The 56,194-nt window shown below is 74.3% G+C and carries 57 protein-coding genes (1 of these 57 cut by a window edge); 20 read left to right on the top strand and 37 right to left on the bottom strand.

The window, feature by feature from the left end; translation table 11 throughout:
* Both KPL57_RS41250 and KPL57_RS41245 read left to right on the top strand, forming a co-directional pair.
* On the top strand, positions 1-999 hold the 3' portion of the coding sequence (locus KPL57_RS41250; protein ID WP_226355845.1) for a glycosyltransferase family 39 protein. The gene continues 465 nt to the left of window position 1, outside the view; 999 of the gene's 1,464 nt are visible here — the last part of the coding sequence; its start codon lies beyond the left edge, outside the window; its stop codon occupies positions 997-999.
* A gap of 52 nt (positions 1,000-1,051) precedes the next feature.
* The gene (locus KPL57_RS41245; RefSeq protein ID WP_226355844.1) at positions 1,052-1,927 is read left to right on the top strand and encodes a DNA-formamidopyrimidine glycosylase family protein; all 876 of its coding nucleotides are present in this window, start codon (positions 1,052-1,054) and stop codon (positions 1,925-1,927) included.
* A gap of 100 nt (positions 1,928-2,027) precedes the next feature.
* Here KPL57_RS41245 and KPL57_RS41240 read toward each other — a convergent pair whose 3' ends face one another.
* From KPL57_RS41240 to rimO, 4 genes are all read right to left on the bottom strand, one after another.
* A complete protein-coding gene (locus tag KPL57_RS41240; RefSeq protein WP_226355843.1) occupies positions 2,028-2,879 on the bottom strand; it encodes a PspA/IM30 family protein in 852 nt (283 codons plus the stop codon).
* A 189-nt stretch (positions 2,880-3,068) separates the two neighbouring features.
* Entirely contained in the window at positions 3,069-3,440 is a 372-nt protein-coding gene (locus tag KPL57_RS41235; protein ID WP_062401203.1) for a helix-turn-helix domain-containing protein, read from the bottom strand.
* A gap of 135 nt (positions 3,441-3,575) precedes the next feature.
* Positions 3,576-4,193: a CDP-diacylglycerol--glycerol-3-phosphate 3-phosphatidyltransferase gene (pgsA, locus tag KPL57_RS41230; protein WP_226355842.1), complete on the bottom strand. Its 618-nt coding sequence runs from the start codon at positions 4,191-4,193 to the stop codon at positions 3,576-3,578.
* The gene (gene rimO / locus KPL57_RS41225; RefSeq protein WP_226355841.1) at positions 4,190-5,686 is read right to left on the bottom strand and encodes a 30S ribosomal protein S12 methylthiotransferase RimO; all 1,497 of its coding nucleotides are present in this window, start codon (positions 5,684-5,686) and stop codon (positions 4,190-4,192) included. The genes pgsA and rimO overlap by 4 nt, the downstream gene beginning before the upstream one ends.
* 52 nt (positions 5,687-5,738) lie before the next feature.
* On the opposite strand from rimO, the gene KPL57_RS41220 reads away from it, so the two are divergent.
* A complete protein-coding gene (locus KPL57_RS41220; protein WP_100880044.1) occupies positions 5,739-6,260 on the top strand; it encodes an amino-acid N-acetyltransferase in 522 nt (173 codons plus the stop codon).
* Between the two features lie 2 nt (positions 6,261-6,262).
* Here the strand turns inward: KPL57_RS41220 and KPL57_RS41215 are convergent, their stop codons facing one another.
* Positions 6,263-6,700 (bottom strand): hypothetical protein, encoded by a 438-nt coding sequence (locus KPL57_RS41215; protein WP_226355840.1) that lies wholly within the window; start codon positions 6,698-6,700, stop codon positions 6,263-6,265.
* Between the two features lie 120 nt (positions 6,701-6,820).
* Between KPL57_RS41215 and KPL57_RS41210 the strand changes: the two genes are divergently transcribed.
* Positions 6,821-7,207 (top strand): PadR family transcriptional regulator, encoded by a 387-nt coding sequence (locus KPL57_RS41210; protein WP_226355839.1) that lies wholly within the window; start codon positions 6,821-6,823, stop codon positions 7,205-7,207.
* Here the strand turns inward: KPL57_RS41210 and KPL57_RS41205 are convergent.
* From KPL57_RS41205 to KPL57_RS41160, 10 genes are all read right to left on the bottom strand, one after another.
* Positions 7,122-7,421 carry a gas vesicle protein K gene (locus tag KPL57_RS41205; RefSeq protein ID WP_062401193.1) on the bottom strand — a complete coding sequence of 100 codons (300 nt, stop codon included), beginning with the start codon at positions 7,419-7,421 and terminating at the stop codon, positions 7,122-7,124. The two genes, KPL57_RS41210 and KPL57_RS41205, sit on opposite strands and share 86 nt — an antisense overlap.
* Complete coding sequence (locus tag KPL57_RS41200; RefSeq protein WP_062401191.1) at positions 7,411-7,620, bottom strand: gas vesicle protein; 210 nt, start codon at positions 7,618-7,620, stop codon at positions 7,411-7,413. Before KPL57_RS41200 ends, KPL57_RS41205 begins: the two co-directional genes overlap by 11 nt.
* Positions 7,617-8,360, bottom strand: a complete 744-nt coding sequence (locus tag KPL57_RS41195; RefSeq protein ID WP_226355838.1) for a GvpL/GvpF family gas vesicle protein — start codon at positions 8,358-8,360, stop codon at positions 7,617-7,619. The genes KPL57_RS41200 and KPL57_RS41195 overlap by 4 nt, the downstream gene beginning before the upstream one ends.
* Positions 8,361-8,363: 3 nt before the next feature.
* Complete coding sequence (locus KPL57_RS72920; RefSeq protein ID WP_374203838.1) at positions 8,364-9,041, bottom strand: gas vesicle protein; 678 nt, start codon at positions 9,039-9,041, stop codon at positions 8,364-8,366.
* 9 nt (positions 9,042-9,050) lie between these two features.
* Positions 9,051-9,944 (bottom strand): gas vesicle protein GvpO, encoded by an 894-nt coding sequence (gvpO, locus tag KPL57_RS67835; RefSeq protein WP_308253086.1) that lies wholly within the window; start codon positions 9,942-9,944, stop codon positions 9,051-9,053.
* 811 nt (positions 9,945-10,755) lie between these two features.
* Positions 10,756-10,998, bottom strand: a complete 243-nt coding sequence (locus KPL57_RS41180; protein ID WP_226355837.1) for a gas vesicle protein GvpG — start codon at positions 10,996-10,998, stop codon at positions 10,756-10,758.
* Positions 10,998-11,750, bottom strand: coding sequence for a GvpL/GvpF family gas vesicle protein (locus KPL57_RS41175; protein WP_226355836.1), 753 nt, complete (start codon positions 11,748-11,750; stop codon positions 10,998-11,000). Before KPL57_RS41175 ends, KPL57_RS41180 begins: the two co-directional genes overlap by 1 nt.
* Positions 11,747-12,136: a gas vesicle protein GvpJ gene (gene gvpJ, locus KPL57_RS41170; RefSeq protein WP_226355835.1), complete on the bottom strand. Its 390-nt coding sequence runs from the start codon at positions 12,134-12,136 to the stop codon at positions 11,747-11,749. The genes KPL57_RS41175 and gvpJ overlap by 4 nt, the downstream gene beginning before the upstream one ends.
* A gap of 36 nt (positions 12,137-12,172) precedes the next feature.
* The gene (locus KPL57_RS41165; protein ID WP_226355834.1) at positions 12,173-13,471 is read right to left on the bottom strand and encodes an SRPBCC family protein; all 1,299 of its coding nucleotides are present in this window, start codon (positions 13,469-13,471) and stop codon (positions 12,173-12,175) included.
* Positions 13,464-14,360, bottom strand: coding sequence for a hypothetical protein (locus KPL57_RS41160; protein ID WP_226355833.1), 897 nt, complete (start codon positions 14,358-14,360; stop codon positions 13,464-13,466). Before KPL57_RS41160 ends, KPL57_RS41165 begins: the two co-directional genes overlap by 8 nt.
* A gap of 483 nt (positions 14,361-14,843) precedes the next feature.
* Here KPL57_RS41160 and KPL57_RS41155 point away from each other — a divergent pair, with 483 nt between their 5' ends.
* The 3 genes from KPL57_RS41155 to KPL57_RS41145 are packed head-to-tail and all read left to right on the top strand — an operon-like array spanning position 14,844 to position 16,552.
* The gene (locus KPL57_RS41155) at positions 14,844-15,704 is read left to right on the top strand and encodes an AraC family transcriptional regulator (protein ID WP_226355832.1); all 861 of its coding nucleotides are present in this window, start codon (positions 14,844-14,846) and stop codon (positions 15,702-15,704) included.
* Positions 15,701-16,087, top strand: a complete 387-nt coding sequence (locus tag KPL57_RS41150; RefSeq protein WP_226355831.1) for a VOC family protein — start codon at positions 15,701-15,703, stop codon at positions 16,085-16,087. Before KPL57_RS41155 ends, KPL57_RS41150 begins: the two co-directional genes overlap by 4 nt.
* Positions 16,088-16,090: 3 nt before the next feature.
* The gene (locus KPL57_RS41145; RefSeq protein WP_208819473.1) at positions 16,091-16,552 is read left to right on the top strand and encodes a tRNA (cytidine(34)-2'-O)-methyltransferase; all 462 of its coding nucleotides are present in this window, start codon (positions 16,091-16,093) and stop codon (positions 16,550-16,552) included.
* Here the strand turns inward: KPL57_RS41145 and KPL57_RS41140 are convergent.
* Positions 16,545-17,405 (bottom strand): winged helix-turn-helix domain-containing protein, encoded by an 861-nt coding sequence (locus KPL57_RS41140; RefSeq protein WP_226355830.1) that lies wholly within the window; start codon positions 17,403-17,405, stop codon positions 16,545-16,547. The genes KPL57_RS41145 and KPL57_RS41140 overlap by 8 nt on opposite strands.
* 94 nt (positions 17,406-17,499) lie before the next feature.
* Here KPL57_RS41140 and KPL57_RS41135 point away from each other — a divergent pair, with 94 nt between their 5' ends.
* Positions 17,500-18,651 (top strand): FAD-dependent monooxygenase, encoded by a 1,152-nt coding sequence (locus KPL57_RS41135; protein WP_226355829.1) that lies wholly within the window; start codon positions 17,500-17,502, stop codon positions 18,649-18,651.
* Between the two features lie 15 nt (positions 18,652-18,666).
* On the opposite strand, the gene KPL57_RS41130 is transcribed toward KPL57_RS41135, so the two are convergent.
* The 5 genes from KPL57_RS41130 to KPL57_RS41110 all read right to left on the bottom strand — a co-directional run bounded on the left by KPL57_RS41130 (position 18,667) and on the right by KPL57_RS41110 (position 25,919).
* Positions 18,667-19,581, bottom strand: a complete 915-nt coding sequence (locus tag KPL57_RS41130) for a YceI family protein (RefSeq protein WP_226355828.1) — start codon at positions 19,579-19,581, stop codon at positions 18,667-18,669.
* Between the two features lie 133 nt (positions 19,582-19,714).
* On the bottom strand, positions 19,715-22,306 hold the full coding sequence (locus tag KPL57_RS41125) for a DNA translocase FtsK (protein WP_226355827.1): 2,592 nt from the start codon (positions 22,304-22,306) through the stop codon (positions 19,715-19,717).
* A gap of 79 nt (positions 22,307-22,385) precedes the next feature.
* A complete protein-coding gene (locus tag KPL57_RS41120) occupies positions 22,386-24,074 on the bottom strand; it encodes a ribonuclease J (protein WP_226356684.1) in 1,689 nt (562 codons plus the stop codon).
* Between the two features lie 147 nt (positions 24,075-24,221).
* Positions 24,222-25,253, bottom strand: a complete 1,032-nt coding sequence (dapA, locus tag KPL57_RS41115) for a 4-hydroxy-tetrahydrodipicolinate synthase (RefSeq protein WP_226355826.1) — start codon at positions 25,251-25,253, stop codon at positions 24,222-24,224.
* A gap of 39 nt (positions 25,254-25,292) precedes the next feature.
* Entirely contained in the window at positions 25,293-25,919 is a 627-nt protein-coding gene (locus tag KPL57_RS41110) for a TIGR03085 family metal-binding protein (protein ID WP_208819483.1), read from the bottom strand.
* A gap of 167 nt (positions 25,920-26,086) precedes the next feature.
* Here KPL57_RS41110 and KPL57_RS41105 point away from each other — a divergent pair, with 167 nt between their 5' ends.
* Together KPL57_RS41105 and KPL57_RS41100 are read left to right on the top strand one after the other, a co-directional pair.
* On the top strand, positions 26,087-27,400 hold the full coding sequence (locus tag KPL57_RS41105; RefSeq protein WP_226355825.1) for an MFS transporter: 1,314 nt from the start codon (positions 26,087-26,089) through the stop codon (positions 27,398-27,400).
* A gap of 191 nt (positions 27,401-27,591) precedes the next feature.
* Positions 27,592-28,335, top strand: a complete 744-nt coding sequence (locus KPL57_RS41100; RefSeq protein WP_226355824.1) for a Crp/Fnr family transcriptional regulator — start codon at positions 27,592-27,594, stop codon at positions 28,333-28,335.
* Positions 28,336-28,354: 19 nt separating this feature from the next.
* Here the strand turns inward: KPL57_RS41100 and thyX are convergent, their stop codons facing one another.
* Positions 28,355-29,119 (bottom strand): FAD-dependent thymidylate synthase, encoded by a 765-nt coding sequence (gene thyX, locus KPL57_RS41095; RefSeq protein ID WP_062401161.1) that lies wholly within the window; start codon positions 29,117-29,119, stop codon positions 28,355-28,357.
* Between the two features lie 151 nt (positions 29,120-29,270).
* Here thyX and KPL57_RS41090 point away from each other — a divergent pair, with 151 nt between their 5' ends.
* The 3 genes from KPL57_RS41090 (at position 29,271) to KPL57_RS41080 (ending at position 31,564) form a co-directional block, all read left to right on the top strand.
* Positions 29,271-29,843 (top strand): toxin-antitoxin system HicB family antitoxin, encoded by a 573-nt coding sequence (locus tag KPL57_RS41090; protein WP_226355823.1) that lies wholly within the window; start codon positions 29,271-29,273, stop codon positions 29,841-29,843.
* On the top strand, positions 29,840-31,054 hold the full coding sequence (locus tag KPL57_RS41085) for a DUF4097 family beta strand repeat-containing protein (RefSeq protein ID WP_226355822.1): 1,215 nt from the start codon (positions 29,840-29,842) through the stop codon (positions 31,052-31,054). The genes KPL57_RS41090 and KPL57_RS41085 overlap by 4 nt, the downstream gene beginning before the upstream one ends.
* A gap of 66 nt (positions 31,055-31,120) precedes the next feature.
* On the top strand, positions 31,121-31,564 hold the full coding sequence (locus KPL57_RS41080; RefSeq protein WP_226355821.1) for a nitroreductase family deazaflavin-dependent oxidoreductase: 444 nt from the start codon (positions 31,121-31,123) through the stop codon (positions 31,562-31,564).
* A 4-nt stretch (positions 31,565-31,568) separates the two neighbouring features.
* Here KPL57_RS41080 and KPL57_RS41075 read toward each other — a convergent pair whose 3' ends face one another.
* Entirely contained in the window at positions 31,569-32,816 is a 1,248-nt protein-coding gene (locus KPL57_RS41075; protein ID WP_226355820.1) for a winged helix-turn-helix domain-containing protein, read from the bottom strand.
* 64 nt (positions 32,817-32,880) lie between these two features.
* Here KPL57_RS41075 and KPL57_RS41070 point away from each other — a divergent pair, with 64 nt between their 5' ends.
* On the top strand, positions 32,881-33,411 hold the full coding sequence (locus KPL57_RS41070; RefSeq protein WP_226355819.1) for a GNAT family N-acetyltransferase: 531 nt from the start codon (positions 32,881-32,883) through the stop codon (positions 33,409-33,411).
* Between the two features lie 3 nt (positions 33,412-33,414).
* On the opposite strand, the gene dapB is transcribed toward KPL57_RS41070, so the two are convergent.
* Together dapB and KPL57_RS41060 are read right to left on the bottom strand one after the other, a co-directional pair.
* The gene (gene dapB / locus KPL57_RS41065) at positions 33,415-34,164 is read right to left on the bottom strand and encodes a 4-hydroxy-tetrahydrodipicolinate reductase (protein WP_073578118.1); all 750 of its coding nucleotides are present in this window, start codon (positions 34,162-34,164) and stop codon (positions 33,415-33,417) included.
* A 145-nt stretch (positions 34,165-34,309) separates the two neighbouring features.
* Entirely contained in the window at positions 34,310-34,789 is a 480-nt protein-coding gene (locus KPL57_RS41060; protein WP_226355818.1) for a DUF456 domain-containing protein, read from the bottom strand.
* 232 nt (positions 34,790-35,021) lie between these two features.
* Between KPL57_RS41060 and KPL57_RS41055 the strand changes: the two genes are divergently transcribed.
* The 4 genes from KPL57_RS41055 to KPL57_RS41040 are packed head-to-tail and all read left to right on the top strand — an operon-like array spanning position 35,022 to position 40,765.
* Positions 35,022-36,005, top strand: coding sequence for an ABC transporter permease (locus KPL57_RS41055; RefSeq protein ID WP_100880023.1), 984 nt, complete (start codon positions 35,022-35,024; stop codon positions 36,003-36,005).
* Position 36,006: 1 nt separating this feature from the next.
* Positions 36,007-36,963, top strand: coding sequence for an ABC transporter permease (locus KPL57_RS41050; protein WP_226355817.1), 957 nt, complete (start codon positions 36,007-36,009; stop codon positions 36,961-36,963).
* The gene (locus tag KPL57_RS41045; RefSeq protein ID WP_226355816.1) at positions 36,960-39,032 is read left to right on the top strand and encodes an ABC transporter ATP-binding protein; all 2,073 of its coding nucleotides are present in this window, start codon (positions 36,960-36,962) and stop codon (positions 39,030-39,032) included. The genes KPL57_RS41050 and KPL57_RS41045 overlap by 4 nt, the downstream gene beginning before the upstream one ends.
* Positions 39,033-39,076: 44 nt before the next feature.
* Complete coding sequence (locus KPL57_RS41040; protein ID WP_226355815.1) at positions 39,077-40,765, top strand: ABC transporter family substrate-binding protein; 1,689 nt, start codon at positions 39,077-39,079, stop codon at positions 40,763-40,765.
* Positions 40,766-40,872: 107 nt separating this feature from the next.
* On the opposite strand, the gene KPL57_RS41035 is transcribed toward KPL57_RS41040, so the two are convergent.
* From KPL57_RS41035 to KPL57_RS41000, 8 genes are all read right to left on the bottom strand, one after another.
* Positions 40,873-42,183, bottom strand: a complete 1,311-nt coding sequence (locus KPL57_RS41035; RefSeq protein WP_226356683.1) for a pitrilysin family protein — start codon at positions 42,181-42,183, stop codon at positions 40,873-40,875.
* A gap of 79 nt (positions 42,184-42,262) precedes the next feature.
* A complete protein-coding gene (locus KPL57_RS41030) occupies positions 42,263-44,536 on the bottom strand; it encodes a polyribonucleotide nucleotidyltransferase (RefSeq protein WP_226355814.1) in 2,274 nt (757 codons plus the stop codon).
* 242 nt (positions 44,537-44,778) lie between these two features.
* Positions 44,779-45,048 carry a 30S ribosomal protein S15 gene (gene rpsO / locus KPL57_RS41025; RefSeq protein WP_020621572.1) on the bottom strand — a complete coding sequence of 90 codons (270 nt, stop codon included), beginning with the start codon at positions 45,046-45,048 and terminating at the stop codon, positions 44,779-44,781.
* A 166-nt stretch (positions 45,049-45,214) separates the two neighbouring features.
* Positions 45,215-45,736 (bottom strand): 2'-5' RNA ligase family protein, encoded by a 522-nt coding sequence (locus KPL57_RS41020; RefSeq protein ID WP_226355813.1) that lies wholly within the window; start codon positions 45,734-45,736, stop codon positions 45,215-45,217.
* Positions 45,737-45,748: 12 nt separating this feature from the next.
* On the bottom strand, positions 45,749-46,288 hold the full coding sequence (locus KPL57_RS41015; RefSeq protein WP_226355812.1) for a helix-turn-helix domain-containing protein: 540 nt from the start codon (positions 46,286-46,288) through the stop codon (positions 45,749-45,751).
* Between the two features lie 65 nt (positions 46,289-46,353).
* Positions 46,354-47,316 carry a bifunctional riboflavin kinase/FAD synthetase gene (locus tag KPL57_RS41010; protein WP_100880018.1) on the bottom strand — a complete coding sequence of 321 codons (963 nt, stop codon included), beginning with the start codon at positions 47,314-47,316 and terminating at the stop codon, positions 46,354-46,356.
* A gap of 65 nt (positions 47,317-47,381) precedes the next feature.
* Positions 47,382-48,278, bottom strand: a complete 897-nt coding sequence (truB, locus tag KPL57_RS41005; protein ID WP_226355811.1) for a tRNA pseudouridine(55) synthase TruB — start codon at positions 48,276-48,278, stop codon at positions 47,382-47,384.
* A gap of 9 nt (positions 48,279-48,287) precedes the next feature.
* The gene (locus KPL57_RS41000; RefSeq protein ID WP_226355810.1) at positions 48,288-48,947 is read right to left on the bottom strand and encodes a response regulator transcription factor; all 660 of its coding nucleotides are present in this window, start codon (positions 48,945-48,947) and stop codon (positions 48,288-48,290) included.
* A gap of 116 nt (positions 48,948-49,063) precedes the next feature.
* On the opposite strand from KPL57_RS41000, the gene KPL57_RS40995 reads away from it, so the two are divergent.
* A complete protein-coding gene (locus tag KPL57_RS40995) occupies positions 49,064-50,536 on the top strand; it encodes a cation:dicarboxylate symporter family transporter (RefSeq protein ID WP_226355809.1) in 1,473 nt (490 codons plus the stop codon).
* Positions 50,537-50,657: 121 nt separating this feature from the next.
* Positions 50,658-52,397 (top strand): ATP-binding protein, encoded by a 1,740-nt coding sequence (locus KPL57_RS40990; RefSeq protein WP_226355808.1) that lies wholly within the window; start codon positions 50,658-50,660, stop codon positions 52,395-52,397.
* Between the two features lie 183 nt (positions 52,398-52,580).
* Here KPL57_RS40990 and KPL57_RS40985 read toward each other — a convergent pair whose 3' ends face one another.
* The 4 genes from KPL57_RS40985 to rbfA all read right to left on the bottom strand — a co-directional run bounded on the left by KPL57_RS40985 (position 52,581) and on the right by rbfA (position 56,193).
* Positions 52,581-53,984 carry an MATE family efflux transporter gene (locus tag KPL57_RS40985; RefSeq protein WP_226355807.1) on the bottom strand — a complete coding sequence of 468 codons (1,404 nt, stop codon included), beginning with the start codon at positions 53,982-53,984 and terminating at the stop codon, positions 52,581-52,583.
* Positions 53,981-54,622, bottom strand: coding sequence for a class I SAM-dependent methyltransferase (locus KPL57_RS40980; protein ID WP_373324103.1), 642 nt, complete (start codon positions 54,620-54,622; stop codon positions 53,981-53,983). Before KPL57_RS40980 ends, KPL57_RS40985 begins: the two co-directional genes overlap by 4 nt.
* Before the next feature lie 129 nt (positions 54,623-54,751).
* Complete coding sequence (locus KPL57_RS67830; protein ID WP_226365942.1) at positions 54,752-55,750, bottom strand: bifunctional oligoribonuclease/PAP phosphatase NrnA; 999 nt, start codon at positions 55,748-55,750, stop codon at positions 54,752-54,754.
* Complete coding sequence (gene rbfA / locus KPL57_RS40970; protein ID WP_226355806.1) at positions 55,747-56,193, bottom strand: 30S ribosome-binding factor RbfA; 447 nt, start codon at positions 56,191-56,193, stop codon at positions 55,747-55,749. Before rbfA ends, KPL57_RS67830 begins: the two co-directional genes overlap by 4 nt.
* Position 56,194: the final 1 nt, after the last annotated feature.

Genomic DNA, 56,194 nt, shown 5'->3' with positions numbered 1-56,194 from the left:
CTGGTGCGCTGGACCCGGGTCCGCGACGACCGGCTGCTCCTCGCCGTCGGCCCGCTGCTCGGCCTGGCCGCGCTGACGAAGTTCCAGGTCATCCTGCTGGGCGCGGTGCTGGTCCTCGCGATCGGCGTGGCCGGGCCGCGGGCGATGCTGCGGCGGCCCGCGTTCTGGTGGGCCGCGCTGGTCGGTGCGCTCATCGCGGCGCCGACGCTCGTGTGGCAGGCCGTGCACGGCTGGCCGCAGCTGCGCATGACCTCGGTCGTCGCGCAGGAGTCGGTCCTGTTCGGCGGGCCGGGCCCCAACGCGGTGGCGATGCTGATGCTGGCCGGGCTGCTCGGCACCGTGCTCGTCGTGGTCGGGGTGGTCGCGGCGTTCACGACACCGCGGCTGCGGCCGTACCGCTTCGTCGCGGTGACCTTCCTCGTGCTGTTGATCGTGTTCGCGGTGACCGTGGGGCGTGCCTACTACCTGTGCGGTCTGCACGGCGCCGTCGCCGCGCTCGGGGCGGTGTGGTTCCAGGAGCGGCGCGGGACCGGGCGACGGCGGTGGTCCTGGGTGGCGTGGCCGGCGGGGGTGCTGTCGGTCGCCCTCGCCGCGGCGATGCTGTCCGCGAGCGCCGGGGCGGCCGACCCCGCCGTGCCGGAGCGGATCGTCGGCGAGGTCGCCCGCGTCCGCGACGGGCTGCCCCCGGACCAGCGGGACCGCGCCGTCGTGATGGGCGGCTCGTACATCTACGCCGCCTACGTCGACACCGCCGACCCCGCGCTCGGCCTGCCGCCCGGGTACAGCGGCAACCGCAGCTACGGCTACTTCGACCCGCCCCCGGACGACCACGACGTCGTGATCTTCATCGGCAGGGACCCCGGCCTGCTCGCCCCCACCGGGGTGGTGCTGCGACCGGTCACCGACCTCGGCGACGGCAACCGCATCTGGCTGGGCGAGGGCATGACGCACCCGTGGTCGCAGGTGTGGCCGCAGCTGCGGACGCTCGTCGTCGACTGAGCCGTCGGCCGGGCCCGGGCCGGTCCGGGCCCGCCCGGGTAGCGTCGCGGTCGTGCCCGAGGGAGACACCGTGTACCTGGCCGGCAAGCGGCTGCACACCGCGCTGTCCGGGCACGAGCTGCTGCGCGGCGAGCTGCGCCACCCGCGCCTGGCCGAGCACGACCTGGCCGGGCTGACCGTGACCGGCGTCGTCTCCGTCGGCAAGCACCTGTTCACTCGGTTCGACGACGGCCGCAGCCTGCACAGCCACTTCCGGATGGACGGCTCCTGGCACCTGTACCGGCCCGGGATGCGGTGGCGCCGGGTCGCGCACGAGGCGCGCGCGGTGCTGGAGACCGCCGACCGGGTCGCCGTGGGGTTCGCCCTGCACGACCTGGAGCTGCTCCCCACCGACGACGAGCACACCCTCGTCGGGCATCTCGGGCCCGACCTGCTCGACCCGGACTGGGGCCCCGGCCACGACGCCGAGGCGCTGCGCCGGATGACCGCCCGCGCCGACCACCCCCTCGGGCTGGTGCTGCTCGAACAGCGGGTCATGGCCGGTCTCGGCAACCTCTACCGCAACGACATCTGCTTCCTGCTCGGGCTCACGCCCTGGGTGCCGGTCCGCGACGTGCCCGACCTGCCCGGGGTCATCGACCTGTCGCGGCGGCTGCTGTCGTCGAACAAGGACCGCCCGGAGCAGACGACGACCGGCTCGCTCGCCGCCGGCGAGGCGCACTGGGTGTTCGAGCGGCCCGGACGCCCGTGCCGCCGCTGCGGGACCCGCATCCGGACCGCCGACCAGGGCGACGACCACCGGGCCCGGGTCACCTACTGGTGCCCGCGCTGCCAGACGGGGCCGTCCCCGCGCCCGGTGCGCCGGGCCACCGGTCCGCGCCGCGGTGCCCCCGGGCGACCGCCACCCGGCGCCGCCCGCACCCGCTGACCCCTGCTGCGACGGGCGCCACCGGCGGCCTGGCCCGGACACACGTCCGCCGCGGTCCCGGGGCGGGACCGCGGCGGACGGTGCGGAACGGGCGAGCGGCTCAGGCGGTGCCGGGCTGCTGCTGGTTCTGGGTGTTCTGCTGCTGCTGGGCCGGTGCCGGCGAGGACGGCAGCTGCTGCTGCGGCTCCCCCTGGCCCACCTGCGGGGCCTGCTGGCCCCCGGCGATCGGCGCCCCCGACATCGACGCCCGGATCTGCTCCAGCCGCGACATGCCGGCCATGTCGGTGGTCGACTGCTGGACCTCCAGCATGCGGCCCTGCACCGAGTTCTGGGCCAGCTCCGCGGACCCGAGCGCGGTGGCGTACCGCTTCTCGATCTTGTCGCGGACCTCGTCGAGCGAGGGCGCGTTGCGCGGCGCGGACAGCTCGCTCATCTGCTGCAGCGACTTGGCGGCCTGCTCCTGCATCTTGGCCTGCTCGAGCTGGCTGAGCAGCTTGGTGCGCTCGGCGATCTTCTGCTGCAGCATCATCGAGTTCCGCTCGACGGCCTGCTTGGCCTGTGCGGCGGCACCGATCGACTGGTCGTGCAGCGTCTTGAGGTCCTCGACGCCCTGCTCCGCGGTCACCAGCTGGGTCGCGAAGGTCTGCGCCGACTGCTCGTACTGCTGGGCCTTCTGCTCGTCACCCTGGGAGCGGGCCTGGTCGGCCAGCACGAGTGCCTGCCGCGCCGACGACTGCAGCTTCTCGATCTCACCCAGCTGCCGGTTCAGCTTCATCTCCAGCTGACGCTGGTTGCCGATCACCGCGGCCGCCTGCTGCGACAGCTGCTGGTGCTGGCGCTGGGCGTCCTCGATGGCCTGCTGGATCTGCACCTTCGGGTCGGCGTGCTCGTCGACCTTCGACGAGAACAGGGCCGACAGATAGCTGAAGAACTTGGTGAATCCGTTGGCCATCTCTGCGCGTCCTCCGCCTGCGTTCGCTCGCGACCGTGCCCGCCACCACGGCGGGCGTGCGGACCCCGGACCGACCCCGCGTTCCCCCCGTGGTCGGCACCGGACCTCCGGCCCTGTCCATCCTGGCATCGCTGCCGGTCTGTCCGCACCCTACCGCGCAGGAGCGGTCGGCCGGGGCGGGCCGTGCGATCAGGCGGCCGAGGCCACCGGCCCGCCCGAGGACGCCGGCGCGGCGACCACGGAACCCGGCCGCCCGGCCAGCCGCAGCTCGGCGTGCCGCTGCCCGATCGGGACGAGCACGTCGTCGCGACGGCCCGCGGCCGCGGCGGACGTCGCCGTCGCCATCTCGGCGGCGACGGTCGTCAGCAGGTCCGGCACGGAGACCCCGAGCGCCTCGCAGATCGCCGCGAGCAGCTCGCTGGAGGGCTCCTTGCGCCCGCGCTCGACCTCGGAGAGGTACCCGAGGCTCACCCGCGCGGCCCGCGAGATGTCGCGCAGCGTGCGCCGGCGCGCCGTGCGCACCTCACGCAGCCCACTGCCGATCGCTTCCCGCAGCAGCATGTGCCCTCCTCGACTGCTCCCCGGACACCCGGTGATGTCTCACCGTACCGACTTCCCCGGTTCCCACGCGCCGTGACGCTGTCCGCCCACGGCGAACACCTCAACGCCGCGCGGGCCCCGGATCGTCCCCGCAGGTCAGGCGGGCCGGGGACGGACGGCCTTGCGGACGTAGTCGGCGCCGGTCACCACGGTGAGCACCAGCGCGACGGCCATCACCGCCCACTGGAGGACGAGCACGGCGGTCGCGGCGGCGGTGCCGGGGCCCAGCAGCTCCGGCAGCGGCAGCAGGAACAGCCCGATCGCGACGGTCTGGGCGACGGTCTTGGCCTTGCCGCCGCGGCTGGCCGGGATGACCCCGCGACGGCGGATCACGACGAAGCGCAGCGCGGTGATGCCGAGCTCGCGGACGACGATCACGATCGTCACCCACCAGGGCAGCACCCCGAGGATCGACAGCCCGATCAGGGCGGCGCCCATCAGGGCCTTGTCCGCGATCGGGTCGACCAGCGCACCGAACCAGGTGACGAGCCCGCGGCTGCGGGCCAGCTGGCCGTCGAGCCGGTCGGTGGCCGCCGCGATCACGAACACGGCGAACGCGACCAGCCGCCACACCACGTCCTCGCCGCCGCCGACGAACAGCGCGACGACGAACACCGGGACGAGCAGCAGCCGCAGGACGGTCAGCGCGTTCGCGATGTTCAGCAGCGGCGGGTCACCGACTCCGGCGGTGCCCCCGGCCGGGTGCGAGCTCATCCGGCTGCGGAGGCCGCCGGGACGGCCGCGGCCGGCACACGCGGGTCGAGCAGCTCGCACGCCTCCACCAGCAGGTCGACGCCCTCGGTGTCCACGACGCGGCAGCGGACCAGGTCACCGGGACGCAGCGAGTCCGGCTCCGGGCCGTCCTGCGCCGCGGCGACGACGATGGACTCGCCGTCGGCGTCGGGGCCCTGGTGGGCGGCGCGGCCGGTGCAGTCGTCCTCGTCGCTCTCCGCGGACTCGACGAGCACGACGACCTCGGTGCCGATGCGTTCCTCGGCGCGCTGTTCCATCAGCTCGTCGACCAGCGCGGAGATCCGCGCGACGCGGGCCTGCACCTCGGCCGGGTCGACGTGGCCGTCGTAGCCCTCGGCCTCGGTGCCGTCCTCGTCGGAGTAGCCGAACACGCCGACGGCGTCGAGCCGGGCGCCGGTGAGGAACGCCTCCAGCTCGGCGAGGTCCTCCTCGGTCTCGCCGGGGAACCCGACGATGACGTTGGAGCGGATCCCGGCCTCCGGGGCGAGCGCGCGGATGCGCTCGCAGAGGTCGAGGAAGTCGGTGCGCGACCCGAAGCGGCGCATCCGGCGCAGCACCCGCGCCGACGCGTGCTGGAACGACAGGTCGAAGTAGGGCGCGACGCCCGGCGTGGTCGCGATGACCCGGAGCAGGTCGGGCCGCAGCTCGGCCGGCTGCAGGTAGGCGACCCGGATCCGCTCGACCCCGTCGATCCCGGCGAGCTGCGGGAGCAGGTCGACCAGGGCGCGGGTGCCGCCGGGGAGGTCCTTGCCGTAGCTGGTGGAGTTCTCGCTGACCAGGACGAGCTCGCGGACGTCCTGCCGGGCGAGCCAGGCGGCCTCGCCGAGCACGTCGGCCGGCGGGCGGGACACGAAGCTGCCGCGGAAGCTCGGGATGGCGCAGAACGCGCAGCGGCGGTCGCAGCCCGACGCGAGCTTCAGCGACGCGACCGGTCCGCCGGACAGGCGGGTGCGCGCGATGTCGGGCACCCAGTCGTGGCCGGGGACCGAGACGTCCGCCGTCGCGGCCGGGCGCTCGACCGGGGAGATCGGCAGGAGCTTGCGGCGGTCGGTGGGGACGTGCGGGGCCGGGGCGTGCCCGCCCAGGACGTCGCCGAGGCGCTCGGCGAGCTCGGGGTAGGCGTCGAAGCCGAGCACCGCGTCGGCCTCGGGCAGGTCGGCGGCCAGCTCGGCGCCGTAGCGCTCGGCGAGACAGCCCACGGCGACGACCTTCGCCCCCGCCGGGCGGGCCACGTCCGAGGCGGCCAGCACGGTGTCGATCGAGTCCTTCTTCGCCTGCTCGACGAATCCGCAGGTGTTGACGACGATGACGTCGGGGCTGCCGTCCTCGGCGTCGACCAGCTCCCAGCCGGACCCGGCCAGGCGGCCCGCGAGCTCCTCGGAGTCGACCTCGTTGCGCGCGCAGCCCAGCGTCAGCAGGGCGGCGCGCCGGGGTGCGTTCTCGGGGGAAGCCACGGGTACCAGGGTAGACGCCGGGTCCGACGGCCCCGGTCTAGGCTCTCCTGCCGTGCCCGAGCCCGTCCCCGCCCCGGTTCCCGACGTGATCGTCCGCCGTGCCCGCACCCGCGACGTCCGCCGGATCCGCGAGCTCGTCGACGAGTACGCGGGCACCGTGCTGCTGGCCAAGGAGACCGTGACCCTCTACGAGGCGGTCCCGGAGTTCCTCGTCGCCGAGGTCGACGGCACGGTCGTCGGCTGCGGCGCCCTGCACGTGCTCTGGGAGGACCTGGGCGAGATCCGCACGGTCGCGGTGTCGCCGTCGGTGCTGGGCCGCGGGGTCGGGCACCGGATCGTCGCCGCCCTGATCGACGGCGCGCGCGAGCTCGGGCTGGAGCGGCTGTTCGTGCTCACGTTCGAGAAGCAGTTCTTCGCCCGGCACGGCTTCGCCGAGATCGACGGGACGCCGGTGTCGGCCGAGGTGTTCGCGGCGATGCTGCGCAGCTACGACGCCGGCGTCGCCGAGTTCCTCGACCTCGCCCACGTGAAGCCGAACACCCTGGGCAACGTGCGGATGCTGCTCACCCTCTGACCTCAGCCGGTGGCGGCCTTCACCGCCGCGACCACGGCCCACACCAGCGCGGCGACGATCGCGACGACCAGTGCCACCAGCAGCAGCACCGGCGCCAGCGCCACGACGACGCCGATCAGCACCTTGGCCGCGGTCCCGAGCGCGGCGAACCCGCCCTTGATCGCGCCCCACACCGGGTTGTCGCCGCGGGCGAGGGCCTTGCCCGCGCCGAGCGCGGCGCCGAGACCGGGCCCGCCGTCGGCCGCCATCCGCTCCAGCGAGTCGGCGAGGCGGTCGACCTGGTCGCAGGCGAGCGCGGCGAGCCGGTCGACGAGTGCGGCCAGGAGCCGCTCCCCGGCGTCGCGCAGCTGCGTCATCGGGTCGGGCGGCGCCGGCGGGGTCGCCGGGCCCGGCTCCCGGGCCTGCGGGACCGCGGGGGCCTCCTGCGTCGCGGTGCTCATCGGGTCCTCGCGGGTACGGCCATGACGATCGGTCCTCTCGGTTCCGGGTGTGTGTCGGTTTCCGCCCGCCCGGGCGGGGGAACGCTGCGGTTCATCCCGACGAGCGGAGGGGGCGCGCCGATGCGGCCACCGGACCGGGCGACGCTGGACCTGCTGCTCCTCGGCGCGGTCCACGACGCCCCCGGCGACGGGGCCGCGGTCCGCGACGCCGTGCTCGACCGCTCCGGCGGCGCGCTGGCCCTGTCGGCGGGCCTGGTGTACCGGGCGCTGCACCGGCTCGAACGGAACCGGCTGGTGCGACGCCCGGCCGGCAGCCGCGGGTACCGGCTGACCCCGGGCGGGGAGCGGGTGCTGCGGTCGCGGACCCGCGAGTTCGAGGCGCACGTGCGGGCGGTGCGCGCGGTGCTGCCCGGCGGGGGTGTCACGAGCGGTGCCGGGGCAGCAGCGGACCGAGCGGGCCGAGCTCGAGGTTCAGGTCCGCCGCGGTCAGACCGAACTCCGCGGTGAGCTCGTCCATCGCCTCCTCGAGGTGCATGAGGGCGGTGCCGAGGTCCTCGACCTCGTCGTCGGTGAGGTCGCCCTGCTCGACGCGGCGCAGCGCCTGGCGCTCCATGAGCTGACGCAGCAGCTCGACGATCGTCAGCACCAGCTTCATGAGGTCGCGGCGGACGGCGTCGCGGTCGATGTCGATCCGGCCGCCGGGGCGCGGGTCAGGCGTCATCGGGCGGCTCCTCCCCCGCCTGCCGCCCGGCCGGGGCGATCGACACGATCAGCGCACGCAGCGAGATGCGGATCAGGTCAACCCCGGCCAGCGAGACCGTGACGTCCCCGGCCAGCACGACCCCGCCGGCGAGCAGCCGGTCCAGCAGGTCGACCAGGGCGACCTCGCGGTGGGCGAGGCCGGTCTCCCCCGTGCTCACCGCTCCTCCCCGACGAACGAGTACGGCACCCACGGCCCGGTGACCTCGACGGTGAGCCCGGCGCCGTCCGCGGCCCCCGTCACGGCGGCGCGCCAGGTGTCGCGGTCGGCGTCGTCGACCAGGTAGGCGCCGTTGAGGACCATCGGCTCGGTGCGTCCGGTCAGCGCGGGGGCGTGCAGCCGGTGCCGCCGCGTCGTCACCGCGGCCCGCGCCGCCGCCTCGTGCAGCCGCTGCGCCGCGGCGTGGGCGGCGGCGTCGTCGCCCGCGACGCGGTCGAGCTCCCGGCGACGGCGGCGCAGGTACTCGGCCCCCGACGACGCCCGACCGGCGTCGCGGCGCTCCGGCTGCGTCGTGGCGTAGGCCTTCACGCCCCACTCGGTGCGGCCCCGGAGCCGGTCCAGGACCTCGGCGAACGCGGTGTGCCGTTCGGTCAGCACGGCACGGACCCGCTCGTCGTCGCGGTAGACCGTCGCGAGGGCGAGCGGCGCGACGACCGTGCGCGCACCGAGCGCGTCGACGACGGCGTGGTGCTCCCGCGCGGTGGTCGCCAGCCAGGTCAGGTCCTCCAGCCGGGCGGTCAGGGCGTCCTCGCCGAAGTCGGACTCGGGGACGGTGCCGGTGGCGGCCCAGAGCGCGTCGCCGCCGGTCACCGCGTGCACCGGGCGGCCGCCGATGCCGGTGAGCCCGGCCAGGTCGGGCGGGGCCGCGTCGCCCACGGCGTAGACGTAGGTCAGGTCCACGGCTCAGTCCCTCCCGCGTGCCGGACGACGGGTGGTGGTTCCGCGTCGCCGCCGGGGTGCGGCGGGGCGGGTGCGACGCGGTGGGGCGTCGGGTCCGTCCCCGTCCCGTTCCTCGTCGGGCCGGTCCCCGGGACCGGCCGCGTCGGGTCCGTCGTCGGGTGCGTCCTCGCCGGGTTCGTCGTCATCGGCCTCGTCGGTCTCGGCGTCGGTCTCGGCGTCGGTCTCCTCGTGGGTCTCGGCGTCGTCGACGGCCCGGTCGATCGACCTCTCGACGGCGGCGTCGTCGGCCCGGGCCGATGCCCCGTCCGGACCGTCAGGGGCGTCGTCGGACGACGCGGACCGCTCGTCGGCGGGGAGCAGGCGTTCGAGGCGTTCCACCCGGTCACGCAGCCGCGCGTTCTCCTCCTCCAGCTCGTCGCGGCCGCCCGACAGCGTCGGGTCGCGCTCCCACCAGTCGATGCCCATCTCCTTGGCGCGGTCCACCGAGGCCACGACCAGCCGGATCTTGATGGTCAGCAGCTCGATGTCGAGCAGGTTCACCTGGATGTCGCCGGCGATGACGATGCCCTTGTCCAGGACGCGCTCGAGGATGTCGGCCAGGTCGGTGCCCGACTGCTGGGGTGCTCGCTCGGTGCGGCGCTGCGGCGCACCGGGGCTGCTCCAGTGGACGGCGTCGCTCATGGTCCTCCCTCAGTCGTCGTCGCCGCGGCCGCGCGGGTAGCGCCGGACCCGCTGGTACGACATCAGCTCGGCCTCGTCGTCGAGCTCGGCCTCGTAGACGGCGAGCACGTCGGAGGAGTCGGGGATGCGCTCGGTCTCGACGACCTCCACACCGACCAGCCAGCTGTCGTCCTGCTTGCGGACGAACGTGACCCCCTCCGGTGCGCGGCCGGTCATCTCCGCGATCTGTTCGACGGCGGCGCGGGCGGCCGCGCGGGCGCCGATGCGGCGCCGGGGTGGGTCGGGTCGCTCCTCCGGCTCCTCGTCCTCCGGCGCTGCGTCCTCCGGTGCGGTGTCCTCCGGTGCGGTGTCCTCCGGTGCGGTGTCCTCCGGTGCGGTGTCCACGGGTCCGGGGCGGTCCTCCTCGTCCTGCTCGTCGTCCTCGTGCCGGTCACGACCGGGGGCGGTACGGCCCTGCTCGTCGGGCGGGTCGGCGGCGGTCTCCGCCTCGGGGTCTTCGTCCTCCGGTTCCTCGTCGTCCGTGACCTCGTCGTCCGCGACCTCGTCCTCCGCGACCTCGTCCTCCGCGACCTCGTCCTCCGCGACCTCGTCCTCCGGTCCCTCGTCCTCCGGTCCCTCGTCCTCGGGGGTGTCGTCCTCGTAGTCGTCGTCCGGGGAGTCGTCCGCGTAGTCGTCGTCCTCGTCGAAGCCGTCGTCCTCGTCGTCGGCATCGAGCTCGTCCTCGATCCCCTCGGGCTCGGGTTCCTCCTCCTCGAACTCGGGCTCCTCGTCGTCGGGGTCGGACTCGGGCTCCTCGTAGTCGAACTCGGGCTCCTCGTAGTCGAACTCGGACTCCTCGTCGTCGGAGTCGGACTCGTCGTCGGCCTCGGTGTCGTCCAGGACCTCCTCGTCCTGGTCTCCCACCGGCCCCCGGTCCGGCTCGTCGCGGCCGGCACGTCCCCGCCGCGGGCCTCCGCCCGCCGGGCGACGCCGCCGCTGCGGGGGCTGTTCCTCCGTGGTGTCACGGCGACGTCGCGGCGCCGCGGAGGCCCGGTCGTCGTCGCGGGGCCGGGTCCGGCGCGTGGGTCGCTCCCGGGGCGCACCGTCGTCCCCGGACCGGCGACGACGGACGGGCTCGTCCCCGGCGGAGCGACGCCGCACCGGCCGCTCGCCGGTGTCGCGACGCCGCTCGGACCGGTCGTCCCGTGCACCGCGTCCGCGCCGCTCCGACGACGCGTCGGCGGCCCGGTCGTCCGCGGTGCCGGAGCGGCGGCGCGACGACCCACCGTCGGGCGGACGTCGCCGAGGGGGCGGCTCGTCCTCCCGCGGGCGACGGCGCGGCGCCCCGTCCCTCTCGCGGCGACGCGACGCGTCGCCCCCGGCCGGACGTCGCCGACGGGGCGGTCCCTCCCCGTCCGCCGACCGACGGCGCGGCGCGGCGTCGTCGTCCCCGGAGCGACGGCGCGGCGGCGCGTCGTCCTCCCCGGACCGACGGCGCCGCGGAGCGTCCCCGGACCGGCGCCGCGGCGCGGCGTCGTCGTCCGCCGACCGGCGGCGGGGCGGGTCCTCCCCGTCCCGCGACCGGCGGCGGGGCGGATCCTCCCCGTCCCGCGACCGACGCGGCGGAGCCTTCCCCGCGCGTCGCCGCACCGGGGCCTCCGATCCGTCCCGCCGACCTGCCGGCTCCCCCGACCTGCGACGACGTGGTCGCTCGTCGGACGACCGGTCCTCCGGCTCAGCCACGGCCGTCCCCCGGTCGCCCCGTCAGCCGGGCCAGCAGGACCTCCTGACGCGCGTCGCGGTCGACCTCGGAGATCTCCCCCTGCTCGTAGGCCCGTTCCACCTCGTCGATCTGCCGGCGCACCGCGACCGGGTCGTAGAGCCGGGCGTGGGCCTGTTCCTGCAGCTGCTCCCCCACCCAGACGACGCCGCGCAGCGGTGCGAGCGGCAGCCCGAGCAGGCCGCGCAACAGCCCCATCAGCCCTCGGCCTCCGGTGGTTCGGGCAGGAAGTCGTACGGCGCGACCGGGCCGATCAGGCGCAGCCGCACCCGCTCGTCCCACTCGTCGCCGAGCGCGTCGACGGCCAGCTCGAAGTCGCCGACCCGGTCGCGGTGCACCAGCAGCGCCAGCTCGACGGCGCCGTCCTCGGCGGCGGGCTCCTTCACCGACGTCGCGACGGCGAACGGCCCCAGCCGCTCCACGGCGAAGTCCGCGTCGTCGGACCGGATGCGCTCGACGTGGCCCGCGATCGCCTCGCCGAGCCGGATGCGCTCGTAGTACGTGGCGTCCGGGTCCTTGCCGCGCACGGCCTCACCGAGCTGCTGGATCTCCCGGTCGGTCTCGACGATGCCCGCCACCAGGCGGTCCTGGTCGTAGCGGCCGGCCAACACGAACTGCCGGCAGCCGTCGAGCTGCTCCAACGCCCAGGTGAAGTACTCCTGGTGCGCGGCGAGGAGCTCGTCGACGACGGCGCGGTCGTCGTCGACGACGCCGCCGAACCGCATCGGCAGCACGGTCGTGCTCCCGGCCAGGGTGTTCACGGTGCGCTCGTGGGCCAGGAGGTCCTCGCGGCTGCCCAGCGGGGCGTCGCGCGGGACGTCGCTGACGACCGCGGCGAGCCGCCCGTGGTCGATCACCGCCACCTCCTCCCCGCCGCCGACGGGGGTCAGCCCCTCGGGCAGGTCGATGTCGGCGGCGACGACGGCGTAGACGTAGGTCGCACTGCTCACCCGCTCTTCTCCTTCCGCGAGCGACGCTCACCCCGGAGGTCGTCGAACTTCTCCTTGCCCGCCTCGATCACTCCTTTGGTGGCTCCTTTCGAGACCCCTTTCGAGCCGCCCTCCGAGATGCCGCTGACGACCTCGCCGAGGTCCTTGCCGCCCTTCTGGTGCAGGTCGAGGCGGTTGGTGGCCTCCGCGAACCGCAGGTAGGTGTCCACGCTGGCGACGACGATGCGGGCGTCGATCGTGACCAGCTCGATCCCGACCAGCGAGACCTTCACGAAGATGTCGATGACGAGGCCCTTGTCCAGGATCAGGTCGATGACCTGGGCGAGGTCGCCCTGCGGGGCGCGGTCGACCCGGCCGCCGCCCCCCTGTCGCTGGCTGACGGTCACGGTGTCCGTCCCTCCGTTCGCGGGTGCCGGGCCGGGTCAGGCACGTGAGCCCGCCGTGCGACGGCGACGGCTCCCGGCCCGCCGGCCGCCGTCCTCCTCCGGCTCGGGCTCCTCGGCCTCGGCGTCCTCCGGCTCGGCGTCGTCGTACTCGGCGTCGTCGTACTCGGCGTCGTCGTACTCGGCGTCGTCGTACTCCGGGTCGGGGTCGTCGGCCGGTTCCTCGGCCTCGTCCTCGGCGTCGAGGTCGTCCTCGGCGAGGTCCTCCTCCGCGTGGTCGTCGTCCTCGGCCGGTTCCTCCTCGGCGAGGTCGTCGTCCTCCGCGAGGTCGTCGTCGGCGAGGTCGTCCTCGGCGAGGTCGTCCCCGGCCTCGTCGTCCTCGTCGTACTCGGCGTCCTCGTAGTCGTCGTCGTACTCGGCGTCCTCGTCGTCGTACTCGGCCTCGCGCTCCTCCTCGAGCCCCTCCTCGTGGGTCTTGACGACCTCGCTGTCGCGGATCTCCCCGCGCCAGCCCTCCAGCTCCTCGCGGTTGAGGAGGGTCTCGACCATCACGTGCCGGCCGTAGTGCTTGAACTCCAGCCGGGCCCGGCGGCCGACGGCGCGCCAGATGTTGCCGGTCTTCTCGAACAGACCGACCGGGTAGTACTCGAGGATCAGCACGACGCGGGTCAGGTTCGGCGCGAGTTCGTGGAACGACACGCACCCGTTGGCATAACCCTTGGCACCCTGCGAACGCCAGATGATGTGGGTGTCCGGAATCTGCTCGATGATCGTCGCGCTCCAGGTGCGCTTCGACCAGAACACCTGGGCCTTCCAGTTCGTCTTCTCGTCGGACTCCTGGTCGACCGACTGCACCTTCTTCATGAAGGTCGAGAAGTCCGCGAACTGCGTCCACTGGTCGTAGGCGACCCGCACCGGGACACCGACGTCGAGGTGCTCGACGATGTTCATGAACTTGAACTTGCCGCGGCCCCCGCCGGAACCACCGCCGCCGGCGCCGCCGGCGCCGCCCTCGGAGTCCTCGGACCCGTCGTCGCCACCGCCGAGCCCGACGGCCCCCATCACCTTGTCCTTGACGGCCGAGAACCCGCCCTTCACCGCGTTCGTCACCGGATTGCCCCCCTCCTCCGAGCTGCCCCCGCCGAGTGCGGCGCCCAGGCCCGTCCCGCCGTTCTCGGCGACGCCCGTCAGCCGCTCGGTGAGTCCCTCCACCTGGTTCATCGCGGCGCCGACCGCACGGTCGGCGGCGGCCTTCAACAGCAGCTGCCCGGCCTGTTTGAGGCGGTCGGTGGGCAGCTGGTCCAGCACCGAGGTGCTGCCGTTCTGCTCCTCAGCCATCGGCCCGCGCCTCCGACTTCTTCGTCGCACGCCCGCCCGAGCGCGGCGCCCGGCCGTTGCGCGAGCCGCCCTTGCCCGACGAGCCCGAGGACGACGACGACTCGGAGCCGCGGCCCGAGGAGGACCGCGCGGTCCGCCGGGCCGGGGCCGCGCGGCCCTCGGAGTCGGAGTCCGCGCCGTCCGACGACGACCGGCTCGACGATCCCGCACGTCCCGACGACGATCCCGAGGCCGACGACCGTCCGGTCCGCCGGCGCGGGGGGTCCTCGGAGTCCGCGTCCGCCGACCGCGGACGACGCGCCTTCGACGTCGTGCCCGCGACCGCCCGGCCCGCTCCCCGCGTCGCCGACCCGGCCGCGCGGGTGGTGCCCTTCGCGGCCCGGCCGACCACCGGGGCCTCCCCGGCGGCGTCGCCGACGGCGTCGGTCGTGTCCCCGACGGCGTCGGTCGCGCCCTCCGCGGTGTCCCCGGCGGCACCGGCGGCCGCACCGGCGCCCTCGACGGCCGCGCCGGCCGCGTCACCGGTCTTCTCCACGCCCGCGCCGGCGGCGTCACCGGCGGCGCCGGCGACCTGCTCGACCGGCTTGCCGAGGTTCTCGACCCGCTCGACGAGCGAGTTGGTCAGCGCCTCGAGCCGGTTGCCGGCCGCGGACACCGCGGCCTGCTTGCCCGCCTCGAACAGCCGGCCGCGCACGGCGTCGGACAGCCGGGTCAGCTCCGGCGACCCCGCCACCACCTTCGACGCCTGCGACACGATTCCGGCCGGCGTCAGATTCAGTTTCCGCCCGGCGAGCGCACCCCCGAGCATGATCGCCAGCTTGGCCTTTTTCGTTCTTCCCAGCACATAGCCGCCGACGACGGCCATTCCGATCTTGGAGGCGTTACTCATGACCCCGTCCCTCTCCATTGAGCGATTACCGGACAGCACTCCGGAACGCCCCGCGTTCCCCACCCTGAATCGGAACCATGACACACCACGAACCGATCTGCCTCCCCCGACGAATACGGACCGGGAGATCCCGCAATTCCGATCTTGCCCACCCGGTGACTATTCGATCACCAGGGAGATCGAATAGACGTGGGATCGATTAAGGAAATGTTTCATCCGAACGGAGCGATTGGGCGACGACCGCCCTAAGATCCATTCCGTGAAGGGCCCTGTCCACTACGGCGGACGGCCGTGTGCGACAACCGCTCACTTTTCGGCCCCGCGGCCGTTCTCAGGATCGCCGGGCACCCCCGGCGGACCCTCGTCGACCGTTCGACGAACGACCGCGGAACACCCGGCGGCGCGGGCGCGTCCGGGCGTCGCCGACGATCGTCCGTTCCGGACTCCCGGCCTCCCCGTCCCGGCGGCGCTACCCTGGCCCGTATGTCCGACGGGGCCCGGCGCTGGCGTCCCTCCGCCCGCCTGCGCCCGCTCGTGTCCGGGATCTGGTGCTGGTCCTCCCCCGCGGGCCCGGCGGGGACGCACCAGGGCGTGTCGAGCGCCCACCTGACCGTCGTGCTCTGCCTGGACGGGGCGGTCGACCTGCTCGCCGCCCCGGACCCGCGACGCGGCCCGGGCCGGTTCACCGCCTCGGCGGCCGGCCTGCACGCCGCACCCGCGGTGCTCGCGACCGGCACCCGGCAGGCCGGGATGCAGCTGGAGATGACCTGGCGCGGCGCCCGCACGCTGCTCGGGCTGCCCGCCGGCGAGCTGGCCGGCGACGTCGTCGACCTCGCGCTGCTCCTCCCCGGCCTGGACACCCTGCTGGACCGGCTGCGCGCCGAGCCGGGGTGGGCCGGGCGCTGCGCGCTGCTCGACGCCGCGCTGTGCGCCGTCGCGGACGCCCGGGACCGTCCGGGCGACCCGCCGCCGGAGGTGGTGCGCGCCTGGGAGCTGCTGGCCCGCAGCGGCGGGACCGCGCGCGTCGCCGACGTCGCCGGGGAGGTCGGCTGGTCGCAGCGCCACCTCGGTGAGCGGCTGCGGCGCGAGACAGGGCTCGCGACGAAGGCCGCGGCACGGGTCATCCGGTTCGAGCGGGCGTGCACGCTGCTGCGCCGCCCGTCGGCTCCCCCGCTCGCCGAGCTGGCCACGATCTGCGGCTACGCCGACCAGCAGCACCTGGCCCGCGACTTCCGCGACCTCGCGGGCACCACCGCGTCGACCTGGCGGGCCGAGCGGGTCCGGCCGGCGGCTCCGATTCGTCCACGACCGCGGCGCCCGGCCCCGGCACCCTCGCACCCATGAGCGACCTGCCCGGCCTCTGGCCCAGCCTGTCCAGCCCCGACCCGCGCGCCCTGGTCACGTTCCTGACCTCGGCACTGGACTTCACCGAGCGCGCCGTCCACACCGGCGACGACGGCGCGGTCGTCCACGCCGAGCTGGTGCGCACCGGGTCCACCGGTGCCCCCGGCGGCGTGATGCTCGGCCCCGCCCACGACGGGTGCCGCCCACCCGGCGGCGCGGCCGTCCACCTCGTCTGCGACGACCCGGACGCCCTGTTCGCCCGCGCCGTCGCGGCCGGCGCCACCGTGGTGCACGCACCCTTCGACGCCGACTACGGCAGCCGCCTGTTCGAGGTCGCCGACCCGGACGGCAACCACTGGAGCGGGGGCACCTGGTACGAGTAGCGCGTGGTCCGCCTCGCCCTGCACACCCCGGAGATCCCGCCGAACACCGGCAACGCGATCCGGCTCGCCGCGAACACCGGCGCCGAGCTGCACCTGGTCCGGCCGCTCGGCTTCTCCCTCGACGAGCGCTCGGTGCGCCGGGCCGGGCTCGACTACGCCGACCTCGCCGAGGTCGTCGTGCACGACGACACGGCCGCGTTCGCCGGCTGGGTGCGCGCCGCGGGGGCGCGGGTGTTCGCGTTCGTGCCGGGCGCGCCGGTCCGCTACACCGACGTCGCCTACTCCGACGGGGACGTGCTGCTGTTCGGCCGCGAGTCGACCGGGCTGCCGCCGGAGGTGGCGGGCGCGGACTGGGTGACGGGCACGGTGGCGCTGCCCATGCGGCCGTCGAACCGCTCGCTGAACCTGGCCAACGCCGCCGCCGTCGCCGTCTACGAGGCGTGGCGACAGCAGGGGTTCAGCTGATCCCGTCGAGGAACCGGGCGATCCCGGTGTCGAGGACCCGCTGCAGGTCGTAGGGGTGGTCCCCGATCCGGCGCAGCGCGGGCCCGCCGTGGCGGCGCAGCGCGGTGCGCAGCCCGGGGTCGTGGTCGGCCCAGGTGTCGGCGTCGACGCCGGTGTCGGCCTGCGCCTCCTGCTCCGCGGCCAGGGTCAGCGCCATCCCCCGCACGAACCCGGTCAGCGCCAGGTGCAGGTCGAACCGCTCCACCGGGTCGGCGACGACCTCCTCCAGCGCGGCCAGCTCGAACTCGGCGAAGCGCAGCAGCGACGGCAGCGCCTGCGGACGGGACAGCGACAGCACCCGCGCGAGCCACGGGTACCGCCGGTGCACCCGCCACTGCGCGTGCACCGCCCCCTCCAGCCGGGCCCGCCACGGCCCGTCGGCCGGGGGCAGCACCAGCTCGGCGAACACCGACTCGAGCATCGCGAGCAGCAGCTCGTCGCGGCTGCGCACCAGCCGGTACAGCGACATCGTCGGCACGCCGAACGCCCCGGCGAGGCGGCGCATGGACAATGCGGCCAGGCCCTCGTCGTCGGCGATGGCGATCGCGGTCCGCACCAGCCGGTCCGTGTCCGGCGGCGCGGCCGGACCCGGGTGTCCCGCCGGCCCGGCGACGACGGACCCGACCCGGGCCGTCGTGTGCAGCAACCCCTCCTCGCGCAGCCGGGTCAGCGCCCGGGCGGCGGTGGACATCGCGACGCCGTGCTCGGCCACCAGCGCGCGCACCGACGGCGCGCGGTCCCCGGGGCGCAGGTCGCCCGCCTCGATACGGGCGCGCACCGCAGCCGCGACCCGGTCCGTCGGCGACCCGTCCACCGCACCTCCCTGTACCACCTGTACCGCTACAGGCCACGCGTCGCCGCAGCTCGCGGGGTCATCGTGGCCTCGTACACCGTACCGAGGAGGACGCATGACCGACATCCTGATCAGCGGGGCCGGCATCGCCGGGGCGACGCTCGCGTGGTGGCTGCGGCGGCACGGGTTCCGGCCCGTCGTCGTCGAGTCGGCGCCGGGACCGCGGCCGGGCGGGCAGGCCGTCGACGTCCGGGGACCAGCGCTGACCGTCGTCGACCGGATGGGGCTCGGAGCCGGGCTGCGGGCCGCGCGCACCGCGATGGACGGCATGTCCCTGGTCGACGAGGACGGCACCGAGGTCTTCCGCAGCACCGAGGTGACGCTCACCGGCGGGCCGGTCGCGAGCGACGACGTCGAGATCCTCCGCGACGACCTCGCCGCCCTGCTCACCGGCGCGCTCGACGGCGTCGAGCACCGGTGGGGCGACCGGGTCGTCGCGCTCGACCCGGACCCGGCGGGCGGTGCCCGGGTCCGCTTCGCGTCCGGCACCGAGGAGCACTACGACGTCGTGGTGGGCGCCGACGGCCAGCACTCCGGCGTCCGGCGTCTGGCCCTGGGCCCCGACGACGACGGCCGGCTGGTCCCGCTCGGCCAGCACGTCGCCGTGTTCACCCTGCCCAACACCTTCGGGCTGAGCCGCTGGCAGGTGTTCCTGCAGCGCCCCGACACGATGGCCGGGCTCTACACCGCGCACGACGACACCGAGGTCCGGGTGATGCTCGGCTTCTCCGACCCGGACGCCGGCTACCACCACCGCGACCTCGGGGCGCAGCGCGCCCTGGTGGCGCGGCACTTCGCCGGCGGGGGCTGGTGGCTGCCCGAGCTGCTCGCCGGGATGGCCCGCGCCGAGGACCTGTACCTCACCCCGGTCACCCAGGTGCGGCTGCCGGTCTGGTCGCGCGGTCCGGTCGCGCTCGTCGGCGACGCCGCCTGGTGCCCCACGCTGCTGTCCGGCCAGGGCACGACGCTGGCCGTGGTCGGCGCCTACGTGCTGGCCGGGGAGCTCGCGCGCGCCGGCGGCGACCCCGGGCCGGCGGCCGCCGCCCACGAGCGGCGGATGCGCGGCTGGGTGGAGGCGAACCAGGAGCTGGCGCTGACCAACGCCGCACGGGTCCGGGAGCTGACCGCTCCGGACGCCGCCGCTCCCGGGCTCGCCGAGCACTGGGCCGCGACCGCCGCGACGGCCCTCACGCTCCCGGAGTACTGAGCACTCCGCCGGAGGTCAGGACTGCCGGATCGCCTGCACGTCGAGCTGGATCTGGATCGTCGACCCGACCACGGGCAGGCCCTTGGCGATGGTCTGCTGCCAGTTGAGCGTGTAGTGCTCGCGGTGCAGCTGGGTGGTGGCGATCGCGCCGACCCGGTCACCGTTCCACTCCGCGGTGCCCAGGAACGTGGTGTCCAGCGAGACGTCGCTGGTCAGGCCGTGCAGCGTGAGGTCGCCGTCCACGGTCCACCGGTTCCCGCCGTGCGCGACGAAGCGCACGCTGGAGAAGCGCAGGTCGGGGAAGCGTTCGACGTCGAGGAAGTCGGCCGAGCGCAGGTGCGTGTCCCGGGCGGCGACGTTGGTGTCGACGCTGGCCGCGTCGATCACGACGTCCACCGAGGACTCCTCGAACGGCTCGGCGATCCGGATCTGCCCCTGGAACCGGTTGAACCGGCCGTACACCTTGGACATGCCGATGTGCCGGGCGACGAAGCGCACCGAGCTGTGGTCGCCGTCGATCACGAAGACGCCGGGGCGCGGCGGGCGCAGCGCCGGGTCCTCGCCGAGGACGATGTGGCCCATGTCGGCGTGCTCGCCCCAGGACACCTCGACGACGTCGGTGACCTGCTGGTAGCCGCCCGCCTCGACGCGCACCCGGTAGCGGCCGGGCATCAGCGACGCGGCGAACCGGCCGAACGGGTCGGTCTCGACGTGCACCGCGCGCCGGTCGGCGGGGTCCATCACCGACACCTCGGTACCGGCCAGGGCACCGCCCTGCTGGTCGCGGACCTGGCCGGACAGCACGCCGCCGGTCAGCGGAATCGGGACGAGCGCGTGCCGGTCGGTGGTGCCCCGCGCCGGGCGACGACGGTCCTTCTTCCTCCAGAACACCAGCCAGAACCTCCTCTGCCCGGCGACGACGGGCAGCACGACGTGCGGTCGCCGGCCGGCGACCCCTGGTCACTCTGGCACGAACGTGACCGTCCCGTTAACCCGCCGGCCCGAAAAGTCGATCACCGACGGTGTCGGGATCATCACCGCCCCGCGACCGTCACCCGCGGCGTCACTCGTCGTCGTCGGCGACCTCGCCGCCGTCGGCGGTCCCGCCGCCGCGGATCAGGAAGAGCGCACCCTCCAGCTCGTCCGGCTTGACCAGCACGTCGCGGGCCTTCGAGCCCTCCGAGGGGCCGACGATGTTGCGGGTCTCGAGCAGGTCCATCAGCCGGCCGGCCTTCGCGAACCCGACCCGCAGCTTGCGCTGCAGCATCGAGGTCGACCCGAACTGCGAGGTGACGATCAGCTCGGTGGCCTGCAGCAGCAGGTCGAGGTCGTCGCCGATGTCGGCGTCGATCTCCTTCTTCTCGCCGGCCTTCTGCGCGGTGACGCCCTCGGTGTAGCTGGGCTCGGCCTGCTCCTTGGTGAACGCGACGACCTTGGAGATCTCGTCGTCGTCGACGAAGGCGCCCTGCATGCGGACCGGCTTGCCGGCGCCCATCGGCAGGTAGAGCGCGTCGCCCATGCCGATCAGCTTCTCCGCACCCGGCTGGTCGAGGATGACCCGCGAGTCGGTCAGCGACGACGTCGCGAACGCCAGGCGGCTCGGCACGTTCGTCTTGATCAGACCGGTGACGACGTCCACCGACGGCCGCTGGGTCGCCAGGATCAGGTGGATCCCGGCCGCACGCGCCTTCTGGGTGATCCGGACGATCGCGTCCTCGACGTCGCGCGGCGCGGTCATCATGAGGTCGGCGAGCTCGTCGACGATGCACATGATGTACGGGTAGGGCCGGTACACCCGCTCGGACCCGGGCGGGGCGGTGATCTCCCCGGTGCGGACCTTGCGGTTGAAGTCGTCGACGTGGCGGACCCGGTTGGCCTGCATGTCCTGGTAGCGCTGCTCCATCTCCTCCACCAGCCAGGACAGCGCCGCGGCGGCCTTCTTCGGCTGGGTGATGATGGGCGTGATCAGGTGCGGGATGCCCTCGTAGGGCGTCAGCTCGACCATCTTCGGGTCGATGAGGATCATCCGGACCTCGTCCGGGGTGGCCCGCGTCAGCAGCGACACCAGCATCGAGTTGACGAAGCTCGACTTACCGGAACCGGTGGAGCCCGCGACCAGCAGGTGCGGCATCTTCGCCAGGTTCGCGACGAGGTAGTGGCCCTCGATGTCCTTGCCCAGGCCGATGCCCATCGGGTGCTGCTCGGCACGGGCGTTGCCCGAGCGCAGCACGTCGCCGAGGCGGACCATCTCGCGGTCGGTGTTGGGGACCTCGATGCCGACCGCGGACTTGCCGGGGATCGGCGCGAGCAGCCGCACGTTGTCGTTGGCGACGGCGTAGGCGAGGTTCCGCTGCAGCTGGGTGATCTTCTCGACCTTCACCGCCGGGCCGAGCTCGATCTCGTAGCGGGTGACCGTCGGGCCGCGGGTGAAGCCGGTGACCTGGGCGTCGACGTTGAACTGGTCGAGGACCCCGGTGATCGCCTCGATCATCGCGTCGTTGGCGGAGCTGCGGGACTTCGGCGGCGGCCCGGACTCCAGGGTGTCCGCCGGCGGCAGGATGTACTCGGTGTCGGACTGCGGCTCGCGGATCGCCATCGAGAGCTGCTCGCCCTCCAGCGGCTCGTCGGCGACCTGCGGGGTCTCGACGACGGGCTTGCGCGGCTTCTTCGCCGGCGGTGCGGCCGCGGCGGGGACGGCGGCGGGCACCTCCTCGTCCGGGACGCCGGGCAGCGACGGGTCCACCGGGGCCGGGGCGTGCTCGCCCTCCTCCGTCCGGAACGCGTCGGCCTCCGCGGCCCCCTGCCTGCGCCGCGACGGGCGCCGCTTCCTCGGGGCCTCCTCGGCGTCCTCGGCCTGCCCCTCCCGCTCGGCGACGGCGTCGGCCACCGTGCGCGGGCGGCCCGCACCGGTGTCCTCCTCGTCGTCCTGCTCGGGCGGCAGCTGTCCGGTGAGCCTGCGGAAACGGTCCGGCAGCTCCCGCACCGGGATCCCGGTGACCAGCAGGACCGAGTACAGCGTCAGCAGGACGAGAACGGGGACGGCCGTCCACAGGCTGAGCCCGGCCTTCAGCGGGGTCCCCGCGACGTAGCCGAGCGCGCCGCCCGCGCCGCGCCAGGCGTCGGGCTCGGCGGGCGCTCCGGCACCCAGGTGCACCAGCCCGAGCACGCCGAGGGCGAGCAGCAGGCTGCCGGTCACGATCCGCGGCCGGGCCTCCGGGTGCCCCTCGGTGGTGACCAGCACGATGCCGACGCCCAGCAGGATCGCCGGCAGCGCCACGCCGGCCTGGCCCATCACCGCCTGCACGAGGAAGGTGAACCAGTAGCCGACCGAGCCGCCCGCCTGCCACCACAGCCCGGCGGCGGCGATGACGGCGAGCACGAGCATGCCGAAGCCGATGCCGTCACGGCGGTGCGCGGGATCGATCTCACGGGTGCGCCCGACCGCGCGCCCGGATGCGCGGACGGTCTTCGCCACGCCCCGGCCGACCGCGTCGATCCCGCGGTCGACCAGGTCCGGGCCCTGGCGCCGGGCCGGCGGCCTGCGGCCGGCCGACGGGCGCTTGCGGGCGGTGGACGCGCGCGAGCCCGACCGCCCCGAGCCGCGGCCCGCGGCCGCAGTCGTGGTGGTCCTGCCCGTGCCCGTGCGTCCCGCCATGTCACACACGGTAGCCCGGTTCGGTGATCGAACCGGGGACCGACGCGGGTGTGGAGGGGTCGACGACCCCTCCACACACTCAGACGGCGATGACCGTGGGGACGATCATGGGGCGGCGGCGGTAGGTGTCCGACACCCAGCGGCCGACGACGCGCCGCACGCCCTGGGCGATCCGGTGCGGGTCGGTGACGCCCTCGTTCTCCAGCCGGGACAGCTCGTCCTCGACCAGCGACTGGGCGGCGTCGAGCGCCTTCGGGTCGTCGGAGAACCCGCGCCCGGACAGCGTCGGACGCGACAGCGCGCGGCCGGTCTTGTGGTCGATCGCCACGTTGATCGCGATGAAGCCGCCCTCGCCGAGCGCGATGCGGTCACCGAGAGTGGTCTCGCCCACGTCGCCGACCGACAGCCCGTCGACGTAGACCTGCCCGACCTCGACCCGGCCGGTGATCGCCGCGCGGCCGTCGACGAGGTCGACGACCACGCCGTTCTCCGCGATGACCACCGACTCCGCCGGCACACCGGTGCGCACCGCGAGCGCGGCGTTGGCCCGCAGGTGGCGCCACTCCCCGTGCACCGGCATGACGTTCGACGGGCGCACCGCGTTGTAGAGGAACAGCAGCTCGCCGGCCGGGGCGTGCCCGGAGACGTGCACCTTGGCGTTGCCCTGGTGCACGACGGTGGCGCCGAGCCGGGTCAGCCCGTTGATCACGCCGAACACGGCGGTCTCGTTGCCCGGGATCAGCGAGCTGGCCAGGATGATCGTGTCGTCCGGGCGGATCGTGATGCTGCGGTGGTCCCCGCGCGCCATCCGGGACAGCGCGGCGAGGGGCTCGCCCTGCGACCCGGTGGAGACGAGCACCAGCTTCTCGTCGGGCAGGCGCATCGCCTCGTCGATGTCGACGAGCAGCCCGTCGGGGATGTTCAGCAGCGAGTGGTCGTCGGCCAGGCCCATGTTGCGGACCATCGAGCGCCCGGTCAGGCACACCTTGCGGCCGTGCGCGTGCGCGGCGTCGAGCACCTGCTGGACGCGGTGCACGTGGCTGGCGAAGCAGGCCAGGATGATCCGCGACGGCGCCCGGCGGACCAGGTCGGAGATGACCGGCCCGATGTCGGCCTCGGGGGTGACGAAGCCCGGCACCTCGGCGTTGGTGGAGTCGACCAGGAACAGGTCGACGCCCTCCTCGCCCAGCCGGGAGAACCCGCCCAGGTCGGTGAGGCGCCCGTCGAGCGGGAGCTGGTCGAGCTTGATGTCACCGGTGTGCAGCAGCAGCCCGGCGGGCGTGCGGATCGCGACGGCGACGGCGTCGGGGATCGAGTGGTTGACCGCGAAGTACTCGCAGTCCCACCCGCCGTGGGAGACCCGGTCGCCCTCCTTGATCTCCTGCAGGTGCGGGGTCAGGCGGTGTTCCTTGCACTTGGCCGCGACCAGGGCGAGCGTGAACCGGGACCCGACGACGGGGATGTCCGGGCGCATCCGCAGCAGCCACGGCACGGCACCGATGTGGTCCTCGTGGCCGTGGGTCAGCACGAGCGCGTCGATGTCGTCGAGGCGGTCCTCGATGGTCCGGAAGTCGGGCAGGATCAGGTCGATGCCCGGCTCGGAGTCGGACGGGAACAGCACGCCGCAGTCGACGACGAGCAGCCGGCCCTCGTACTCGAAGACGGTCATGTTGCGACCGACCTCGCCGATGCCGCCGAGCGCGTAGACGCGCAGGCCGCCCCGCGCGAGGGCGGGTGGCGGGGCGTCCGGGAGCTCCGGGCGCTCGATGTTCTCCGGCGGCGCGGAGAGCGTCCGGCCGGGCCGGTTGCGTCGGTCGTTGCGCTGGGGACTCACAGGGGTTCGTGCCTCACATGGGTTCGTGTTCTCTGGTTCGTGTTCTCGGGGCCCGCTCGGGTGCGGAGCCGGCGCTCCTGCTCAGGTGCGGTGGTACGCGACCTCGGCGCCGATGTCGGCTGCGGTGCGTCCGCCCAGGGCGCCGTGGCCGGGCTGGTAGGCGGGGGCGTTCGGGCGGGCCTGCGGGTCCAGCGCCACCCCGGCGACGGCGAGGTCGCCGGCGATCGCTGCGACCTGCTCCTCGGTGGCGGGCGGCAGCGGCAGCCGGGTGTCGCCGACGTCGATGCCGCGCAGCCGCAAAGCGGTCTTGGCGAACACCGCGCCGCCGACCCGGCCCATCCCGCGGATCACCGGGAGCATCGCGTAGTGCAGCGCACGGGCCCGCTGGTGCTCACCGGCGTGGTAGGCGTCGATCATGGCGCGCAGCCGGTCGGCGACGACGTGGCCGATCACGCTGACGAAGCCGACCGCCCCGACCGAGAGCCACGGCAGGTTCACCGGGTCGTCGCCGGAGTAGTAGGCGAGCGTGGTGGTGGCCAGCACCTCGGTGCCGACGCGCAGGTCGTTGCGGGCGTCCTTCACCGCGACGATGCGGGGGTTCTGCGCCAGGCGCTGGAAGGTCTCGACGTCGATCCCGATCACGCTGCGCGGCGGGATGTCGTAGAGCATCACCGGCAGGTCACCCGCGTCGGCGACGGCGGTGAAGTGCGCGAGCAGGCCCTCCTGCGGCGGCCGCGAGTAGTACGGCGTGACCACGAGCAGTCCGTGCGCACCGGCGCGCTCCGCGCTGCGGGCCAGCTCGATCGAGTGCGCGGTGTCGTAGGTGCCCGCCCCGGCGACGACCGTCGCCCGGTCCCCCACCGCGGACACGACCGCGCGGATCAGCTCGGACTTCTCGGTGTCCGAGGTGGTCGGGCCCTCACCGGTGGTGCCGTTGACGACCAGCCCGTCGTTGCCGAGGTCGACCAGGTGGTTCGCCAGCTCCTCGGCCTTCGCCAGGTCCAGCTCACCGTCGGCGTCGAACGGCGTGACCATCGCGGTCAGCACCTCGCCGAACGGTCGGCGCGGCGGGTGCTGCTGGCCGCCGGGGGCGGAGTCGGGACCGGTGCTCATGACTGGTGACGGTACCGCCGGAGGACCGACGCTTCCCGGTCACATCCCGGACGGGGCGCCGCGGTAGGCCTCCACGTCGGCGGGCAGACCGGTCACCTCGACCCGCGCGGCGTCCCGGCCGAAGGCGTGCAGCACCAGCTCGGCGGGCTCACCGGTCACCGTGACCACGCCGAACCCGGTCGCGACGACCTGGGTCGCGCCCTCCGGACGGGCCAGCACCAGGCCGACCGGGCTGCGCCGGAACAGCAGCTTCGCCTGGTTCGCGAGCAGGTTCCACAGCTGCCCGTCGCGCTCCGGGTCCGACGGGCGGGGCTCCCAGCCGGGCTCCCCGCGGCGCAGGTCCTCGTGGTGGACGAAGAACTCCGCGCCGTTGGCGATCTCGTCGACCTTGCCCACCTTGAACGGCGACCACGCGGGCGGGCCCTTGCGCAGGTCGTCGATCATGTTCGGCCAGGCCGCCGACGCGTAGCCGTCCATCGCCTTGTCGGTCATGCCCGACAGTGCGGGCACCACGATCCCCGCGGCGTTCCACGGCTGCCGCTCGCGCACCAGCAGGTGGGTGAGCAGGTCGCGGGCGTTCCAGCCCTCGCAGAGGGTCGGGCGGTCGGGTCCGGAACGTTCGAACTCGGCACACAGGGCGGCACGTTCGGCGGTCGCGAGGCTCACCTCGCCCAACGTAGTGCCGCCCGCCACCGGCCGCACTGCCACGACGAACGGTCGACAGACGGTCGACGGAACGCACGTGTTTTGTAGCTAGTGATACAGATCTCATCCGCCGCTGTCCCGATACTCCGATCCGTCCCACTCATCGCTTCTCGACGGGGAGAACACACGTGACGAACGCTGCCACCACGCAGCCGCCGCGGTCGATGCGCCGGATCGCGCTCGCGAGCATGACCGGCACGGTCATCGAGTTCTACGACTTCTTCATCTACGGGACCGCCGCGGCCCTGGTGTTCAACAAGGTCTTCTTCCCCGAGCTCGGGGCGGCGGCCGGTACCGCGCTCGCGCTGGCCACCTTCGGCGTGGCATTCGTCGCGCGGCCGTTCGGGTCGGTGCTGTTCGGCCACTTCGGCGACCGGCTCGGCCGCAAGGGCACGCTGGTCACCACGCTGCTGCTGATGGGCTTCTCGACGCTCGCGATCGGCCTGCTGCCCACCACCGGGATGATCGGTGTCCTGGCGCCGATCCTGCTCGTGGTGCTGCGCATCCTGCAGGGCCTCGCCGTCGGCGGCGAGTGGGCCGGGGCGACCCTGCTCACCGCGGAGAACGCGCCGACGAAGGCCCGCGGCAAGTACGCGCTGTTCCCCCAGCTCGGCCCGTCGGTGGCGTTCGCGCTGGCGTCGGCGACCTTCCTGGTCACCGCGCTGACCATGAGCAACGAGGCGTTCCTGGCCTGGGGCTGGCGCATCCCGTTCATCGGGTCGGTGCTGCTCGTCGCGGTCGGGCTCTACGTGCGGCTCGCCCTGGAGGAGACGGCCACGTTCAAGAACAGCGGCCCGGTCTCGACGAAGCTCCCCATCACCGAGGTCTTCACCAGCCGTCCGGCCGCGGTGTTCCTCGGCGCCGGCTCGACGACCGCGGTGTTCGCCTTCTTCTACATCGGCGTCACCTACCTGACCAGCTACGGCACCCAGCAGCTGGAGCTGCCGCGGCCGTCGGTGCTGGCCATGGGCATCGTCGGCGGCATCGTCTTCGCGCTGACCACGATCGCCTCGGCGATCCTGTCCGACCGGGTCGGGCGCCGGAAGATGGTCGTCGGCGGCAACATCGCCTCGGTCGTCGCCGGGCTCGTCGCGTTCCCGATCATCGACATCGGGACGGTGTGGTCGTTCGGGCTGGGCCTGTCGCTGGTGCTCGGCGTCGTCGGCATCGCCTACGGCCCGATCGGCGCCCAGCTGCCGGAGCTGTTCCCGACCCGGTTCCGCTACACCGGCGCCGGGATCGCCTACAACCTCGCCGGCGTCTTCGGCGGCGGCGTGGTCCCGCTGTTCGCCGCGGCGCTGGCCGCGTCGACGCTGGGCAGCCTCGGCATCGGCCTGCTGCTCTCGGCGGTCTCGCTGATCAGCCTGCTCTGCACGCTGGCCCTGCCGCAGACCGACGCGGACTCCCTCGCCGAGCAGGACGCACAGCTCGCGGCCGTCTGACCGGCCACCGGGGCGGCCCGTCCGGGCGGGCCGTCCCGCACCCACCCGGTGCCGGCGGCCGCCGGCCGGCACCCCCCGGACCCGGACGGCCCGGACGCACCCCTCGGTGTCCGGGCCGTCCCGCCTACCCGCAGGCGCCCCAGCCCGCTACCGTCCGGACGGACCATCGGCGACGGCCGGGAGGCGGGACCATGAGCAGCGGCGCGGCGCGGCGGCCGGACGGCACCGTGCGTGCGCTGCCCGCCCCCGACCCCGACGACCACCCGGTCTCACCGTTCCTGACCGCCCCGTGGACGTCGCTGACCTCGCGGATCGCGCGGCTGGGCAGCCCCCGCCACTACGCCCGTGGCGAGCACGTCTACACCCAGGGCCAGCTGTCGTCGCGGTTCCACCTCGTCGTGTCCGGGCGGGTGCGGATCTACCTGCACCGGCCCGACGGCTCGGAACGCTCGCTGGCCTACGCCGAGCCCGGCGCCAGCCTCGGCGAGGCGGCCTGCGTCGACGGACGGCCGCGCCACCTCGCCTCGGTCTGCACCCGGCCGTCGGAGATCGTCTCGGTGACCCGCGACGCGTTGCTGACCGCCGCCCGCGACGAGCCGGAGCTCCTGCTCGAGATCACCCGCCGGATCGCCTACAAGCAGCGGGTCATGCAGCTGCACGTGCTCATCGAGGGGCTGCCCGCCCGGGAGCGGATCATCCTGCTGCTCGGCCACCTGGTGGAGGCCTACGGCGAGATCGCACTCGACGAGGTGGCCCGGCTGTCGATCCGTCCCGCCGTCGACGAGCTCGGGCTGCTCGTGGGGCTCACCCGGGTCACGACCAGCCGGGAGCTGTCCCGGCTGGTCGCGGAGGGCCTGCTGGAGAAGGAGGGACGCGGGTTCGTCGTGCGGGACCTGCCGGACCTGCGACGGCGGGTGCACGCCGTCCTGGCCTGAGCCCGGCCCGACCGGGGGTTCAGCCCTCGGCCACCAGCGGGCTGGAGGCGATCTCGGTGCCGTCGGCGAGGGTCTGGATCTGGAAGTCCGCGAACACGTTCGGCACCTCGACCTGCAGCTGGCGCAGGCACTCGACGGCGAGGTTGCGGATCTCGACGTCGGCGGCCTCGGAGGCGCGCATCGCGATGAAGTGCCGCCACGCCCGGTAGTTCCCGGTGACGACGATCTTGGTCTCGGTGGCGTTCGGCAGCACCGACCGCGCGGCCTGGCGGGCCTGCTTGCGGCGCAGCGTCCCGTTCGGCACGTCGGCGAAGCGCGCCTCCAGCCCCTCGAGAAGCTTCTCGTAGGAGGCGAGCGCGTCGGCCGAGGCCTGCAGGAACAGCTCGTGCAGCTCCGGGTCCTGGGCGATGACGTCGGGCTCGACCATCGCGGCGTCACGCTCGGGCACGTAGCGCTGCGAGAGCTGGGAGTAGGAGAAGTGGCGGTGCCGGATCAGCTCGTGGGTCAGCGAGCGCGAGATGCCGGTCAGGTAGAAGCTGACCGAGCCGTGCTCGAGGACCGAGAGGTGCCCCACCTCGAGGATGTGGGCGATGTAGCCGGCGTTGGTCGCGGTGCGCGGGTTCGGCTTGGTCCACGACTGGTAGCAGGCGCGGCCGGCGAACTCGGCCAGCGCCTGGCCGCCGTCGGCGTCGGTGGACCACGGGACGTCCGCGGGCGGGGTGAACTCGGTCTTCGCGACGAGCTGCACGGTCAGCGGGACGGTCTTCGGCGCGGTCTCCGGCATGCCGCGAGGGTAACGACCGGCGTCCCCGGCACCCGCCGGGCCCCGCGCCCGCACCCACTGTGGCGGCCACGGCACCCCCGGTGCGCTGCGACGTCGCAACCGACGCCACGAACGGGTGGCGTGATGTCAGGAGTGACGCCATAGTGGTGTCATGGACCTCACGCCGTATGTCGCGCAGCTGCGCGACGACCTCGCCGCCGCAGCGGCCGCGGGCGACGAGCAGACCCGTCGCACGGCGGCCCTGCTCGGCTCCGCGATCGAGCCCGCCGCCCGGCTCGCGATCATGAACGCACTGTCCGACCTGGCCTCGGAGGCGACCGCCGCACTCGGCGACCGCTCGGTCGAGGTCCGCCTGCACGGCCGGGAGGTGCGCGTGTCGGTGTCCGGGGGCGACCCGGAGCCCGGACACTCCCCCACCCCGGACCCGGCCCCGGCGAGCGAGGGGACGTCGCCGTTCGGCGGCTTCCCCTTCGGCGCCGGCACCTCCGGTGGCCCGGCCTCGGGTGGTTCGCCGTTCTCCGGTGACGCCGGGGACATCAGCCGGGTCACCCTGCGCATCGTCGAGCAGATCAAGGCCCAGGCCGAGCGCGCCGCCCAGTCCCAGGGCGTCTCGCTCAACACTTGGGTGTCCCAGGCGGTGCAGGGGGCACTGGCCGGCGCGGAGGGACGCACCGGCCGCCCGCACCGCGACGGGCGCAACCTGAGGGGATGGGTGCAGGGATGAGCGACGAGCGGACGGGCCCCGGGCCGGACGACGGCAGCGGTGACGCCACGCACGGCGGCGACGCCCCCACCCGCCCCGGCAGCGGCCCCACCGGCGCGGGCGACAACTCCACCGGGGCGGGTGACAGCTCCACCGGCGCAGGTGGCGGCTCCACCGGCGCGAGTGGCGGCTCCACAGGCGCGAGTGGCGGCGACAGCGGTGACACCGGCCACGCGTCGACCGGCGACACCGGCAGCACCGGCCCCGGCAGCACCCCCTCCCGCAGCGAGCGGTTCGACTGCGCCGGCGCCGCCGAGATCGAGGTGACGACCGGTGCCGGCCGGGTCCGGATCGACCTGGTCGACGGGGCCGACGAGGTCCGCGCGGAGGTCACCGCCGACCGCAGCGCCGCGCCGTGGTCCGGCGGCCTCGGCGGGCTGCTCGACTGGATCGGCAGCTCGATGACCGGCGGCTCCGGCGTGCCCCGCGCCGGGGCGGGCTGGTCCGGCCGCGGGTTCGACCCGATCGTCGGCGCCCCCTGGGAGGCCACCGGCGACCCGTCGGCGGACGCCGTCGACGCCGTCACCATCGAGTGGTCGGCCTCGTCGCGACGCCTGGTGGTCCTCGGTCCGGAGGACCCGGCCCTCGGCGCGGTGCCGCTCGTGGTGACGGTCTCCGCCCCCGCCGGGTCGCGGCCCGCGGTGCGGACCGGCGCGGCCTCGGTCGAGCTGACCGGCCGGGCGTCCTGGGCCGCGGTGCGGACCGGGTCCGGCGCGGCCCGGGTGGCCCAGGTGCACGGCGACGCCGATGTCACCACCGGGTCGGGGTCGATCGACCTGGGCACGTGCTCGGGCCGGGCGCACCTGCGCGCGGGCTCCGGCGGCGTCGAGGCCGGGTCGCTCGGCGGCGCGTCGCGCATCCGGACCGGCAGCGGCGACGTCCGCGTCGGTGAGCTCACCGCGGACCTGGAGGTGCGCTCGGGGTCGGGGGACGTCGTCGTCGCCGACGCGGTCTCCGGTGACGTCCGGCTCGGCACCGGGTCGGGGTCGGTCCGGGTCGGGGTGCACTCCGGTGTGGCCGCGGAGCTGGACCTGTCGACCGGGTCGGGCCGCGCCCGCTCCGAGCTCGACGTCCGCCACGACACCCCGTCCACGGCACCGGCGGTGCGGCTGTCCGGGCGCACCGGCAGCGGCGACGTGCTGGTGACCCGGGCCTCCGCCGCCGCGGTCTGACCCCGCGACCGGTACCTCGTTCGTCGAGATGATCGGCGAGCGAGGTACCGGCGTAGGCTCGGTGCCGTGGACCGCACCGAGATCGCCGCGACGAACGCCTCCATGACCGCCCGGGTGCTGCAGATGCCCGCCACCCCCGTCCCCGACGGCGGCTACGCCCTGCGCGTGCTGCGTACCCGCGGGCGGCGCAGCGGGGAGCCGCGCGACACCCCGATCGGCGTCGTCGGGCACGGTGGCGCCGGCTACCTGGTCTCCCCCACCGGTGGGCGGGACTGGGTGCGCAACCTGCGGGCGACGCCGGAGTGCGCGATCCGCTCCGCCACGGGTGACGAGCCGCACCGCGCGGTCGAGCCCGGGCGCGCCGAGGCCGCGGCCGCCGTCGTCGGCTATCTCCGGGCGCTCGACGTGCCGTGGGCGCTGTCGGCGTTCCCGGTGCCGGCCGACGCCACCGAGGAGCAGGTCGCCGAGCACCTGGACACGATCGCCGTGTTCCGCCTCGACCCCGCCTGAGCGCTCAGCCGGCGGCGACCTCGGCCCGGAGCTCGGCGGCCAGGTCGCCCCGCTCCCCCACGGCGACGCCGTCGAGCCCGAGCCAGCCCGCCATCGTCGCGAGCTCCCCGGCCAGCTCGGCCGCGATCCGCGGGCGCGGGGCGCCCGCCCCGGGCTCGGCGAACGCGCCGGGCACCCGCAGCACCCCGGCCTCCCGGTCGGCCTTGAGGTCGACCCGGCCGACGAGCTCGCCGTCGAGCAGGAACGGGAAGACGTAGTAGCCGTACTCCCGCTTCGGCTCCGGCACGTAGATCTCGATGCGGTAGCGGAACCCGAAGATCCGCTCGGTCCGGTCCCGCTCCCACACCAGCGGGTCGAACGGGCACAGCAGCGCCCGCCCGGTCACCGCGCGCGGCACCCGGGCCGCCGGGTCCCGGTAGGCGGGCCGGTCCCAGCCGCGCACGCTCACCGGCTCCAGGGCACCCGCGTCGACCAGCTCGGCGATCGCGGTGCGGGTGCGTTCCGGGCCGAGCCGGTAGTAGTCGCGCAGGTCGGTCTCGGTGCCGATCCCCAGCGCGGACGCGGACTTGGCCACGAGCTCGCGCGCGGCGTCCGCCGGGTCCGGCTCGGGCAGCGCCAGGATCTCCGGCGGCAGGACCCGCGAGGGCAGGTCGTAGCGGCGTTCGAAGTGCACGCGGGTGCCGACCGACAGCTCCCCCGTCGCGAACAGGTACTCGCAGACCCGCTTGACCTCCGAGCGCTCCCACCAGGTCGCGCCGGGCGGGCGCGGGCGCACCTCACCGGCCCGGCCGGCCGGGGCCAGCGCCTTCTCGATCGCCCCGGCGCCCATCGGCCCCGCCTCCGCGACGACGTCGAGGATGTCCCCGGCCAGCTGCGGGTGCTTCTCCAGCAGCGGCCCGTAGTGCTTCCACCACCGCCGCGGCAGCGTCTCGTGGGACAGCAGCGGCCGGTCGGTGACCGGGACGAGGCTCGCCTCGTGCGCCCAGGTCTCCACCAGCAGCCGCGGGCTGCGCGCGTCGGGCGACCAGGCGGCGTCGTCGAGGAGGGCGGCGGGATAGGCACCGAGCCTGCTGAACAGCGGCATGTAGTGCGCGCGCACCGCGATGTTGACCGAGTCGAGCTGCAGCAGCTTCACCCGGTCCAGCACCCGTCCGAGATGGCGACGGGTGACCGGCCCGGACGGCCGTGGGTCGGTGAAGCCCTGGGCCGCGAGGAACGTCCGACGGGCGACGTCGGCTGAGATCGTGCGCACGCCGGGATCGTGCCATCCACCCCCGACAGGAACGGGCGACCGGGTCGCACGGTAGGCATGTCCCATGGCCACCGCGACCGTCCGCCCCGCCACCGACGACGACGTCGGCGCCATCATGGCGATCCAGGACCGCACCTGGCGCACCGCCTACGCCGGGCTGCTGCCCGAGGAGGCGTTCGCCGGGCTCACCTCGGACGCCGCGCGCTCGCACTGGAGCGACGCCGTGCACGCCGGGGACGGCTTCCACCTGTTCGTCGCCGTCGAGGGGGACGAGACCGTCGGGTTCGCCGCCGCCGCCCGCTACGCCGGGGCCGACGGCATGGCGATCGCCGAGGTCAGCACGCTGCTCGTGGAGCCGCGCTGGGGCAGGCGCGGGCACGGCGGACGGCTGCTCGCCGCCGCCGCGGCCGCGCTGCGGGAGTCCGGCTCGGACTCCGGGCGCACCTGGGTGGCCGAGGCCGACACCGCCTCACGGAACTTCTACAGCCGCGCCGGCTGGGCGCCCGACGGCGCGGTGCGCACGCTGGACACCGGCACGTCGACGCTGCGCGAGGTCCGCCACGCCGGGACGCTGGACCTGCACCTGGTCGACTGAGGCTCAGCCGAGCCCGAGCAGCGGCTCCAGGCCGATCGTCAGGCCCGGGCGGTCGCGCACGGCGCGCACCGCGAGCAGCACGCCCGGCATGAAGCTGGTCCGGTTCATCGAGTCGTGGCGCAGCGTGAGCACCTCGCCGTCGGTGCCGAGGATGACCTCCTGGTGCGCGATCAGCCCGGGCATCCGGACCGCGTGCACGTGGACACCCTCGACGACCGCGCCGCGGGCGCCGTGCGGGTCGTCGGTGGTGGCGTCGGGGACCTCGCCGAGCCCGGCCTCGCGTCGTGCCGCGCCGATCACCGACGCGGTCCGCGCGGCGGTGCCGGACGGCGCGTCGACCTTGCCGGCGTGGTGCAGCTCGACGACCTCGGCGGAGTCGAAGAAGCGGGCGGCCTGCGCCGCGAAGTGCATCATCAGCACGGCGCCGACCCCGAAGTTCGGGGCGACGAGCACGCTGCCGGAGCCGCGCTCGTCGAGGATCGCGCGGACCTCGTCGAATCGGGCGGCGTCGAAGCCGCTGGTCCCGACGACGGGTGCGACCCCGCGCGCCAGGCACTCGCGGATGTTGGTGATCGCGGCGCCGGGGTGGGTGAAGTCCACGGCGACGTCGGCGCCGTCGAGGGCGGACAGGTCGTCGCCCGCGTCCAGCGCGGCGACCAGCTCGGTGTCCCCGGCGGCCTCGACCGCCCGGCACACCTCGGAGCCCATCCGGCCCTTCGCCCCGAGGACCGCCACCTTGATCGTCCCGCTCACCCGTACACCTCGCGCACCTCGACGTCGTGGACCGCCGGGGAGTCTATGCAGCGGCCCGCCGTGATCACGGATCCGGCACCGGACCGGTCGCACGGCGACGCGGAGGGTTCCCGATCCGTGATCACGGGGCACCGCCGGCCGGGGCTCAGCCGACGACCAGGCCGCCGATCCACACCGCGACCGTCACCAGCCCGGCCGCGAGCTCGATGAGGATGCTCCAGCCGACGGCGGTCAGTGCCTCTCGTGCCGAGCGCCAGGCGGTGGCGGCGTCGGGCAGGCGGGCCAGCTCGGCCAGCCACACCCCGAGCACGAACCCGAGGAACAGCCCGACGACGGGCACGACGAAGAAGCCGACGACCCCCAGCACGAGCCCCGCGGACAGGGTGCGGGTCGGGACCCCGGCGGCCTTGAGCCGGCGCCCGGGGAGCAGGTACTTCGCGACCTGACCGGCGACGGTGACGAGCACCGCGATGCCGAGCACCCACCAGCCGGCCGCGTCGCCGCGCGGGACCGCCCAGACCGCCACCCCACCGACGATCAGCAGCGGCCCGGGCAGCACCGGCAGCACGATCCCGGCCAGGCCGACGAGCATCATCAGGCCGGCGACGACGGCGAGGGCGGTCATGGCGCCCAGCCTGCCAGCAGGTCACACGCGTCGAGCGGACGAACCCGCGGTGACGGCCGGCTGTCATCATCACGAATGGGTAAACGCTGTGAGCCGGGTCTACCGATTTCTGGTACTGGCGTGCCAGCCTCGATGTCACCCGAAACAGTGACACCCGCTCACCTGCGGTCGTCCCACCACCCGCGCGTGCCGGTCACCACCACCGCACCGCGGACGAACAGAGAAGAGCAGCGTGCTCCGGTACCTCCTGCGCAGGGGCGCCGGGTGGCTCGCGATGATCGTCGTCGCGACCAACCTGGTCTACTTCCTCGCGAACTCGTTCCTCGACCCCCGGGTCAACTACCTGCAGCTGCGGCCGCCGCGCACCGACGCGGAGATCGCCCGTTCGCTGGGCCAGTACAACCTGGACTCGAACGTCCCGGTCCTGGAGCGGTGGTGGATCTGGGTCACCGGGATCGTGACCCGCTGGGACTGGGGCACCAGCCCGATCGGCGACCCGGTGAACGCGCAGGTGGCGTTCCGCGTCGTGGTGTCCGGGCAGCTGGTGTTCTTCTCGCTGCTGCTGTCGATCGTGATCGGGGTGGCGCTCGGGGTCTACTCGGCCCAGCGCCAGTACCGGCTCGGTGACCGCGCCGCCCAGCTGACCTCGGTGTTCACCCTGAACATCCCGTCGGCGGTCGCGGCGCTGGCGGTCGTGTTCGTCGCCATCGCGATCAACCAGGGTGTCGGCGGGACCCTGTTCTACGTCGCGGGGTCCGAGTCGCCCGGGGTCACCGGGTTCTGGCCGCTGCTCCTCGACCGGGCCCAGCACCTGGTGCTGCCGACGATCTCGCTGCTGATCATCTCCTACGCGGGCTACCACCTGCTGCAGCGCTCGATGCTGCTCGACGTGGTCAACTCCGACTACGTGCGGACCGCCCGGGCCAAGGGACTGACCCGCAGGCAGGCCATCCGCCGCCACGGGCTGCGCAGCTCGATGATCCCGGTCGCCACCCAGGTGGCGTTCGCGATCCCGGCGCTGTTCACCGGCGCGGTGATCACCGAGAAGACCTTCGCCTGGCAGGGCATGGGCGACTACTTCATCCGCACCATCTCGACCAACGACATCCACGGCGTCGTCGCGACGGCGGCGTTCGGCGCGGTGACGACGGCGGTCGGCGCCATGCTCGCCGACGTCGCGGTCGTCGCCCTCGACCCGAGGGTGCGGGTGGGCTGACATGAGCCTGAACATGCCCGAGCTCGCCCCCACGGTCGGCGACGGCGCCGACGGCGGCCCCGGGGTCACCGCGCCCCGCCGTCGCCGGGGCGCCCGCGCCGCACTGGTCTGGCGCCGCTACCGGCGCAACCGGCCCGCGATGGCCGGCCTGGTCGTCTTCGGACTGCTGGTGCTGTTCTCCCTGGTCGGCGGGTTCCTCTCCCCCTACGGCCACACCGACGTCGACTTCGCGGCGCTGACCGCGGCGCCGTCGCTGGACCACCCGCTGGGCACCACCGCCGGCGGCAACGACGTCTACGCCCAGGCCGTGCACGGCCTGCAGCGGTCGCTGACCATCGCCGTCACGGTCTCGCTGCTGACCACCCTGATCGCCGCGGTGGTCGGGGCGGGCGCGGCCTACCTGGGCGGCGGGCGGACGTGGGCGCGGCGCGGCGAGCGCGCCCTGCTCACCGTCGTCCACTTCCTGATGGTGGTGCCGTCGTTCCTGATCCTGGCGCTGGCCTCGCAGTGGGGGTCGGGCGACTACCGGATCCTGATCGTCGCGCTGACCCTGCTGGGCTGGATGACCACCGCCCGCGTGGTCTGGACGGTCGCGACGACGCTGCGCGAGCGCGAGTACGTCTCGGCCGCCCGCTTCATGGGCGTGTCCGGGCCGGGGATCGTGTTCCGCCACCTCATCCCGAACATCGGCTCGCTGCTCATCGTCACCTTCACCCTGAACGTGGCGGGCACCGTGCAGAGCGAGACGGCGCTGTCGTTCATCGGGTTCGGCGTGCAGATCCCCGACGTCTCGCTGGGCACCATGCTCGCCGACGGCGGCTCCTCGATGGCGACCGCGCCGTGGATCTTCATCGTGCCGTCGGTGCTGCTGGTGCTGCTGACGGCGTCGCTCGCGTTCGTCGGCGACGGCCTGCGCGACGCCCTCGACCCGACGTCCCGTGCGGGAGGCAGGGCATGAGCACCCCCGTGCTGTCCGTGCGCGACCTGACCGTCGCGTTCCCCTCCGAGGCCGGCCGGGTGGAGGCCGTCCGCGGTGTCGGCTTCGACCTGCTGCCCGGGCGCACGCTCGGCATCGTCGGCGAGTCCGGGTCCGGCAAGTCGGTGACCTCGCTGGCCGTGATGGGGCTGCTGCCCGAGACGGCGTCGGTGACGGGCTCGATCACCCTGTCCGGCCGCGAGCTGGTCGGGCTCTCCGACGAGGCGATGTCCGGGATCCGCGGCGACGACATCGGGATGATCTTCCAGGACCCGCTGTCCTCGCTCACCCCGATCTTCACCGTCGGCGACCAGCTCGTCGAGGCGATGCAGATCCACCGCGACATCGGCCGGGCGAAGGCCCGCGAGCGTGCGGTCGAGCTGCTCGACCTGGTCGGCATCCCCGACCCCCGGCGACGCGTGCGCGCCTTCCCGCACGAGTTCTCCGGCGGCATGCGCCAGCGCGTCATGATCGCGATGGCGATCGCGAACGACCCGACCGTGATCATCGCCGACGAGCCGACGACCGCCCTGGACGTCACCGTGCAGGCGCAGATCCTCGACGTGCTGAAGGTGGCGCGCGACGAGACCGGCGCGGCCGTCGTCATGATCACCCACGATCTGGGTGTGGTCGCGGGCGTCGCCGACGACGTGCTCGTCATGTACGCCGGGCGCCCGGTCGAGACCGCCCCGGTGGACGAGCTGTTCGCCGCACCGCGGATGCCGTACACGATCGGCCTGCTGGGCGCGGTCCCCCGCGTCGACAGCGTCGAGCGACGCCCGCTGGTCCCGGTGCCCGGCAACCCGCCCGCACCGACCGACCTGCCGCCGGGCTGCCCGTTCGCGCCGCGCTGCCCGGTCGCCGTCGACGCCTGCCGCACCGCGGAGCCCCCGCTGGTGCCGGTCCCGGGCCGCGACGGCCACGCCGCCGCCTGCGTGCGGACCGGCGAGATCGTCGACGGCGCGATCGGTGGCGAGCCGGTGTTCGCCGTCCCCGACCTTCCCCTCGGCGACGACCGTGCCGGCGACCGCGAGGACCGTCCCGCCGTGCTGTCGGTGAGCCACCTGCGCAGGACGTTCCCGCTGATGAAGGGGTCCCTGGTGCGGCGCCGGGTCGGGACGGTGCACGCCGTCGCCGACGTCGACCTCGACATCCGCCGCGGCGAGACCCTCGGTCTGGTCGGCGAGTCCGGCTGCGGCAAGACGACCACGCTGCTGGAGATCATGAACCTGCTCCCGCCGGAGGGCGGGACGATCGAGGTCGCGGGCACCGACGTCGCGACGCTGCGCGGCCGCGCCGACGTCGCGGCGCTGCGCCGGGAGATCCAGATCGTCTTCCAGGACCCGATGGGGGCGCTCGACCCGCGCATGACGGTCGGCGACATCCTCACCGAGCCGCTGCGGGCGGCCGGCTGGACCGACCGGGGCCGGATCGCCACCCGGGTCGACGAGCTCATGGCGCTGGTCGGTCTGGACCCGGAGCACGTGGACCGGTTCCCGGCGGCGTTCTCCGGCGGGCAGCGCCAGCGCATCGGGATCGCCCGCGCGCTGGCGACGAAGCCGTCGCTGCTGGTGCTCGACGAGCCGGTGTCCGCCCTCGACGTCTCGGTGCAGGCGGGGGTGCTGAACCTGCTCACCGCGTTGCAGCGCGAGCTGGGGCTGAGCTACCTGTTCGTCGCGCACGACCTGTCGGTGGTGCGGCACGTCGCGGACCGGGTCGCGGTCATGTACCTGGGCCGGATCGTGGAGTCCGGCGCGGTCGCCGACGTGTTCGGCAACCCGCAGCACCCCTACACGCAGGCGCTGCTGTCGGCGATCCCGGTGCCGGACCCGCAGGTGGAGCGCACCCGGCAGCGGGTGGTGCTCTCCGGGGACCTGCCCAGCCCGACCGACGACGCGCCGGGCTGCGCGTTCCTGGGCCGCTGCCCGCTGGCCCGGACGCTGTCCGAGCACGAGCGGTCCCGCTGCGCCGGTGAGACCCCCGCGCTGACGGTGAAGGACGGCGCCAGCGACGCCGACTCCGACCACCGCAACGCCTGCCACTTCCGCTGAACCACCTCCCACCCCGACACCGGGGAACCGAACGAAGGAGAGACATGCGCAGACCGATCCGACGCGGGGCGATGACCGCCGCCGTCGCGGCGCTGGCCCTGGTGCTGGCGGGCTGTGGCGGGGGTGGCTCCGGCGGGCCCGCGCAGACCGGCGAGTCGCTGTCCACGACGCCGTCGTACAACGCCCAGCCGTACGAGAACGTCAAGGACGGCGGGCAGGTCACCCTGCCGTTCCGGTCCGACCTGAACCCGCAGTTCAACTACTTCCAGGGCGACTCCACCACCGACACCCGGTTGTCCTGGACCTTCTACAACCCCGTGGTCATCTCCTTCACCCCGACCGGTGATCCGGTGGTCAACCCGGACTACGTGACGAAGGCCGAGCCGGTCGACAACGGCGGGAAGACCACCGTCACCTACACGATCAACCCCAAGGCCGTGTTCAACGACGGCACGCCGATCGACTGGCGGGCGTTCGAGTCCACCTGGAAGGCGAACAACGGGAAGGACACCGCGTTCATCCCGAGCTCGACCGACGGCTACGACCGGATCGCCTCGGTCACCCGCGGCGCGGACGACAGGCAGGCCGTCGTCGCGTTCACCGGCCCGAACCCGTGGTGGCCGAGCCTGTTCAACTATCTCGTGCACCCGAAGGCCGCCACTCCGGACGCCTTCAACAAGGGCTACCTGAACAACCCACACCCCGAGTGGGGCGCCGGCCCGTACACCGTGGCGGACTACGACAAGCAGAACGCCACCATCAGCTTCGAGCGCAACCCGAAGTGGTGGGGCAAGAAGGGCAAGCTGGACCGCATCACCCTGGTGCAGATGGAGCAGCAGGCGAAGATCAACGCCTTCCGCAACGGCCAGCTCGATGCCACCGAGGCCGAGACCGCGGACTTTCTCGCCCAGGCCCGGTCCGTGCCGGACGCCGACATCCGCATCTCCGGCACCCCGGCGAACTACCTGCTGATGCTGAACAGCACCACCCCGGTCCTGAAGGACCCCGTGGTCCGCAAGGCGATCTTCGACTCGGTCGACCGCCAGCAGATCGCGAAGATCACCTTCCAGGGTCTGGACTACACCGAGACCCCGAGCGGATCGCTGACGCTGCAGCCCTACCAGAAGGGCTACGAGGACAACCTCGCGAACGCCGTGACCTTCGATCCGGAGGCCGTGAAGCGGGACCTGGACTCGGCGGGCTGGGCCGCAGGTCCGGACGGGATCCGCGCCAAGGGCGGGCAGAAGCTGACCTTCTCCTACGTCCAGACCGGTGACACCCCGACCAAGCGGGCCACCTCGGGCGCGCTGGTGGCGATGCTGAAGAACGTCGGCATCGACATGCAGGTCCGCGTCGTCCCGGCGACCGACTTCTCCAAGATCCTGGCGAACAAGGAGTTCGACATGGTCTTCCTCGGGTTCAAGTCCACCGACCCGTACGGCGTGGCCTACATCTGCCAGCAGTACTGCTCGGACTCGCAGCTGAACCGCTCCGGGACCGGCAGCAAGGAGCTCGACGCCGAGCTCCGTAAGGTCAACACCCTGCCCACCGCCGACGAGCAGTACGCCGCCGCCAACGTGGCGGAGAAGAAGGCGCTCGCCACCTACGGCGTGCTGCCGGTCTACTCCGGCCCGAGCATCTGGGCGACCAAGCCCGGTCTCGCGAACTGGGGTTCGGCGCTGTACGCGTTCCCGCCGCTGCCCGAGACCCTCGGCTGGCAGAACGGTTCCTGACCGGCCGCCCCCGGACAGGCGCGGAGCCCCGGACCCGTACGGGTCCGGGGCTCCGTCCGTCTCGACGGCCCGAGGCCGGTGCGCCCCGGGGCCCGGAGCGTCTCGCCTCAGGCCAGGTCGCGCAGCGCGGCCGGCAGGTCGTCGAGCTCCGCGTAGGGCCCCACGACCGCCGCCGTCAGCGGCTGGGCCAGCAGGTCCGCCGCCAGCGCCGCGACCTCGCCCGGGGTGACCGCGTCGATGCGGGCCAGGCTGTCGGCCAGCGACCGCTGCCGCCCGTGGTCCAGCTCGGCGCGGCCGAGCCGGTTCATCCGCGACGCGGTGTCCTCGCAGCCCAGCACCAGTCCCCCGCGCAGGGCGCCCCGGGCGCGGACGACCTCGGCCTCGGTCAGGCCGTCGGCCGCGACCTCGGCGAGCACGTCCCGCACCACGGCGACGACCTCGCCCAGCCGCTCCGGGGCGCACCCGGCGTACACCGACAGCGCGCCGGCGTCGGCGTAGCGGACGGTCGAGGAGTAGACCTGGTAGGCCAGCCCGCGCTGCTCGCGGACCTGCTGGAACAGCCGCGACGACAGTCCCCCGCCGAGGGCGGAGTTCAGCACCGCCAGCACTGGCAGCCCGCGTCCGGCGCGGCCCGCGGTGGGCACGCCGAGCATCATGTGGGCCTGCTCGGAGTCGTCGTCGAGCAGGCCGAGGGCGCCGGTGCGCACGGGGCGGGCCCCGGTCGCCGTCCGCGGCGGCACCGGGCGGGCGCCGCGGTGTCCCTGCGTCGCCCGGTCCAGCGCGGCGGCGACGAGCTCCGCGACGTGGTCGTGCTCCAGGTTCCCGGCCGCAGCCACGACCATCCGCGGCGCCGTGTACTCCCCGCGCCAGAAGCTGTGCAGGGTGTCGCGGCTCATCGCCCGGATCGAGTCCTCGGAGCCGATCACCGGGCGCCCGAGCGGGTGGTCGCCGAACAGGGTCTCGTCGAACAGGTCGCCGAGCAGGTCCTCCGGGTCGTCGTCGCGCATCGAGATCTCCTCGAGCACGACGCCCCGTTCCAGCTCGACGTCGGTGTGCGCCAGCTCGGCGTCGGTGACGACGTCGGCCAGCACGTCCACCGCCAGCGCCACGTCGGTGTCGAGGACGTGGGCGTAGTAGCAGGTGTGCTCCTTGGCGGTGAACGCGTTCAGCTCACCGCCGACGGCGTCCATCTCCTCGGCGATGCCCGCCGCGGTGCGCCGCCGGGTGCCCTTGAAGAGCAGGTGTTCCAGGAAGTGCGCGGCCCCCGCCTGCTCGGGCGTCTCGTCGACCGAGCCGATCCCGATCCAGATGCCCAGCGCGACCGAGCGGACGCCCGGCACCGTCTCGGTGACGAGCCGGACCCCGCCGGGCAGGTCGCTGCGGCGGACCGTGTCGGTGGTGTCGTCGGCGGTGGCCACGGGCGGCGGGGACACGCGGGCGGCGGCCCGGGAGGAGTCCCGGGCCGCCGTCGCGTGGTCGTTCTCAGATGCCAACAGTTCAGCTCGGGTTGGCGGCCTCGGCCGGGGCCTCGGCGTCGACGGCACCCTCGGCGGGCGCCTCCGTGGCCGCGGACTCCTCGACCACCGGGACCAGCGAGATCTTGCCGCGGTTGTCGATGTCGGTGACCTCGACGCGCAGCTTGTCGCCGACCTTGACGACGTCCTCGACCTTGCTGATCCGCTTCCCGTTGCCGAGCTTCGAGATGTGGACCAGGCCGTCCTTGCCGGGGACCAGCGAGACGAAGGCACCGAACGCGGCGGCCTTGACCACCGTGCCCAGGAACCGCTCGCCGACCTTCGGCAGCTGCGGGTTGGCGATCGCGTTGATCATGCCGATCGCCTCCTCCGCGGAGGGGCCGTCGTTCGCACCGACGTAGATCGTGCCGTCGTCCTCGATCGAGATGTCGGCGCCGGTCTTCTCGGTGATCGAGTTGATCATCTTGCCCTTCGGGCCGATGACCTCGCCGATCTTGTCGACCGGGACCTTCACCGCGGTGACCCGCGGCGCGTACTTGCTCATCTCGTCCGGGCCGTCGATGGCCTCGCCGATCACCTCGAGGATGGTCAGGCGGGCGTCCTTGGCCTGGTTCAGCGCGGCGGCGAGCACCTCGGACGGGATGCCGTCCAGCTTGGTGTCCAGCTGCAGCGCCGTGACGAACTCCTTGGTGCCGGCGACCTTGAAGTCCATGTCGCCGAACGCGTCCTCGGCACCGAGGATGTCGGTCAGCGCGACGTAGCGCGTCTGGCCGTCGACCTCGTCGGACACCAGGCCCATCGCGATGCCCGCGACCGGCGCCTTCAGCGGCACACCGGCGTTGAGCAGCGACATCGTGGACGCGCAGACCGAGCCCATCGAGGTCGAGCCGTTCGAGCCCAGGGCCTCGGAGACCTGCCGGATCGCGTAGGGGAACTCCTCGCGGGTCGGCAGGACCGGGATCAGGGCCCGCTCGGCGAGCGCGCCGTGGCCGATCTCGCGGCGCTTCGGCGAGCCGACGCGGCCGGTCTCACCGGTCGAGTACGGCGGGAAGTTGTAGTGGTGCAGGTAGCGCTTGCGCGTCTCCGGCCCCAGCTGGTCGATCTGCTGCTCCATGCGGAGCATGTTCAGCGTGGTGACGCCCATGATCTGGGTCTCGCCACGCTCGAACAGCGCCGAGCCGTGCGCCCGCGGGACGACCTCGACCTCGGCCGACAGCGGCCGGATGTCGGTCAGGCCACGGCCGTCGATCCGGACCTGGTCGGTCAGGATGCGGCGGCGGACCAGCTTCTTGTTCAGCGAGCGGAACGCGTTGCCGAGCTCGGACTCGCGGCCGACGAAGCGCTCGCCGAGCTTGTCCAGCACCGACGCCTTGATCTCGTCGGTCCGGGTCTCGCGCTCCTGCTTGCCGGCGATGGTCAGCGCCTGCGCCAGCTCCTGCTCGACGGCCTCGGAGACCGCCTCGAAGGCGTCCGGCTGGTAGGCCGGGAACACCGGGTAGTCGGCGGTCGGCTTGGCCGCGACGTCGGCCAGCTGCTGCTGGGCGACGCACAGGCTGCGGATGAACGGCTTGGCCGCCTCCAGCCCGTCCGCGACGACGCCCTCGGTCGGGGCGGTGGCCCCACCGGCGACGAGGTCGATGGTGTTCTCGGTGGCCTCGGCCTCGACCATCATGATCGCGACGTCGTCACCGACGATGCGGCCCGCGACGACCATGTCGAACGCGGCGCGGTCGAGCTGGTCGTGGGTCGGGAAGGCGACCCACTGGGTGTCGGTGCCCGCCTCGTTCGCGATGAGCGCGACGCGGACGCCGCCGACCGGGCCGGAGAACGGCAGGCCGGCGAGCTGGGTGGACGCCGACGCGGCGTTGATCGCCACGACGTCGTAGGGGTCCTTCGGGTCGAGCGACATGACCGTCACGACGACCTGGATCTCGTTGCGCAGGCCGTCCACGAAGGACGGGCGCAGCGGGCGGTCGATGAGGCGGCAGGTCAGGATCGCGTCGGTGCCCGGGCGGCCCTCGCGGCGGAAGAACGAGCCGGGGATCCGGCCCGCGGCGTACATCCGCTCCTCGACGTCCACCGTGAGCGGGAAGAAGTCGAACTGATCCTTCGGCCGCTTCGAGGCGGTCGTGGCGGACAGCAGCATGGTCTCGTCGTCGAGGTACGCGACGACGGACCCGGCGGCCTGGCGGGCGAGCCGGCCGGTCTCGAACCGGACGGTGCGGGTGCCGTAGGTGCCGTTGTCGATGACGGCGGTGCTCTCGTGCACGCCGTCCTCGGAGATGACGTCAGTCATACGGGGGTGTTCTCCTCGTCGTTGGGAGTGGTCTTCGTCTACCCCCACCACCGTGGCGCCGGCTCGATCCCCTGCTGGGCCGGTCTTCGATCGAAGCCCCCGGCCGCGCGTCGCGCTCCGGAGGCCACTACCGAGGACCGGCGGATGTCCGGTCGCCCGAGTGGCGGGCTCTGTTCAGTTGTGTCGCTCGGTGTTACGGAACGACCCGGCACCGGGATCCGGTGCCGGGTCGGCCGGGCGGGTCAGCGGCGCAGACCCAGCTTCTCGATCAGCGCGCGGTAGCGGGCGACGTCCACCTCGCGCAGGTACTTGAGCAGCCGGCGACGACGACCGACCAGCAGCAGCAGGCCGCGCCGGCTGTGGTGGTCGTGCTTGTGCTGCTTCAGGTGCTCGGTCAGGCCGACGATGCGCTGCGTCAGCAGCGCGACCTGGGCCTCGGGGGACCCGGTGTCGGTGGCGTGGGTGCCGTACTGCTCGAGCGTGCTCTTCTTCTCGGCGGTGGTCAGTGCCACTGCTCAACTCCTTCATCCTTGAGACGGTCCGTGGGGCCATGACGTCCGACGAAACCCGGATGAACCGGTGGGACGGCAGGAAGTCGGTCTCGGCCGCCACGGACTGCAGCCGGACCCGGTGTGAAACGGTACCAGCGACGGGTGCGCCGACCGCCGCCGACCCGCGTCACCCCGGTGTGTGGTCCGGTGTGCCGGGGCACAGCGGGACCCGGTGGACCACGGTGTAGCGCGCACCGGGGTCGCTGCGCACGAGCACCGCCTCCCCCGGTGTCCACCAGGGGCCCGCGGCGATGCCGTCGCCGGCCACGGTCGCGTCGCCGCGGCGCCGGTCCCACCGCGCCAGGGTGACGTGCGGACGGTACGGCCGCGGCCCCGTCGCACCGGCCCGGGCGGCCAGGCCGGGGAGGACGGGTCCCCCGCTCTCCTCGACCCCGGCCCACAGCACACCGGGGAAGGTGCCCGTCCCGGCGATCCGCAGCCGCGGCGCGACGGCGCGGGCCAGGGCGTCGTCCAGGGCCGAGGCGCGGGTGTCCGGGTCGTCGTCGCCGTGGAAGCACAGCGTCACGTGCCAGGTCGACGGGTCGGTCGGGCGCGCGCCGTCCGGGAGCCGGGGCGGGACCTCGTCGAGCGCGCGGGTCAGCGCCGCCACCGCCTCCGGTGGCGGCCACAGCGCGGTGAACAGCCGCATCCGCACAGCCTGTCAGCGCCGTCCGGCGGCGGCACGGCGCAGCACCTCCGCGATCTCCGGGAACGCCGGGGCCAGCTCGGCCGCCGCCGCGACGAGCCGGGCCGGCGCGCTCACCCCGCGCAGCGCGTCCTCCGCGGTCGGCTCGGCGGGGGCCCGTCGCGGCTGCGGCACCGCCTGCCCGGTGGCGGGGGTCTGCTCGGCGCAGCGGCAGCCGCCGGTGGGGCCCCACGGCGTCGGCTCCTGGCGGACCCGGGCCAGCAGCACGTCGCGCTCGGCGTCGGGCACCGGGCCGTGCGCGAGCCGCCGGTCCAGCGCGGTCATCCGGCCCAGCACCGCCGGGTCCCCGATCTTGACCCGGCGCCCGCCCGCCAGCTGGGACAGCATCGCCGGGCTCAGCCCGACCGCGGCGGCGAGGCGGGCCTGGGTGATGCCGAGACCGGTCGTGAGCCGGCGGATGCGCTCGTCGAGGGGCTCGCCGTAGATCGCGCTCTGGCGGTCGCGGTTGCGCGCGATCTCCTGCGCCACCGGGTCCGCGGTGCGGGGGTCGTCCATGCCGGACAGCGTCGGCGACCACGCGGTGCGGGCGTGGACGTTCGACCCCGGCAGGGGGTTTTCACCTAACCCGGCGCCCCGTCGGGTCCGGTCGCGTCGCCGGCCGCGGTGAGGATCTCGCGGCAGGTCGCGACGTCGCGGCCCATCTGCGCGACGAGCGCCTCGATGCCGTCGTAGTGCTCCTGGCCGCGCAGCCGCTCGACGAACTCGACGCCGACCTCGTGGCCGTAGAAGTTCTCGTCGACGTCGAGCACGTAGACCTCGACGGTGCGCACCCGCCCGGAGAACGTGGGGTTGGTCCCCACCGAGACGGCGCCCATCAGGCGGCGGTCGCCGATACGGAACCAGCCCGCGTAGACGCCGTCGGCGGGGATCGCCGTGTGCGGTGGGCTGGCGACGTTCGCCGTCGGATAGCCCAGGTCACGGCCACGCTTGTGCCCGTGCACGATCACGCCGTCCACCCGGTGCCAGCGGCCCAGCGCGTGCGCGGCGTCGCGGACGGCCCCGGCGTCGATGCAGGACCGGATGTAGGTGGAGGAGAAGGTCACGTCGTGGTCGGAGACCAGGTCGAGGGCCTCGCAGGCGAACCCGAAGCGACGGCCCAGCTCGGCGAGGGTCCCGACGTCGCCCTCTGCCCGGTGGCCGAAGGTGAAGTTGCTGCCCACGACGACGACGGCCGCGTGCAGCCGGTCCACCAGCACCTCGTGCGCGAACCCGGCGGGCGCCATCCGGGACAGCGCCTCGGTGAACGGGATGACGCAGAAGACGTCCGCGCCCGCCTCGGCCACGAGCTCCGCCCGCCGGTCGAGTGTGGACAGCCGCGCCGGGTGGGTGCCGGGCCGGATCAGCTCGGCCGGGTGCGGGTCGAACGTCACGACCACGGCGGGCAGGCCACGCTCGTGCGCCCGTTCCACCGCGCGGGCGATCAGCTGCCGGTGTCCCCGGTGCACCCCGTCGAACACGCCGACGGTGACGACGCACCGGCCCCAGCCGGGCGGAACCGCCTCCAGACCACGCCACCGCTGCACGGCCGCGAGCCTAGGCGAACCGGGTGGGATCCCGCGCAGCGGGCGACCGCGGCCGGCCCGGGGGGTCAGCCGGCCGGGGCGAGCACGACGACCGGGCGGGCGGCGGCGCCGCGGTCGGCCATCAGGGCCAGCGCGGCGCCGTCCGGGGCGAACACGCCGTAGGTGCCCTCGATCCCGGCCGCGGGCAGCGACTTGCCGAACCGCACGTCGGTGGCGGCGGAGGCGTCGAGGTCGACGCGCGGGAACGCCGTCGCGACGGCCGCGGCGAGGTCCAGCGACAGGCCCGGGTCGTCGGCGAGCTGCTCGACGGTGCGCGCGTGCTCCAGGGTGAACGGTCCGACCCGGGTGCGTCGCAGCGCGGTCAGGTGCCCGGCGGAGCCCAGCGCCGTGCCGAGGTCGCGGGCGAGCGCGCGGACGTAGGTGCCCGAGGAGCAGTCGACGGCGACGTCCAGGTCGCACCACGGCCCCTCGCGGCGCACCGCGAGCAGCTCGAAGGCCGAGACGGTGACCGGGCGGGCCGGGATCTCGACGGTCTCGCCGTCGCGGACCCGCTGGTAGGCGCGCTTGCCGTCGATCTTGACCGCGGACACCGCGCTGGGGACCTGCATGATCGGCCCCGTCAGCGCGGCCATCGCGGCCCGGACGGCGGCGTCGTCGGCCACGACCGGGACGGGCTCGCCGACGGGCGTGCCCTCGGCGTCGTCGGTGTCGGTGGCCTGCCCGAGACGCACGGTCGCGGTGTAGGCCTTGGTGTCGAGCGACAGGTGCCCGAGCAGCTTGGTGGCCCGCTCGATGCCGACGACGAGCACCCCGGTCGCCATCGGGTCGAGTGTCCCGGCGTGGCCGACCTTGCGGGTGCCCATGATCCGGCGGAGCTTCCCGACGACGTCGTGGCTGGTCGGGCCCCGGTCCTTGTCGACGATCACGAGTCCGGGCGGCGGGGGCGGGTTGCGTGCGGGCACGCCGGGACGCTAACGCGCCAGCCGGTACCCGACTCCACGGACCGTCACCACGACGTCGCGGGCACCCAGCTTCGACCGCAGCGACGCCACGTGCGCCTCCAGCGTGCGCGCCGCGGACGCGTCGGCGATCCCCCACACCTGCTCTAGCAGCTCGGTGCGCGGCAGCACCGCACCCTCCCGGCGGGCGAGCGCGGCGAGCAGGTCGAACTCCTTGCGGGTCAGCGCGACCTCGGCGCCGCCCGCGGTCACCGCGCGCCGGTCGAGGTCGACGACGACGTCGCCGACGCTCACCGTCGCGGCCACCGCGGCGCCGGTGGCGCGACGCAGCACGGCCTCGATCCGGGCGACGAGCTCCTCGGTCGAGACGGGCTTGACCAGGTAGTCGTCCGCGCCCGAGCGCAGCCCCTGCACCCGCGCCGCGACGTCGCCGCGGCCGGTGATGGCCAGGATCGGCACCCGGGACCGCTCCCGGATCTCCCGGCAGACGCCGATGCCGTCGCGGTCGGGCAGGCCCATGTCGAGCAGGACGACGTCGGGCTCCCGCTCGGCGACGGCCGCGATGGCCGCGGATCCGCTGGTCACGAGGTCGGTCGGGTAGCCCTCGCGGACCAGGCTGCGCCGCAGGGCGTCGCCGAGGACCGCGTCGTCCTCGACCAGCAGCACCCGCACGCGCCCACCCTAGCGACGTTTCCTCAAAGCTTCCTCAAGCCCGGTGTCCCCGCGGTTGCCCCACGACACGCCCCGGCCCCATCGTTTCCCCACCGCACACGTCGAGGAGGACGGACATGGCCGAGGTCGCCAACGCAGACGGCTCGTCCGGGACGGGGTCCACCACCCCCACCCGGACCAAGAAGAAGGTCTACACCCAGCTCTGGTTCTGGGTCATCGTCGGCATCGTCTCCGGCATCCTGGTGGGCTTCTTCGCCCCCGGGTTCGCCAAGGAGACCAAGTGGCTGGCCGACACGTTCGTCCAGATGATCAAGGTCATCATCGGCCCGGTCATCTTCTGCACCGTGGTCGTCGGCATCGCCTCGCTGGGCAATCTGGCCCGCGCCGGCGGTCTCGCCGCCCGGGCACTGGGCTACTTCCTGGTCATGACCGTCATCGCGCTGGCGATGGGGCTCATCGCGGGCAACGTGTTCCAGCCGGGCGCCGGCTTCACCGGCCAGCCCAGCGCGTCCGACCTCGCGAAGGCCACCGACCAGGCCGCCACCGGCAGCCAGGAGTCGGGCGTCATCCCGTTCATCCAGGACTCGCTGCTGCCGCACAGCTTCTTCGGCCCGTTCGTCGACAACTCGGTCCTGCAGGTCCTGGTGCTGGCGATCCTGTCCGCCTGCGCCATCTCCTCGCTGAACCCGGCCCTGCGCAGCCGCCTGGTCGGCGGCATCGAGGGCATCGCCCAGGTCATCTTCGGCATCATCAAGATCATCATGTGGGCCGCGCCGGTCGCCGCGTTCGGCGGCATGGCCTACACCGTCGGTCAGATGGGCGGCGGGTCGCTGGTCAACCTGCTCAAGCTGATGGCCGTGTTCTGGGGCACCTGCGCGGTGTTCGTCGTCGTCGTCCTCGGCGCGGTCTCCTGGGCCGCCGGGTTCAACGTCCTCAAGGTCATCCGGCTGATCAAGGACGAGCTGCTGATCATCGTCGGCACCTCGTCGTCGGAGTCGGTGCTGCCGCGCTTCCTCACCAAGCTGCAGTCCGCCGGTGCGTCCAAGCAGACCGTCGGCATGGTCATCCCGACCGGCTACTCGTTCAACCTCGACGGCACCTGCATCTACCTGACCCTGGGTGCGCTGTTCATCATCCAGGCCGGTGGCGAGTTCCTGCCGATCGGCGCGCAGATCGCGCTGGCCGTCCTGATGGTGCTGACCTCCAAGGGCGCCGCCGGTGTCACCGGCGCCGGCCTGGTCACCCTGGCCGCGTCGCTGCAGGCCTTCGGCGGGGAGTTCTTCACCCCCGAGGCCATCGTCGTCGGCCTCGCGCTGATCGTCGGCATCGACCGCATGATGTCCGAGGGCCGCGCCCTGACCAACGCGATCGGCAACGTCGTGGCCACCCTGGTCATCGCCCGCTGGAACGGCGAGCTCGACCGTGAGCGGCTGGCCGCGGTGCTCGACGACCCGACGCTGGTCGAGGCCGACATGGAGGCCGCGCACGGTGGCGGCGCCGCGGACGCCGAGATCGACGAGGCCGCCGACGGCGCCGCGAAGCCGGACGCCGACGAGTCCCGCCGCGAGAAGGTCGGCGCGGGCTCCTGACCGGGCACGTCCTCCTCCCATGACCGTCGCACCCCCGCGGAGCCCCGAGGCCCGCGGGGGTGTCGACGTCCCGGCCGGTGCACGGGTCCCCCTGCCGCTCCCGCGGTGGCAGGCTGGGCCCGTGCGCCGGCCGTTCCGTTCCTCGCCGCCGCTGCGCCGGTCGCGGCTGGTGCGGCGGCTGTTCCTGCTGCAGGTCGTCACCGTGCTGCTGACCGTCGGCGGGCTCGCCGCGCTCGGCGGCTACGGCGCGAGCCGCCTGGAGCACGACGCCGCGGGCCGGCTCACCACCGCCACCGCGCTGTCGCTCGCCTCGGACCCCGAGGTCGTCGACGCCGTCCGCGACGGCGGCGGTCTCGCCGCCCTCTCCGCCCGCCTCCAGCCCGTCGCCGAGCGGGTCCGGCGGGCCACGAACACCGGCTTCATCGTCGTGATGTCCCCGCAGGGCGTCCGCTACAGCCACTACAACCCCGCCGAGATCGGCCTGATCTACCAGGGCAACATCGCCCCGGCGCTGGCCGGGGAGACCTCGACCGAGGTCTACACCGGCACCCTGGGGCCCTCGGTCCGCACCGTCACCCCGGTCCTGGTCGACGGCCGGATCGCCGCGGTCATCTCCGTCGGCGTGCTGCAGACCCGGATCAGCGACCTCGCGCTGCGCTCGCTGCCCGGGATCATCGCGGCCGCCGCGGTGGCGGTGCTCGTCGGCTCGGGGCTGGCGGTGCTGCTGGCCCGGCGGCTGCGCCGCCAGACCCTGGGGCTGGAACCCGAGGACATCACCGCCGCCTACACCCACCACGAGGCGGTGCTGCACGCCGTCGGCGAGGGGCTGCTGGTCGTCGACGGCGACGGGCGGCTCGTCGTCGTCAACGCCGAGGCCCGGCGGCTGCTCGGCCTGCCCGGCCACGACTCCCCCGACGACCCCGCCGTCCCGGGGCGGCCGCTCGCCGGGCTCGGCATGGACCCCGCCGTCGCCGCCGTGCTCACCAGCGGGCTGCGCTCGGACCTGCGCGACCGGGCCGCCCTGGCCGGGGAGCGGGTGCTGCTGGTCAACAGCAGGCACGCCGGGCCGGCCGCGGGACCGGGGACGCGGGTGTTCACCCTGCGCGACCGCACCGAGCTGGCCGGGGTGCTGCGCGAGCGCGACGAGGCCCGCGACACCGTCGCCGCGCTGTCCGGGCAGGCGCACGAGTTCGGCAACCGGCTGCAGACCGTGCTGACCCTGATCGAGCTGGGCGACACCGCCGACGCCGCCGCGGCCGGCACCGCCGCGCTGGACCGCACCCGCGGACCCGGTGCACGGGTCGTGGCCGAGGTCTACGACCCGGTCCTCGCCGCGCTGCTCGCGGACAAGGCGTGGCAGGCCTCCGAGCACGACGTCACCTTCGCCGTCACCGACGCCTGCGACCCCGACGTACTGCCGGACCTGCGGCTGCCCTTCGCCGCGGACGACCTGGTCTCCCTGGTCGGCAACCTCGTCGACAACGCGGTCGAGGTCGTCACCGGGCGCGCCGGGGAGCGGTCGGTCGCCGTCGTCCTGCGCACCGGGCCCGACGGCCGCGAGCTGCTCCTGGAGGTCGCCGACAGCGGCCCCGGGGTGCCCCCGGACACCGCCCGCGAGCTGTTCACCTTCGGGTTCAGCACCCGCGCGACGCCCGGCGGCCGCCCCCGCGGCATCGGGCTGGCGCTGGTCGACCGGATCGCCCGCCGCCTCGGTGGGTCGGTGACGGTCGGTACCCGCGACGACGGCAGCGGCGCCGTGTTCACCGTGCGGCTGCCCCTCCCCTCCCAGGACACGGGCCCGAAACCCGGTGCGGGCGTCACGCCACGGTCGTCGGAGGTGCCGGTCACCGACCGGACCTGAACCGCACCGGGGCCCGCGCGCGCCGCACCCCACCGCATCGCGCCGCGCCATGGCCCGCCGCGCCCCGCCGCGGCCCCCGCCGAGTGGTACGTCACGCCCCTCCGGGCGCCACCGCCTGGTACGTGGTGCGCCACTCGCCGCGAGGAGCCCGGTGCCGCACCACCGCCGGTGTGGGACGGACGGTCAGGCCCGGATCTGGCCCGGGACCGCCCAGCGCCCCGACCGTGCCCGCAGCCCCACCGCGACCAGGCGCACCACCATGAACGCGGCGAGCCCGGTCCAGATCCCGGCCAGCCCCCACCCGAACAGCAGCGACAGCCAGATCATCGGCAGGAACCCGCCGAGCGCGGCGAGCAGCGTCGTGGTGCGCAGGAAGGCCGCGTCACCGGCGCCGAGCAGCACGCCGTCCAGGGCGAACACCACCCCGGCGATCGGCTGCAGCGCGGTGAAGAACCACCACGCCGCGGGGATCGCCGCGAGGACCGCCGCGTCGCGGGTGAACACCGGCGGCAGGACGGGGTAGAGCGCGGCGAACAGCACGCCGAACCCGCAGCCGAGCACGAGACCGTAGCGGGTGACCCGGGCGGCGAGCGCCCGCGCCGGTCCGGTATCCGCACGGTCGCCGTCCGTGCCGCGTCCGCCGTCCGCACCGTGCTCGCCGTCCGCGCCACCCAGTGCCGCCCCGACCAGCGACTGCGCCGCGATCGCGACCGCGTCGAGCACCAGGGACTGGAACACCCACAGCTGCAGCACGATCTGGTGCGCGGCGACGGACTCGGACCCGAACCGGGCGGCGACCGCCGTCGCGGACAGGAAGCAGGCCTGGAACCCCAGCGACCGCACGATCAGGTCGCGGCCCATCGCCGCCTGGGAACGGAGCACCGCGGTGTCCGGGGCGAAGCGGACCGGGTCACCGACGGGGGCCCGCCGTCGTTCGACGACCAGCGCCCGCAGGAACAGCGACGCGGCGACGGCCTGCCCCGCGACGTTCGCGATCGCCGAGCCCTCCAGCCCCCAGCCCGCCCAGTCCCCCGCCCCGTGCACCAGCAGCGGGCAGAGCAGAGCGGACAGCAGGTTGCCGCCGATCACGATCCACATCGGGCGACGGGTGTCCTGCACCCCGCGCATCCAGCCGTTGCCGGCCAGCGTCACCAGGACCAGCGGGGCGCCGAGCAGCGCGATCCGCAGCCACGACACCGCGCCCTCGGCGATCACCGGGTCCCCGGCGAGCAGCCCCGCCAGCGGTGCCGCGGCGAGCTGTCCGAGCACCACGACCAGCAGCCCGACGCCCAGCGCCAGCCAGGTCGCCTGCACGCCCTCCGCCACCGCGGCCGACCGGCGCCCGGCGCCGTAGAACCGGGACGCGCGCGCCGTCGTCCCGTAGGACAGGAACGTCAGCTGGGTCGTGACCTGCGCGAACAGCACCGCGGCGACGGCGAGCGAGGCCAGCGGCAGCCCACCCAGCCGTCCGACGACGGCCGTGTCGACCAGCAGGAACAGCGGCTCGGCCGCCAGCACCGGGAGCGCGGGCAGGGCGAGCCGGAGGATGTCACGGGGCCCGCCCGCGATGGGGGCGGGCCGGGTCACCGACGGGGACGACGGCAGAGGAAGCAGAACGCGGGCGGCAGGTTGCGCCACACCGTACGGGTCATCACGACCTCGTCGAACGTGTCGTGCAGGGCCGCCTTGAACCGCCGCGCCGAGGGCATCGGCAGGGTGTGGGAGTAGGCGAACGTCGCGAACGCGCCGGTCTCCCCCACCGCCCCGACGACCTGGTCGAGGATCTCCTGCTGCATCGTCCGGTCGAACAGCGACCAGGGCAGCCCGGAGATCACCGCGTCGACCGAGGTGATGTCGCGCTCGGCGAGCAGCGACCCCAGCTTGCGGGCGTCACCGTTCACGACCTCGACGCCCGGGTGGCGGTCCTGCAGGAAGCGGGCCATCCGCGGGTCGAGCTCGACGGCCAGGTGCCGGCCCTCCGGCGGGAGCCGCCTGCCGACCTGCGTGGTGACGGCGCCGGTGCCCGGCCCCAGCTCCACGACGACCGGCGCGCCGTGCCCCGGCGCGATACGGGCCAGCTTCGCCGACAGCCGCGGCGAGCTCGGCCACACCGCACCCACCTGGGCCGGGTTGCGCAACCAGGCCCGGAGGAACTCCGGCCACCCGCTGGGCTCGTTGCCGTGACTGTCGTCGCCCCCGCGGGCCGCAGCGGGCTCGGATCGCACCGCACACCTCCTGGTCTCGCGGGACACGCTACGTGCCCCGGTGCCGCGACACCGGACCGCCCCGAGGTCCACCCGATCGTGGTGTCGCGGCGATGTACCCCGGATGAACCCGATCAACCGGGCACGTGCTCAGCGGGCCAGCTCCGCCCGGAGCAGCTCCAGCAGCCCGTCGCGGGTACCGGAGCGTTCGAACCCGGCGGCACCGGTGTGCCCGCCACCGCCGAGCGCCGTCGCCACCCGGGACAGGTCCGGGGACCCGTTGCCGCGCAGCGACACCGACCACTCCCCCGGCGCCGTCTCGGTCAGCAGCGCCGCCACCCCGCCCCCGGCCGCGGCCTGCAGCGGCCCGACCAGGGCGACCGTGCGGTCGCGGAACCGGGTCGCGGTCGCCACGTCGACGGCGGCCCACACCAGGTCCGCCCCCGCGGCGACGCCCGCCTCCCGGTGGGCCCCGGCCAGCACCGTGGCCTGCGCGGCGAGCCACGCGAACGGCACCGGACCGCCGATGTCACGCAGCAGCGGAGCGGGCTCGACGCCGGCGTCGACGAGCTCGGCGCCCAGCCGGAGCGCCTCCGCACCGCCGCGCCGGAAACCACCGGTGTCGGTGTAGAGCCCCGCGAACAGGGACCGGGCGAGGACCGCGTCCAGCGGGGTGCCCAGCTCGGCGAGCACCGCCCGGACGAGCGTCACCGTCGCCGGGGCGCCCGGGTCGACGAGGTACCGGTCCGTGAACGCCACGAACGACGCGTGGTGGTCCACCGCCAGCGACGACCCGGCCGTGTCCAGCACCGGCTCCAGGTCCCCCAGCCGGGGGGACGACGAGATGTCGCAGCAGACCAGCAGGTCCGGCGCGCGCGGCGCGTCCACCGAGGCGACGACCAGCCCGTCGGGGTCGAGGGTGTCGACCAGCCCGGCGGGCACCGGGTCCGGCCCGCCGAATGACACGGTGACCGGGGTCCCCGCGCGGTGCAGCGCCGTGGCCAGGGCCAGGGCGCTGCCCGCGGCGTCCGCGTCGGGCCGGACGTGCCCGACCACGAGCACGTCACGGGCCCGGCGCAGCACCGCCGCGGCCCCGGCCGGATCGACCGGACCGGGACCCGGGACGGTCTCGTGCGCGCCGCTGGTCACTCGGCGTCGGTCTCCCGCGGGGCCTTGTACGGGTCCGCCTCCCCCGCCGGCGACGCCGTGGCCGCCAGCCGGGCCACCTCCTCGTCGGAGGCGCGGGTGCGGGCCAGCAGCTCCTCCATCCGGCGGGCCGTGTCCGGCACCGCGTCCAGCACGAACGCGAGGCTCGGCGTGTGCCGCACCCCGGTCTGCTGTCCCACCCGGCTGCGGAGCACCCCGCTCGCGCTCTGCAGCGCGGCGGCGGCCCCCGCGGTGTCCGGCTCCTCCTCCAGCGAGGCACCCATGACCGTGTAGAACACGGTCGCCTCGCGCAGGTCGCCGGTGACACGGGTGTCGGTGATCGTCACCATCGCCAGCCGCGGGTCCTTCACCTCGTGCTCGAGGGCCTCCGCGACGATCTGCGAGATCCGCTTCGCGAGCTTGCGCGCGCGGGCCTGGTCGACCATG

Source organism: Pseudonocardia sp. ICBG601, assembly GCF_020496245.1.
Note: the sequence above shows the minus strand (reverse complement) of the source record. Positions and strands in the feature narration are given on the sequence as shown.

Coding starts and splice junctions, on each gene's coding strand:
- KPL57_RS41165 (WP_226355834.1), bottom strand. CDS start 13,471: ATGGCTGAGGAGCAGAACGGCAGCACCTCGGTGCTGGACCAGCTGCCC.
- KPL57_RS72920 (WP_374203838.1), bottom strand. CDS start 9,041: ATGAGCGACGCCGTCCACTGGAGCAGCCCCGGTGCGCCGCAGCGCCGC.
- KPL57_RS41050 (WP_226355817.1), top strand. CDS start 36,007: ATGAGCCTGAACATGCCCGAGCTCGCCCCCACGGTCGGCGACGGCGCC.
- rbfA (WP_226355806.1), bottom strand. CDS start 56,193: ATGGTCGACCAGGCCCGCGCGCGCAAGCTCGCGAAGCGGATCTCGCAG.
- KPL57_RS41085 (WP_226355822.1), top strand. CDS start 29,840: ATGAGCGACGAGCGGACGGGCCCCGGGCCGGACGACGGCAGCGGTGAC.
- KPL57_RS41125 (WP_226355827.1), bottom strand. CDS start 22,306: ATGGCGGGACGCACGGGCACGGGCAGGACCACCACGACTGCGGCCGCG.
- KPL57_RS41235 (WP_062401203.1), bottom strand. CDS start 3,440: ATGCTGCTGCGGGAAGCGATCGGCAGTGGGCTGCGTGAGGTGCGCACG.
- KPL57_RS41090 (WP_226355823.1), top strand. CDS start 29,271: ATGGACCTCACGCCGTATGTCGCGCAGCTGCGCGACGACCTCGCCGCC.
- KPL57_RS41240 (WP_226355843.1), bottom strand. CDS start 2,879: ATGGCCAACGGATTCACCAAGTTCTTCAGCTATCTGTCGGCCCTGTTC.
- KPL57_RS41030 (WP_226355814.1), bottom strand. CDS start 44,536: ATGACTGACGTCATCTCCGAGGACGGCGTGCACGAGAGCACCGCCGTC.
- KPL57_RS41020 (WP_226355813.1), bottom strand. CDS start 45,736: ATGCGGCTGTTCACCGCGCTGTGGCCGCCACCGGAGGCGGTGGCGGCG.
- thyX (WP_062401161.1), bottom strand. CDS start 29,119: ATGCCGGAGACCGCGCCGAAGACCGTCCCGCTGACCGTGCAGCTCGTC.
- KPL57_RS41155 (WP_226355832.1), top strand. CDS start 14,844: ATGTCCGACGGGGCCCGGCGCTGGCGTCCCTCCGCCCGCCTGCGCCCG.
- KPL57_RS41040 (WP_226355815.1), top strand. CDS start 39,077: ATGCGCAGACCGATCCGACGCGGGGCGATGACCGCCGCCGTCGCGGCG.
- KPL57_RS41070 (WP_226355819.1), top strand. CDS start 32,881: ATGGCCACCGCGACCGTCCGCCCCGCCACCGACGACGACGTCGGCGCC.
- KPL57_RS41060 (WP_226355818.1), bottom strand. CDS start 34,789: ATGACCGCCCTCGCCGTCGTCGCCGGCCTGATGATGCTCGTCGGCCTG.
- KPL57_RS40995 (WP_226355809.1), top strand. CDS start 49,064: ATGGCCGAGGTCGCCAACGCAGACGGCTCGTCCGGGACGGGGTCCACC.
- KPL57_RS41210 (WP_226355839.1), top strand. CDS start 6,821: ATGCGGCCACCGGACCGGGCGACGCTGGACCTGCTGCTCCTCGGCGCG.
- KPL57_RS41135 (WP_226355829.1), top strand. CDS start 17,500: ATGACCGACATCCTGATCAGCGGGGCCGGCATCGCCGGGGCGACGCTC.
- KPL57_RS41045 (WP_226355816.1), top strand. CDS start 36,960: ATGAGCACCCCCGTGCTGTCCGTGCGCGACCTGACCGTCGCGTTCCCC.
- KPL57_RS41180 (WP_226355837.1), bottom strand. CDS start 10,998: ATGGGGCTGTTGCGCGGCCTGCTCGGGCTGCCGCTCGCACCGCTGCGC.
- KPL57_RS41205 (WP_062401193.1), bottom strand. CDS start 7,421: ATGACGCCTGACCCGCGCCCCGGCGGCCGGATCGACATCGACCGCGAC.
- pgsA (WP_226355842.1), bottom strand. CDS start 4,193: ATGAGCTCGCACCCGGCCGGGGGCACCGCCGGAGTCGGTGACCCGCCG.
- KPL57_RS41150 (WP_226355831.1), top strand. CDS start 15,701: ATGAGCGACCTGCCCGGCCTCTGGCCCAGCCTGTCCAGCCCCGACCCG.
- KPL57_RS41015 (WP_226355812.1), bottom strand. CDS start 46,288: ATGGACGACCCCCGCACCGCGGACCCGGTGGCGCAGGAGATCGCGCGC.
- KPL57_RS41215 (WP_226355840.1), bottom strand. CDS start 6,700: ATGAGCACCGCGACGCAGGAGGCCCCCGCGGTCCCGCAGGCCCGGGAG.
- KPL57_RS41160 (WP_226355833.1), bottom strand. CDS start 14,360: ATGAGTAACGCCTCCAAGATCGGAATGGCCGTCGTCGGCGGCTATGTG.
- KPL57_RS41100 (WP_226355824.1), top strand. CDS start 27,592: ATGAGCAGCGGCGCGGCGCGGCGGCCGGACGGCACCGTGCGTGCGCTG.
- dapA (WP_226355826.1), bottom strand. CDS start 25,253: ATGAGCACCGGTCCCGACTCCGCCCCCGGCGGCCAGCAGCACCCGCCG.